At 63.5% G+C, this 57,422-nt stretch carries 50 protein-coding genes and 1 riboswitch (2 of these 51 only partly in view); of the genes, 28 read left to right on the plus strand and 22 right to left on the minus strand.

Annotated features, from left to right (window positions below):
• On the plus strand, positions 1–865 hold the 3' portion of the coding sequence (locus AAGS40_RS19320) for an AI-2E family transporter (protein ID WP_345816390.1). Its footprint begins 1,277 nt before the window's first position; 865 of the gene's 2,142 nt are visible here — the last part of the coding sequence; its start codon lies beyond the left edge, outside the window; its stop codon occupies positions 863–865.
• A gap of 21 nt (positions 866–886) precedes the next feature.
• On the opposite strand, the gene AAGS40_RS19325 is transcribed toward AAGS40_RS19320, so the two are convergent.
• From AAGS40_RS19325 to AAGS40_RS19350, 6 genes are all read right to left on the minus strand, one after another.
• Positions 887–2,581, minus strand: a complete 1,695-nt coding sequence (locus tag AAGS40_RS19325; protein ID WP_345816391.1) for an efflux transporter outer membrane subunit — start codon at positions 2,579–2,581, stop codon at positions 887–889.
• A 1-nt stretch (position 2,582) separates the two neighbouring features.
• Positions 2,583–4,169, minus strand: a complete 1,587-nt coding sequence (locus tag AAGS40_RS19330) for a DHA2 family efflux MFS transporter permease subunit (protein ID WP_345816393.1) — start codon at positions 4,167–4,169, stop codon at positions 2,583–2,585.
• Positions 4,170–4,314: 145 nt separating this feature from the next.
• Positions 4,315–4,608 carry a DUF4148 domain-containing protein gene (locus AAGS40_RS19335; RefSeq protein WP_345816394.1) on the minus strand — a complete coding sequence of 98 codons (294 nt, stop codon included), beginning with the start codon at positions 4,606–4,608 and terminating at the stop codon, positions 4,315–4,317.
• Positions 4,609–4,740: 132 nt separating this feature from the next.
• Positions 4,741–6,015 carry an HlyD family secretion protein gene (locus AAGS40_RS19340; protein ID WP_345816395.1) on the minus strand — a complete coding sequence of 425 codons (1,275 nt, stop codon included), beginning with the start codon at positions 6,013–6,015 and terminating at the stop codon, positions 4,741–4,743.
• A gap of 163 nt (positions 6,016–6,178) precedes the next feature.
• Positions 6,179–6,361 (minus strand): hypothetical protein, encoded by a 183-nt coding sequence (locus tag AAGS40_RS19345; RefSeq protein ID WP_345816396.1) that lies wholly within the window; start codon positions 6,359–6,361, stop codon positions 6,179–6,181.
• 111 nt (positions 6,362–6,472) lie between these two features.
• On the minus strand, positions 6,473–8,077 hold the full coding sequence (locus tag AAGS40_RS19350) for an FAD-dependent oxidoreductase (RefSeq protein WP_345816397.1): 1,605 nt from the start codon (positions 8,075–8,077) through the stop codon (positions 6,473–6,475).
• A gap of 266 nt (positions 8,078–8,343) precedes the next feature.
• Between AAGS40_RS19350 and AAGS40_RS19355 the strand changes: the two genes are divergently transcribed.
• From AAGS40_RS19355 to AAGS40_RS19370, 4 genes are all read left to right on the plus strand, one after another.
• Positions 8,344–10,497 carry an ATP-binding protein gene (locus tag AAGS40_RS19355; RefSeq protein WP_345816399.1) on the plus strand — a complete coding sequence of 718 codons (2,154 nt, stop codon included), beginning with the start codon at positions 8,344–8,346 and terminating at the stop codon, positions 10,495–10,497.
• Positions 10,498–10,733: 236 nt separating this feature from the next.
• Entirely contained in the window at positions 10,734–11,009 is a 276-nt protein-coding gene (locus AAGS40_RS19360; RefSeq protein WP_345816400.1) for a hypothetical protein, read from the plus strand.
• A gap of 203 nt (positions 11,010–11,212) precedes the next feature.
• The gene (locus tag AAGS40_RS19365) at positions 11,213–15,487 is read left to right on the plus strand and encodes a CheR family methyltransferase (protein WP_345816401.1); all 4,275 of its coding nucleotides are present in this window, start codon (positions 11,213–11,215) and stop codon (positions 15,485–15,487) included.
• Positions 15,488–15,656: 169 nt separating this feature from the next.
• The gene (locus AAGS40_RS19370; protein ID WP_345816402.1) at positions 15,657–16,679 is read left to right on the plus strand and encodes an alpha/beta hydrolase; all 1,023 of its coding nucleotides are present in this window, start codon (positions 15,657–15,659) and stop codon (positions 16,677–16,679) included.
• A 34-nt stretch (positions 16,680–16,713) separates the two neighbouring features.
• Here the strand turns inward: AAGS40_RS19370 and AAGS40_RS19375 are convergent, their stop codons facing one another.
• Entirely contained in the window at positions 16,714–17,133 is a 420-nt protein-coding gene (locus AAGS40_RS19375) for a secondary thiamine-phosphate synthase enzyme YjbQ (RefSeq protein WP_345816513.1), read from the minus strand.
• Between the two features lie 45 nt (positions 17,134–17,178).
• Positions 17,179–17,499, minus strand: coding sequence for a thioredoxin family protein (locus AAGS40_RS19380; protein WP_345816403.1), 321 nt, complete (start codon positions 17,497–17,499; stop codon positions 17,179–17,181).
• Between the two features lie 231 nt (positions 17,500–17,730).
• Between AAGS40_RS19380 and AAGS40_RS19385 the strand changes: the two genes are divergently transcribed.
• The 5 genes from AAGS40_RS19385 (at position 17,731) to AAGS40_RS19405 (ending at position 22,249) form a co-directional block, all read left to right on the plus strand.
• Positions 17,731–18,027: a DUF2628 domain-containing protein gene (locus AAGS40_RS19385; RefSeq protein WP_345816404.1), complete on the plus strand. Its 297-nt coding sequence runs from the start codon at positions 17,731–17,733 to the stop codon at positions 18,025–18,027.
• 136 nt (positions 18,028–18,163) lie between these two features.
• On the plus strand, positions 18,164–18,697 hold the full coding sequence (locus AAGS40_RS19390) for a hypothetical protein (RefSeq protein ID WP_345816405.1): 534 nt from the start codon (positions 18,164–18,166) through the stop codon (positions 18,695–18,697).
• A gap of 170 nt (positions 18,698–18,867) precedes the next feature.
• A complete protein-coding gene (locus AAGS40_RS19395; RefSeq protein ID WP_345816406.1) occupies positions 18,868–20,202 on the plus strand; it encodes a sugar efflux transporter in 1,335 nt (444 codons plus the stop codon).
• A gap of 262 nt (positions 20,203–20,464) precedes the next feature.
• A complete protein-coding gene (gene gnd / locus AAGS40_RS19400; RefSeq protein ID WP_345816407.1) occupies positions 20,465–21,502 on the plus strand; it encodes a phosphogluconate dehydrogenase (NAD(+)-dependent, decarboxylating) in 1,038 nt (345 codons plus the stop codon).
• Between the two features lie 51 nt (positions 21,503–21,553).
• Positions 21,554–22,249 (plus strand): HAD family hydrolase, encoded by a 696-nt coding sequence (locus tag AAGS40_RS19405; RefSeq protein ID WP_345816408.1) that lies wholly within the window; start codon positions 21,554–21,556, stop codon positions 22,247–22,249.
• Between the two features lie 72 nt (positions 22,250–22,321).
• On the opposite strand, the gene AAGS40_RS19410 is transcribed toward AAGS40_RS19405, so the two are convergent.
• Positions 22,322–22,858: an ankyrin repeat domain-containing protein gene (locus tag AAGS40_RS19410; protein ID WP_345816409.1), complete on the minus strand. Its 537-nt coding sequence runs from the start codon at positions 22,856–22,858 to the stop codon at positions 22,322–22,324.
• 94 nt (positions 22,859–22,952) lie between these two features.
• The gene (locus AAGS40_RS19415; protein WP_345816410.1) at positions 22,953–23,078 is read right to left on the minus strand and encodes a hypothetical protein; all 126 of its coding nucleotides are present in this window, start codon (positions 23,076–23,078) and stop codon (positions 22,953–22,955) included.
• Between the two features lie 470 nt (positions 23,079–23,548).
• On the opposite strand from AAGS40_RS19415, the gene AAGS40_RS19420 reads away from it, so the two are divergent.
• Together AAGS40_RS19420 and AAGS40_RS19425 are read left to right on the plus strand one after the other, a co-directional pair.
• Positions 23,549–25,942, plus strand: a complete 2,394-nt coding sequence (locus AAGS40_RS19420; protein WP_345816411.1) for a phosphoketolase family protein — start codon at positions 23,549–23,551, stop codon at positions 25,940–25,942.
• A gap of 12 nt (positions 25,943–25,954) precedes the next feature.
• A complete protein-coding gene (locus AAGS40_RS19425; protein WP_345816412.1) occupies positions 25,955–27,118 on the plus strand; it encodes an acetate/propionate family kinase in 1,164 nt (387 codons plus the stop codon).
• Here the strand turns inward: AAGS40_RS19425 and AAGS40_RS19430 are convergent.
• The gene (locus tag AAGS40_RS19430; protein ID WP_345816413.1) at positions 27,106–27,366 is read right to left on the minus strand and encodes a BON domain-containing protein; all 261 of its coding nucleotides are present in this window, start codon (positions 27,364–27,366) and stop codon (positions 27,106–27,108) included. The two genes, AAGS40_RS19425 and AAGS40_RS19430, sit on opposite strands and share 13 nt — an antisense overlap.
• Before the next feature lie 37 nt (positions 27,367–27,403).
• A complete protein-coding gene (locus AAGS40_RS19435; protein ID WP_345816414.1) occupies positions 27,404–28,615 on the minus strand; it encodes a D-amino acid dehydrogenase in 1,212 nt (403 codons plus the stop codon).
• Positions 28,616–28,813: 198 nt separating this feature from the next.
• Positions 28,814–28,906: riboswitch (glycine riboswitch) on the minus strand.
• 199 nt (positions 28,907–29,105) lie between these two features.
• Here AAGS40_RS19435 and AAGS40_RS19440 point away from each other — a divergent pair.
• Entirely contained in the window at positions 29,106–29,738 is a 633-nt protein-coding gene (locus AAGS40_RS19440; RefSeq protein ID WP_345816415.1) for a LysE family translocator, read from the plus strand.
• Between the two features lie 122 nt (positions 29,739–29,860).
• Here the strand turns inward: AAGS40_RS19440 and AAGS40_RS19445 are convergent, their stop codons facing one another.
• Positions 29,861–31,096 carry an MFS transporter gene (locus AAGS40_RS19445; RefSeq protein WP_345816417.1) on the minus strand — a complete coding sequence of 412 codons (1,236 nt, stop codon included), beginning with the start codon at positions 31,094–31,096 and terminating at the stop codon, positions 29,861–29,863.
• A gap of 203 nt (positions 31,097–31,299) precedes the next feature.
• Between AAGS40_RS19445 and AAGS40_RS19450 the strand changes: the two genes are divergently transcribed.
• The gene (locus AAGS40_RS19450) at positions 31,300–31,695 is read left to right on the plus strand and encodes a PaaI family thioesterase (RefSeq protein WP_345816418.1); all 396 of its coding nucleotides are present in this window, start codon (positions 31,300–31,302) and stop codon (positions 31,693–31,695) included.
• Between the two features lie 509 nt (positions 31,696–32,204).
• Positions 32,205–32,909 (plus strand): YceH family protein, encoded by a 705-nt coding sequence (locus tag AAGS40_RS19455; protein WP_345816419.1) that lies wholly within the window; start codon positions 32,205–32,207, stop codon positions 32,907–32,909.
• Between the two features lie 35 nt (positions 32,910–32,944).
• Here the strand turns inward: AAGS40_RS19455 and AAGS40_RS19460 are convergent, their stop codons facing one another.
• The 5 genes from AAGS40_RS19460 to AAGS40_RS19480 form a co-directional block, all read right to left on the minus strand.
• Entirely contained in the window at positions 32,945–33,463 is a 519-nt protein-coding gene (locus AAGS40_RS19460) for an SLATT domain-containing protein (RefSeq protein WP_345816420.1), read from the minus strand.
• A 297-nt stretch (positions 33,464–33,760) separates the two neighbouring features.
• Entirely contained in the window at positions 33,761–34,666 is a 906-nt protein-coding gene (locus AAGS40_RS19465; RefSeq protein WP_345816421.1) for an ABC transporter permease, read from the minus strand.
• 1 nt (position 34,667) lies between these two features.
• Positions 34,668–35,582 carry an ABC transporter permease gene (locus tag AAGS40_RS19470; protein ID WP_345816422.1) on the minus strand — a complete coding sequence of 305 codons (915 nt, stop codon included), beginning with the start codon at positions 35,580–35,582 and terminating at the stop codon, positions 34,668–34,670.
• Positions 35,583–35,755: 173 nt separating this feature from the next.
• Positions 35,756–37,051 (minus strand): PotD/PotF family extracellular solute-binding protein, encoded by a 1,296-nt coding sequence (locus AAGS40_RS19475; protein WP_345816423.1) that lies wholly within the window; start codon positions 37,049–37,051, stop codon positions 35,756–35,758.
• Between the two features lie 74 nt (positions 37,052–37,125).
• Complete coding sequence (locus AAGS40_RS19480) at positions 37,126–38,184, minus strand: ABC transporter ATP-binding protein (RefSeq protein WP_345816424.1); 1,059 nt, start codon at positions 38,182–38,184, stop codon at positions 37,126–37,128.
• A 326-nt stretch (positions 38,185–38,510) separates the two neighbouring features.
• Between AAGS40_RS19480 and AAGS40_RS19485 the strand changes: the two genes are divergently transcribed.
• The 3 genes from AAGS40_RS19485 to AAGS40_RS19495 are packed head-to-tail and all read left to right on the plus strand — an operon-like array spanning position 38,511 to position 40,807.
• The gene (locus tag AAGS40_RS19485) at positions 38,511–39,476 is read left to right on the plus strand and encodes a polysaccharide deacetylase family protein (RefSeq protein WP_345816425.1); all 966 of its coding nucleotides are present in this window, start codon (positions 38,511–38,513) and stop codon (positions 39,474–39,476) included.
• Positions 39,473–40,207, plus strand: coding sequence for a GntR family transcriptional regulator (locus tag AAGS40_RS19490; RefSeq protein ID WP_345816426.1), 735 nt, complete (start codon positions 39,473–39,475; stop codon positions 40,205–40,207). The genes AAGS40_RS19485 and AAGS40_RS19490 overlap by 4 nt, the downstream gene beginning before the upstream one ends.
• A gap of 9 nt (positions 40,208–40,216) precedes the next feature.
• On the plus strand, positions 40,217–40,807 hold the full coding sequence (locus AAGS40_RS19495; protein ID WP_345816427.1) for a flavin reductase family protein: 591 nt from the start codon (positions 40,217–40,219) through the stop codon (positions 40,805–40,807).
• A gap of 551 nt (positions 40,808–41,358) precedes the next feature.
• Here AAGS40_RS19495 and AAGS40_RS19500 read toward each other — a convergent pair.
• Positions 41,359–42,945: a gamma-glutamyltransferase family protein gene (locus AAGS40_RS19500; protein WP_345816428.1), complete on the minus strand. Its 1,587-nt coding sequence runs from the start codon at positions 42,943–42,945 to the stop codon at positions 41,359–41,361.
• A 501-nt stretch (positions 42,946–43,446) separates the two neighbouring features.
• Here AAGS40_RS19500 and atzF point away from each other — a divergent pair.
• The 9 genes from atzF to AAGS40_RS19545 all read left to right on the plus strand — a co-directional run bounded on the left by atzF (position 43,447) and on the right by AAGS40_RS19545 (position 52,813).
• Positions 43,447–45,261, plus strand: a complete 1,815-nt coding sequence (gene atzF, locus AAGS40_RS19505; protein ID WP_345816429.1) for an allophanate hydrolase — start codon at positions 43,447–43,449, stop codon at positions 45,259–45,261.
• A gap of 55 nt (positions 45,262–45,316) precedes the next feature.
• A complete protein-coding gene (locus AAGS40_RS19510) occupies positions 45,317–46,414 on the plus strand; it encodes a BMP family ABC transporter substrate-binding protein (RefSeq protein WP_345816430.1) in 1,098 nt (365 codons plus the stop codon).
• A gap of 42 nt (positions 46,415–46,456) precedes the next feature.
• Positions 46,457–47,572, plus strand: coding sequence for an ABC transporter permease (locus tag AAGS40_RS19515; protein ID WP_345816431.1), 1,116 nt, complete (start codon positions 46,457–46,459; stop codon positions 47,570–47,572).
• On the plus strand, positions 47,565–48,491 hold the full coding sequence (locus AAGS40_RS19520) for an ABC transporter permease (protein ID WP_345816432.1): 927 nt from the start codon (positions 47,565–47,567) through the stop codon (positions 48,489–48,491). Before AAGS40_RS19515 ends, AAGS40_RS19520 begins: the two co-directional genes overlap by 8 nt.
• A gap of 89 nt (positions 48,492–48,580) precedes the next feature.
• Positions 48,581–49,273: an isochorismatase family cysteine hydrolase gene (locus AAGS40_RS19525; RefSeq protein ID WP_345816433.1), complete on the plus strand. Its 693-nt coding sequence runs from the start codon at positions 48,581–48,583 to the stop codon at positions 49,271–49,273.
• Between the two features lies 1 nt (position 49,274).
• Positions 49,275–50,912, plus strand: a complete 1,638-nt coding sequence (locus AAGS40_RS19530; protein ID WP_345816434.1) for an ABC transporter ATP-binding protein — start codon at positions 49,275–49,277, stop codon at positions 50,910–50,912.
• 19 nt (positions 50,913–50,931) lie between these two features.
• Positions 50,932–51,627, plus strand: a complete 696-nt coding sequence (locus AAGS40_RS19535) for an isochorismatase family cysteine hydrolase (protein ID WP_345816435.1) — start codon at positions 50,932–50,934, stop codon at positions 51,625–51,627.
• Positions 51,617–52,003, plus strand: a complete 387-nt coding sequence (hpxZ, locus tag AAGS40_RS19540) for an oxalurate catabolism protein HpxZ (protein ID WP_345816436.1) — start codon at positions 51,617–51,619, stop codon at positions 52,001–52,003. The genes AAGS40_RS19535 and hpxZ overlap by 11 nt, the downstream gene beginning before the upstream one ends.
• Positions 52,004–52,036: 33 nt before the next feature.
• Positions 52,037–52,813 (plus strand): GntR family transcriptional regulator, encoded by a 777-nt coding sequence (locus tag AAGS40_RS19545; protein WP_345816437.1) that lies wholly within the window; start codon positions 52,037–52,039, stop codon positions 52,811–52,813.
• 53 nt (positions 52,814–52,866) lie between these two features.
• On the opposite strand, the gene AAGS40_RS19550 is transcribed toward AAGS40_RS19545, so the two are convergent.
• The 3 genes from AAGS40_RS19550 to AAGS40_RS19560 all read right to left on the minus strand — a co-directional run bounded on the left by AAGS40_RS19550 (position 52,867) and on the right by AAGS40_RS19560 (position 55,114).
• Positions 52,867–53,910 carry a rod shape-determining protein gene (locus AAGS40_RS19550; protein WP_345816438.1) on the minus strand — a complete coding sequence of 348 codons (1,044 nt, stop codon included), beginning with the start codon at positions 53,908–53,910 and terminating at the stop codon, positions 52,867–52,869.
• Positions 53,911–54,062: 152 nt separating this feature from the next.
• Complete coding sequence (locus AAGS40_RS19555; protein ID WP_345816439.1) at positions 54,063–54,230, minus strand: hypothetical protein; 168 nt, start codon at positions 54,228–54,230, stop codon at positions 54,063–54,065.
• A gap of 206 nt (positions 54,231–54,436) precedes the next feature.
• Positions 54,437–55,114 (minus strand): GntR family transcriptional regulator, encoded by a 678-nt coding sequence (locus AAGS40_RS19560; protein WP_345816440.1) that lies wholly within the window; start codon positions 55,112–55,114, stop codon positions 54,437–54,439.
• 241 nt (positions 55,115–55,355) lie between these two features.
• Between AAGS40_RS19560 and AAGS40_RS19565 the strand changes: the two genes are divergently transcribed.
• Positions 55,356–57,422: the 5' portion of an alpha/beta hydrolase domain-containing protein gene (locus AAGS40_RS19565; protein ID WP_345816441.1), read on the plus strand. 195 nt of this gene lie beyond the right edge of the window; the window shows 2,067 of its 2,262 coding nt (coding positions 1–2,067); it begins with the start codon at positions 55,356–55,358; its stop codon lies off the right edge, out of view.

The raw sequence follows: 57,422 nt of genomic DNA on the forward strand, positions 1-57,422 counted from the left end.
GTTGCGTGACCGCTCGCTCTCCACGTATTACGACGAAGTCGCGATCAAGGGTTTGCGACTCGCGGCGAACGACGTGATGCGCGGCAGCGTGACCGCGTCGCAACTTGCGCGCATCGAAGCGACGACGAACGATCTGGTGGATGGACTCGATCATTTCGACGACGTCGACCCCGCGCCCGCTGGGGTCGAAGAGGATTGGAGCGCAGCCGGACCGCGCGTGCCGCTGAATGCGGAGGTGGGTCCGTTGCCTGGCTCGCAGGATGACAGCACGGTGCGCGATGCGTCGTCCAGTGAAAGCCTTGCTTTGGCGCAGGAGCAGGTGCAGCCCCATCGGGACGCAGAGACGTCACCCACTGCACACCGCGCGACCGACAGCGACGGCGAGGCGCCACGATCCGGCGAGGGCAAGCGTGTTCTTTGCATTCCCGGTCGTGGCCCACTCGACCCGCTCGCCACCACGATCCTGCTGCAATTGCTCGCCAAACATGGCTTTGCGGCGCGTGCGCTGCCGCACGATGCCGCGTCGCGTGCATCGATCGACAGTCTCGACGCAGACGACGTCGGCATTGTGTGCATCTTCTATTTACGCATCGAGGGTATTCCGTCCCATCTGCGTTATCTCGTCAGGCGGCTCCACGCGCGGTTGCCAAATGCGTCGATCGTCGTGGGTTTATGGGCCGAAGAGGACACGGAAAAATGGAGTGCCGATCTGCAGACGGCAGTCGGCGCCGCATGCTACGCAAGCTCCTTGCGTGAAGTGGTCAGCGCATGTCACCGGCTCGAAACGCCGAATGAGGCGAACGATGCAACGCATGTGGCGAGCGTAACCGACGCAGCCGCCGCCCTTGCAATCGTGAACGGCTAGGGCAGCGGCTGTTTACACGCGTCAACCGCCGGCGCCCGACGACGCGGCGACCGCCGCGCTGGAGGCGGGCGGAACGCCGGCTGCGGGCATGTCCTGCCCTTTTTCCCAGCCGCCGCCGAGCGCCTTGTAGAGCGATACGAGATCGGTGCTCACCTGCATGGTTCCCTGCGCATATTGCTGACGCGCCCGCGCGAGTTGCCGCTCCGCGTCGAGCACGTTGATGAAGCTGGTAATCCCCTTTCGATAACTGTCGCGTGCCAGTTCGAACGCCGACTGTTGTGCGGCGACGCTGTCGCCGAGCGAGTCGCGCCTCACCTGATCCGTGCGATAAACCACGAGTGCGTTGTCGACGTCGCGCAACGCCATCAGCACCGTCTTGCGATAGTCGAGCGCGGCTTCCGCCTGCTGCGCCTTCGACATCTTCAGGTTTGCGATGAGCGCGCCGCCCTGGAATATCGGCAGCGACACCGTCGGTCCGAACGAGTAGAACAGATGCGACCAGCGCGACAGATCGCTCGCATTCGTCGCGCGAGTGCCGACGGAGCCGGTCAGCGACACGTCCGGGTAGAACTGCGCAACCGCGACGCCGACGCTTGCCGTCGCCGCATGCAAGGAGGCCTCGGCACGGCGGATGTCCGGACGCCGGCGCGCGAGGGTGGACGGCAGGCCGATCGGCACGGCGGGCGGCACGGGCGGCACCACGCCGGCCGCCGAGAGTTGGGCTTCGAGCGCGCCGGGCGCTTCGCCGACCAGATAGGCAAGGCCGTTCAGCGCCTGCGCGATCTGTTGTTCGTACTGCGGCAATTGCGCTTGCGTCTGCGCGAGTTGTGCGGTCGCGCTTTTCAGATCGAGTTCGCTGGTGAGGCCGACTTTCGCCTGGCTTTGCGTCAGATTGACAATATCGCGCTGCTGGTCGATCAGGCTTACGGTGATGTCGCGCAACGCCTGCGCGCCGCGCAGTTGCATGTAGGTCTGGGCAACTTCGGCTTCGAGCGATAGCAGTGCGTCGTTGCGGCTTTCCACCGCGGCCTGTGTCTGCGCGTTCGCGGCTTCCACCGAGCGGCGCACGCGGCCGAACAGGTCGAGTTCCCACGAAGCGTCGAAACCAACCTGCCAGAGGTTGACGGGCGCGGTCAGCTGGTCGAGCACGTTATTCGCGCCGTTCTGCAGCGTCGCGCCCGCGCCGGGCGCGATCGCGTTGGCGGGCGAGTTGGGCGCACCCAGTTGATTGACCTTGTCGTACACGCCATCCGATTCGAGAAAGCCTTTTACGCCGAGCTGTTCGCGCTGATAGCTGCCCGATGCGCGAACGTCCGGCAGGCCCTGCGCGGCCGCCGTTTGCACCTGCGTGCGGGCTTCGACGATACGCAACACCGCTTCCTGCAAATCCAGATTGCTCCGTGCAGCACGCTCGATCAGAGCGTCGAGCGTCGGGTCGTTGAAGTTGCGCCACCAGCGCGGGTCGGGGTCGGTGTCGAGCGTCGGGACGGAGGCGACTTTCGCGTTCGACGATAGCGGATTCGATGCTGCGGCGGCCGACGCCGCGCCGGCCGACGCCGCGCCGGCCGACGCCGCAGCGGCGGTACGCTGCGTGTCGTGCCACTGGTCAGGCACGTCGGCGCTGGGTGCATGAAAATCGGGGCCGACGCTGCACGCCGCAAGCAGGAGCGCGAGCGAAAGGGCGGTGAGGCGGGGACTGAAAGATGGACGCGTCATGTCAATGCCCCCCCGCGCCGCCGGCGGCCTTCGCTGGAGAAAAGAAAATCGTCATCGGTATGCAGAGCGCGCAGAAAATCGCGAGTATCGCAAATACGTCGACGTACGCAAGGATCGTCGACTGCGAAATGAATTCGGTGTACATGCGACCGGTGGCCGTTTGCATGGCCTGTGAAAACGGCACGCCGGTCATGTCGGCGATAGTTTGGGCACTGCGCTGGATCGAGTCGTTGTAGTTCTGCGAAAGGGTGGACATGTGTTCGGACAGATGAGCCATGCGAGCCTGCGTGCGCTCGCGGATCAGCGCGGTCGAAAGCGAAATGCCAATCGACCCCGCCACATTGCGGAACATCGTAAAGAGCGCCGACGCGTCGTCGTTCAGACGTGGCGGCACCGTCAGATAGGCGAGCGTGGTAATCGGCACGAACAGGAAACCAATGGCGAGCGATTGCGCGCTGCGCATTTTCACGAGCGTCGCGTAGTCGATATCCGGCGTGAGGGTATGCGAATAGGCAAGCGCGCACGCCAGAAGCGCAAAACCGGTGGCAACCAGAAAGCGCGTCTGCACGTAAGGCATCAACTTGCTGATGATCGGTATTTCCATGGTGATCAGCACCGCGCCCGGCGATAGCACGAGTCCGGCTAGCATCGCGGTATAGCCGAGCTGCTGCTGCGCGAGCTGAGGCACCAGCACCGCGCTGCCATACAGAATCGTTGCGAATGCACCGATCGTCATGCAACCCAGCGCGAAATTGCGATCTTTCAGACAGCGCAGATCGACGACCGGTTTTTTCGCGTAGAGCAACCAGAACGTCGCGCCGACTATCCCGGCCACGGCTAACACTGCAAACAGACGGATGAAGCCGGAAGAGAACCAGTCGTCGTCTTCGCCGCGGTCGAGCATCACCTGCAGGCAGCCGAGACCGAGTGCGATCAGCGAGATACCGATGTAGTCGATCGACACCCGCGTGTCGCCTTTTTTCTTCCAGGGCGGATCTTCGACGAGCTGCATGACCGCGAACGTCGTGAGCACGCCCACGGGCACATTCAGCAGGAATACCCAGCGCCACGAAAAGTTATCGGTGATCCAGCCGCCGAGCGTAGGGCCGAGCACAGGCGCGACCACGATCGCGACCGCCGAAATCGAAAAGGCACGGCCGCGCTGCTCAGGCGGGAACGTGTCGAGAATGATCGACTGCTGGTTCGGCTGTAATCCGCCGCCGAAAAAGCCCTGCAAAATGCGGAAGAGGATCAGTTGCCAGAGATCGGTTGCGATCCCGCACAAAAACGAGCAGATCGTGAACGCGATGATGCAGACGAGAAAATAGCGCTTGCGCCCCAGCAAGCGGCCGAGGAATCCGGAAATCGGCAGCACGATGCCGTTCGCGACCAGGTAGGACGTGAGGGTCCACGTGGCTTCGTCGTAGCTTGCCGACATGGTGCCGGCAATGTGCGGCAACGCGACGTTCACGATGGTCGTGTCGAGCACTTCCATGAACGCCGCCAGCGTGACGACGATCGCGATCAGCCACGGATTGGCGGCCGGCTTCCAGTTTGAATTATCTTGCGTAGCGTCGGCGGAGCTCATGAGCGCACCGCCGTCGCCCGCTGCGAGGCAAGTCTACGCACACAGAAGTGGCCCGCGCCTGCGGACAGGAGCCTGTGGCGCGGTGCCGCGTCACACGCAACGACGCCGCCGAGCAAGACGGAGGCGGCCCGCGCGCGCCGCAGTGCTATTGCGAATTCTGTGCGCCTGGCGCCGGTGTTGCCGCACCGGGGCCGCCGTTGGCCTTCTTCTCCGCGTTCTGGATGTCCGACGGGTAGTTCGGATCCTGCGCTTCCGGCTTGTAACCGTTCTGTTCGAGTTTCTTCAGATCGGCCTTGGTGGATGCGCGCGTCGTCGTGCTGTTTTGCGTCGTCGCGGGCTGTTGCGCCTGCACCAGATGCGCGCCGGCTACCGTCAGCACCGTAGCGGTGACAAGACGTGCCAATGTGCGCTGCGTGCGACGGTCGAAAGTTGGACTCATGATGGGCTCCTTGTGATTGGCCTGCATGGGATTTCATCAAGCACGCCGCGTGCCTCGACGGCCGCCGCGCCGGACATTGCCCGCTGCCGGTTTCAGCCGTGTTGCTCGCATTGATCGAATGGACGCACGCTGTCATTTCAGATACACCTTCGGCGTGACCGATAGGCCCAGACCGAGCGGCGGCTGGTCGCGCGGCATTCCTTCGTCGATGATGATTTTCACCGGCACGCGCTGCACGATCTTCACGAAATTGCCGGTGGCGTTTTCCGCCGGGAACGCCGAAAATCGCGAGCCGCTGCCAAGCTGGACACTGTCGACATGACCGCGCAGGTCGAGCTTCGGGTACGCGTCGACTTCGACTTTGACCTTGTCGCCGGGGCGCATGCGTTCGAGTTGCGACTCCTTGAAGTTCGCGGTGACCCAGACCTGCGGCGTGACGATCGAGAACAGCGATACACCCGCCTGCAGGAAACTGCCGAATTGAACATTGCGGCGCGTGATCCAGCCGTCGGAGGGCGAACGCACTTCGCAATAGGACAGATTCAGTTGGGCCTGTTCCAGTTGGGCTTGCGCTTGTTGCAACTGCTGGCGGCGCTCCTCGACAGCCGCCTCGCTCTGGCGGATCTGCTGAGGCACGAGGCTCGCGGTCTGCTGCTGTGCGCGCGCCTGCTCGACGCTGGCGCTTGCCGATTGCTGCTGGGCGTCGGCGGTGTCGACGTTCTGTTGCGACGTCGCGCGCTGGTCGACCGAATGCTGGCGCACGTAGGCAGCTTGTGCCTGACGCAGGTTCGCCTCCGCCGACGACGTCTGCGCCTTCGCTTGCCGGTATTGCGCGGGATACTGCACCCGCGCGATGTCGAGTTGAACCAGCGCGGCTTGCAGTTGCGCCTTCGCGAGACCGACCTGCGCCTGCGCCTGATCGACCTGCGCCTGGTAGTCGCGCTTGTCGATCACGACCAGCAGGTCTCCCTTGTGAACATAGGTATTGTCGTTAACGGCGAGCTGCACCACGTAGCCCGACACTTTCGGCGCCATCGTGATCGCGTTACCGTCGGTGTACGCGTCATCGGTCGTCACTTCGTTGCGTGTCGCGAACCACCAGACGAACGCGACAATCGCGAGCAGGATCACGATCGCGGCGAGAATGATGATCGGCTTCTTGCCCGGCTTCTTGCGCTTGCCGTCGTCGTCACCGTTGTTGTTCTTATCATTGCCCTTGCCGTCGTCTTTGCCGTCGTCGCCGTCCTTGTCCTTGTCCTTGTCCTTGTCCTTGTCCTTGTCCTTATCCTGGTCCTGGTCCCTGTCTTTTTCCCTGTCGTGATTGTCGTCGTTCTGATTGCCGGACCTGTCGTCCTTGCGTTCTTTCTGGTCCTGAGTGTCCTGAGCGGAGTCGGTCTCGTCTGGCATGGCGATTCTTTCCCGTCGTTGCGGATTTGAGTGTTACTGCAAGCGTTAAAAAACCGCCCGGCGGCGACCGCCGGGACGGCTCTGATGCTACGTATGAACTGCTGACTGCGAATGACGGAAGTCAACGTGAACCGATAGGCACGATGACCCGGAAAACGTCCGGTCAGTGTTTCGCTTTCTTGCCGTTCGACGATGTGTCCTGACTGCCGGCGTCGTCGTCGGTGACGATCTTCGTCGTACCGCCGGTGGAAGGCGGATCGCTTGCCGGAAAAGTGTCTTCGACTTCCTTGTCGATCTGCTTTTCGGTCTTGTCGGCGTGAGGGTGTTTTTCCTTATGCTCTGTCATCGTGGTGACTCCTTCAGATGAAACTATCGGCCGGTTGGCCGAAGGTATTGAAAAAACAGATGGTTGTCGCACGAGCGTTCATGCGTCGACCACGTGCCCCTGATGCGCACTTCACGCGCTGTCCGCTTGCTTGCCAATGATTTCCAGTCCGTCCTCGCGTGACAGCCCGCCGCGCATGGCTTCGATCAGCCGCGCGGTGTGCGCCTGGCGTTCGCAGGCGAGCACCGCGACGACCTTGTCATCCTTCACGTAAAGCGAGACGAAATCCTGCTGATCGAGATCACCGTCGACCACGATTTCATCCCACTCGCTCGCGTGACCGAGATATTCGAAGTTTTTGCCGAAGTGATAGGTCCAGAAATACGGAACGCCGGTATAGCGATGGCGTGCGCCACACATGTTTTCGGCCGCGATCCGTGCATGCTGTTGCGCGACGCGCCAATGTTCGATGCGCACCGGTTCGAGATTTTCGTGCAGCGTGAAGGCCGCGATGTCACCGGCCGCGTAGAGTCCCGGCGCGGCTTCCATGCCGGCGTTCACCACCACGCCGCCGTCTTTTTGCAGCGGCAATCCTTCGACAAAGTCCGTCGCCGGCGCAACGCCGGTGGCAAGCAGCACGACGTCGGCGGCAACATGTTCGCCATTGCCGAGCATCACTTCATGCACGTTGCCTTCCTCACCTTCTAGCGACGTGACTTGCGACTCCAGCCGGAACGTCACGCCGTTGCTCTCGTGCAACGCGCGAAACATTTGACCCGCGCGTTCGCCGAACTGCTTCGCAAAGGGCAGCTTCTCCGGCGAGATCACCGTTACGTGAACACCGCGTTTGCGCAGCGCCGCCGCCGCTTCGAGTCCGATGAAGCTGCTGCCGAGAATCGCCACGCGCAAAGTTTTACCACTTGCCTGGTTCGCGTCGCCTTGCTGATCGTCGCCTTCTTCGCCGGTTTCATCGAGCGCGTCGACCAGCGCTGTCGCGTCGCGCAGACTGCGCAACACATGCACGCCTGCCAGTTCGCAACCCGGTATTTCCGGCAGTTTGGGCACGCCGCCCGTGGCGAGCAGCGCAGTGTCGTAAACCAGATCGGCACCCGTTTCAAAATGGATCGTGCGTCTGGGCACGTCCAGACGCGTCACTTTCGCGACGAGCCGCTCCACGTCGTGCTGTTCGAGCCAGTCGGCCGGCAGCAGGGGCGGCACGTCCGCCGGCGCCATTTCACCCGAGGGCACGAATTTGCTGAGACTCGTGCGGTCGTATGGCGCGTCGGGTTCGGCACCGATCAGCGTCATGCGGCCGCTGAAACCGTTTTCACGCAGCGCGGCACAGGCCGCTGCGCCTGCCGCGCCCGCGCCGACCACCACGTAATGCGGCTCGCGCGCGTCCGCTCTTGCGGCGGGCTGTCCGATCTTGTGTAGCGTGACCATCACGTCGTCGCCGCTCACCGTGACCTCGTAGCGGTCAAGAGGCAGCAGCGCCGGCGGCTCCAGCACCTTGCCACTGGCGACGTCGAACGTGCCCTTGTGCCACGGGCAGATGATCCGGCCGTCGCAAACCGCGCCTTCTTCGAGCGGCGCGCCCGCGTGCGGGCAGTCGGCCGAGTACGCGTGGACAGTTGCGCCGTCTCGCACGAGCAGGATGTTTTCGCCGTCCACCACGACACGTTGGGCGCGATCCGCGCGCAATTGCGATAACCGGGCGACGTGCCGGGCAGTAGACATGGTCGGTCCTCGTACTAGGTGTTGAATTCCGGTGATGGGGAGCAGCGGGCCGCCATGCAATGTGCCGCCGAACGCTCGTGCGGCAGCAAACCTCGTGCCCACGGGAACAGTGCGGCGCGTGCGCCACGACGCCTGCGCACCGTGCTTGGGCGTTCGCCCGAAGTGCGGTAAATTTCCGTAAAAGGAATTAGCGCACGACCAGTGCGCATTGCAGTGGGGGTAGGGCGCGTTTTGACAAGAGTTCACCTTTCAGGGAGATCGTGACCGTGCAGCGTGCCGAACGTGTTGCCGTCGATATCCCTATGCCGTCGCGTAACTTCGCGGCCACGCGGCGCATGCTGCTGACCGTGCTCGCCGTCTCCATCCTGTTTCCGCTGACCTGTCTGGCCGGCTATGGCTACTTCGACTACCAGCGGCGTATTGCCGATTCGAATGACATGATCGACCGGCTCGCCCGCGTGGCGGAAGAGCAGGCAGCCAAGGTGCTGGACCTGAACCAGCAAATGGGCGCGCGCATCGTCGAACTGCTGGGCAATGAAGACGACGCGCAGATTCGCGCGCATGAGTCAGCGTTGCACAACAGACTGCAGGAAATCGGCGGCGATTTTCCGCAGGTGTCGTCGATCTTTCTTCTCGGCGTGAACGGTGCGCTGCTGGTGTCCAGCCGCGCATATCCGGCGCCGGAAATGTCCACGCGTCAAGGCGACGACTTTGCGACCGCCAAAGCAATGCGGCCTGAACCGTACTTTTCGCTTCCCATCTACGGGCCCATATCGCAAACCAACGTGTTCAACACGCTGATGGGTCGCTCCGGCGCGGACGGGCAGTTTCTCGGCGTGGTGTCCGTGGCGCTGCGCAGTGACTACTTCTCGCGCTTCTATCGGGATCTGACGGGTGGCGACGCGTCGCTTGCAATGGGCCTGTATCGCCAGGACGGCAATCTGCTGGTGCGCTATCCGGCATGGCCGGCAGGGGCGAAGCCGAGTGCGGCGAGCCAGTTTGCCCAGGCACTGCGGGACCGGCAGCTGTTCGGTCACATCCGTTTGAAATCGACCGTCGACGGCGTCGAACGTCTGCTTGCGTTTCGCCGGGTCGGCGACTACCCGTTATATGTGATGAGTGCGTATGCGACCTCGTCGATCGGTGCGGCGTGGCGGCAGCACTTCATGATGATCGCGGCGTTGACGGCGGTGCCGTGCGTGGCCATCTGGCTGCTGGTGATGTATTCGCTGCGTCAACTCGAAGCCGAGCGCCGCGCGTGGGAGCGCTGGCAGGGCGAAGTGGCGATGCGCCTGTCCGCCGAGGCGTCGAGCCGGCAATTGCAGCGTATGGGCGCGCTCGGCAATCTGGTCGCCAACGTCGCGCACGATTTCAACAATCTGCTGATGGTGGTGTCGGCGAATGTCGAACTTGCGCGGTTGAAGCGTTTCAACAATCTCGAAAAAGAAATGCTCGCCGTGGAACGCGCGACCTCTACGGCCGAAGCCCTCACGCGGCGGTTGCTGAGTGTCGCGAGAAAACAGCCGCTCAAGCAGGAGCCAGTGGATCTCGCCCACTGGCTGCCCGCCGCCGCGCCGCTGATCAACGCGGCGCTCGGCGATAACGTCGAACTTGCGTTGAACATGGTCGACCAGGTGTGGCCGGTGCTCACGGATCCGACCGATCTCGAATTCGCGATCATGAACCTTGCGGTCAACGCCCGCGATGCGATGCCGCGCGGCGGCCGTTTCGTCATCCGCTGCCAGAATAATCGGCTGGTCGGCAGCGACACGTTGCTGCCCGACGGCGAATACGTGTTGATTGCCTGCACCGACGACGGCGAAGGCATGCCTGAGGCCGTCTTGCGTCGTGCGTTCGAGCCGCTTTTCACGACCAAGTTGCGCGGCTCCGGAACGGGCCTGGGCCTCGCGCAGGTGCTCGCCGTGTGCGAACAGGCGGGCGGCACGGCAAGGATCGATAGCGTGCCGGGCAGTGGCACGACCGTGCGCATGTATCTGCCGCGTTACCGTGAACGCCAGAAGCCGCAGGATGTGCCGGCCTCGGCGTTCAAGCGCGTGATGCCGGCTTCGACCGGCATGGTGCTGCTGGTCGAAGACAACGAGGACGTCGCCGCCGGCGTCATGGCCGTGCTGGAAACGTTCGGTTGCGAAGTGCGGCACGAACCGACTGCCGATCAGGCGCTGGATGTTCTGAAGGGCGGCGGACAGTTCGAACTCGTGTTGTCCGATATCCAGATGCCGGGCAAGATGAATGGAATCGATCTCGCGGAACGGGTCCGCAGCGCATACCCTGCACAGAAGATTGCGCTCATGACCGGTTACGCGGATGAACTGGAACGCGCGCGCAGGCTCGGGGTGGCGATTCTCGCCAAGCCGTTCAACATCGACGAATTGCATGCACTGGTGGTCTGCGAACCGTAATGCTGACAGCAGCCGTTGTATTCCGTTTTGAGTGGCGTCGTGAGTCGGACGGCGATGATCCGGTGCGGCGCGTCGTCAAGTTTCGCGAATGACTTCGGCGGCCGTGCACGTGCGCGGCAGGTTCATCGCATCGATTTCCCTGCGCGGCACGAGGTTTGCTATGAAGAGCACGAGGTATGCGCTTGCGGCTCGGGCGGTCGGCGCCACCCGCTTCTTTTTCGAACTGGAGAATAACCATGAAGATCAAACACGCAGTGCTCATTTCCGCGCTCGTCGCGGCATCGTCCGTTGCAATGGCTCAAGGGTCGGGCGGCGGCGGTGGCGGCCCCGCAGGCAATGATCCGAGCAACGGCACGAACACCGCCACGCGTGAGGGCGGCGACATGATGGCATCCGGCGCAACAGCGCATGCCAAGCCGAGAAAGCATCACATGAAGAAGACGAAAAAGCCGATGACCGACTCGACCAACATGCCGGGCGCGGATGCAAGCAGCGACACGAAAGGGCAGTAAAGCGGCAACGAGTACGCATTAGAACGACAGGGAGTGGCTCGCGCGGCAACGCGCTGCGCGACGCCTCCTGAGCACGCCGGCTCCGGCTATCCGGCCCCCTTTGCAATGCGGCGCAACACACGCGACAATGCTGGCTCAAGGCAGGCGCTCGTCGTTGCCCACGACGAGGCTCGCCCCGACGAAGCGCAGCGCAAAGGACGTGTATGGCCGGCAGGGAAGCAGGGGCGTCGCAATCAGAGTCACAGCAGGAGTCGGAGCGAGCGTCACAGCAGGTTTCGCAACAGGACTCATTGCAGGACGCACGGCAAGACTCGCTGCGGGATTCCCAGACAGAACCGCACGATCATCCAGATACCGCCGAAGGCAGTTCTGCGGGTATCGTCACGCGCGAACCAGCGCAGCTCGACTTTCCGGTAGTCGGTATCGGCGCTTCCGCAGGCGGCGTGCAGGCGCTGATGCGCTTCTTCGAAAACGCGCCGGCGGATATGGGCATGGCCTTCGTGGTCGTGTTGCATCTGTCGCCCGATCATCAGAGCAGTGCAGACCGGGTGTTACAGCACGTCACCCGCATGCCGGTGCGCCAGGTCCAGCATCCGCTTCAGGTCGAAAAAAACCACGTGTATGTGATTTCGCCGTCGAGCGACCTCGCGCTCGGCGACGGACACCTCACGCCGCTTGAAGTCGATCGCCCGCGCGGGCGGCCCATTGCTATCGACATGTTTTTCCGCAGCCTCGCCGACACGCACCGCGAGCGGGCTATTGCCATTGTGATGTCGGGCACCGGCGCGGACGGCGCGACGGGCATTGGACGCGTGAAGGAAAACGGCGGTCTGACGATCGCGCAGCGCCCGTCGGATGCCGAATATCCGGAAATGCCGCAGAACGCGCTTGCGACCGGCATGATCGATCTGGTGCTGCCGGCAGCCGAGATGGCGGGCAAGCTTCGCGAACTCGCCGACAATGCGCGCGCGATCCAGCTGCCGCCCGTCGACGAAGAGCCCGCGAAACATGCCGTGAAGCCGCCCGATCCGGTATCGACGGCGGAGCGCTCGCTGCTCGCTGTGCTCGCCACGCTGCGCGCGCGCACGGGACACGATTTCCGCCACTACAAGCGCGCCACGATCCTGCGCCGCATCGAGCGGCGCTTGCAGGTCAACGGCATCCCCGACCTGCACAGCTATCAGGACTACCTGCTGACCCATCCTGAAGAAACGCCCGCATTGTTAAAAGACATGCTGATCGGCGTAACGAACTTCTTCCGCGACGCCGATACGTTCGAGGTCGTCGAAAAGGAAATCGTGCCGAAGCTGTTCCATCAACGGACTCAGGACGAGCCGTTGCGCGCCTGGGTGGCCGGCTGCGCAACCGGCGAAGAAGCGTACACGCTCGGCATGCTGCTGTCCGAGTGCTCGGAGAAGCATGGCGGCGTGCCGGTGCAGCTGTTCGCCACCGACATCGACGAGCGCGCCATCGCGTTCGCGCGCTCGGGCCTTTACCAGGAATCGATCAGCGCGGACGTGTCGGCGCAGCGGCTGCGCCAGTTTTTCACGCCTGAGCATTCGCAATTCCGGATCAGCAAGGCCATCCGCGAAAGAGTGCTGTTCGCGGTGCATAACGTGCTGCGCGATCCGCCGTTCTCGCGCCTCGACATGGTGTCATGCCGCAATCTGTTGATCTACCTCGATCGCAGCGTGCAAAGCCAGGTCTTGCAAATGTTTCACTTCGCGTTACAACCGGGCGGCTATCTGCTGCTTGGCACATCGGAATCCGCCGAGGCGGCGGGCGAGCTTTTCACAGCGGTCGACAAGAAGCATCGTATTTACCGCGCGAATCTGGTCAGTACCGCCGCGCGGCCGCCGATCAGCGTGCCGGTCGTTCACCCGGGCGGCGTGGCGGCCACCATGCTGACGGGTCCCGCGCAGCCCATGCCGCAGGCGTTGCCGTTTTCGGCGCTGCATCACCGCATTCTCGAACTCTATGCGCCGCCCAGCATCGTCGTGGACGCGGACGCAAACATTCTGCACATGTCGGAGCACGCGGGCCGCTATCTGCGGTTCGTCCGCGGCGAGCCTTCCTACAATCTGATCATGCTGGTCAATCCGGCGCTGCGTCTACGGCTGCGCGCCGCGCTGTTCCAGTCGCAGCGCAACCGCGAGGAAGTCGTCACCGAGCCGATCGAGTACACACCCGAGGCGAACGTGCGCATTACCGTGCGTCCGTATCGGCGCGGCGAGGACGCGTCGGACTTCGCGCTCGTGCTGTTCGAGGAAATCGCAGCCGGCGCCGCCGCGCTCACGCCACAGCCGCCTGCCGGGCCGCCGCGCCAGGATTCGCTGCTGGTGCATCTCGAAGACGAACTGCATCGCACGAAGCAGGAGCTGCGCTCGACAGTCGAGCAGTCGGAAGCATCGACCGAGGAACTGAAAGCGTCGAACGAGGAGTTGCAGGCAATCAACGAGGAGTTGCGCGCCGCCACCGAGGAACTTGAAACCAGCAAGGAAGAGTTGCAGTCGCTGAACGAGGAACTGTTCACGGTCAACGCGGAGTTGCAGGTGAAGATCGACGAGACCGCCAAGGCCAAGGACGATCTGCAGAACGTGATTGCGTCCACCGGCATTGCGACGGTGTTCGTGGACCGGGAAATGCGCATCAAGCGCTACACGCCGGCGGCAACCGAGCTGTTCAACATCATTCCGACGGATATAGGCCGGCCGCTGAACGACATCACGCATCGGCTCGACTATCCGCAACTGACCATCGACACGCTCAACACGTTCGAATCGCTGCAACTGTTCGAGCGCGAAATCCGCGGAGTGGATGGGGGGCACTTCCTGTTGCGGGTATCGCCGTATCGCACGACCGAAGATTACATCGAAGGCGCGGTGCTGACGATCGTCGACATTAGCGCATTGCGGCGCGCGGAACAGCTCGTGCGCATCAGCGAGGCGCGTTTGCATCTCGCCGCGCAAAGCACGAACGATTTCGCGATCATCGTGCAGGATGCCGACGGCGCGGTCGTCACCTGGAACAAGGGCGCGGAACGGATCTTCGGCTACAGCGAGCAGGAGATGGCGGGCAAACCGCTCAATCGCCTGTATGTACCCGAAGAACTCTCCACCAATGAGCCGGCGCTGGAGCGGCAGCGCGCACTGGCCGACGGGCGCGTCGAAGACGAGCGCTGGTACGTGCATAAGAGCGGCACGCGGCTTTATTGCAGTGGTGTGATTACCCCCGTCGCATCGGACAACTTCAAGGGCTTCGCGAAGATCATGCGCGATCTGACGCAGCGCAAGGGAACGGAAGCGATCGAACAACGCAAGATTTCGCTCGAGCGTTCGATGCGGCAGAAGGTCGAGGCGGCGAGCCGTCTTAAAGACGAGTTTCTCGCCGTGCTCTCGCATGAGTTGAAGAACCCGTTGAACCTGATTCATGTGAAAGCGGACATGCTGGATCGCGCGCCGTCCACGCAGGGCATGCCGGTGGTTCGCGACGCCGCCGAGGCGATCCGTCGCTCGGTGGTCAGTCTCGCGAAGATCATCGACGATCTGCTCGATCTGTCGCGGGTGCGCACCGGCAAGCTGGCGCTGGAGAAAGCGCGCGTCGATATCGCGGCGATCGTCGCGAACATGAGCGGCGCGATCGAGGCCGATGCGCTCGCGCATCAGGTGAATGTGAAGGCAGAGGGCGTGTCCGAGCCGCTTTTCATCGAGGCCGACGCGGTGCGCGTTGAGCAGATTCTATGGAATCTCGTCAGCAACGCGGTCAAGTTCACGCCGCCGGGCGGTCAGGTCACCATCAGGCTGTCGCGCGAAGACGCTTATGTGTGCGTCGAAGTGCGCGACACCGGGCGCGGTATCGAGCCGTCGTTTCTGCCGAACGTGTTCGAGATGTTCAGCCAGGCCGAAGGTTCGCACCGGCGTCATAGCGGCGGCCTCGGCATTGGGCTGGCGCTCGTCAAGCAGCTGACGGAAATGCACGGCGGGCGCGTGAAGGCGGAGTCCGCGGGAGCAGGCAAGGGTGCGCGCTTCCGCGTCTGGCTGCCGGCTGACGGTACGGCGCCGCCCACCCGCTCGCGCGAGGCGATAGGCGACGTCAGCCTGCTCAAAGGTATGCGAATCCTTCTCGTGGACGACGCAGTAGAGAGCCTGCAGGCATTCCAGACGCTGCTCGAAATGGAAGACGCGCAGGTGTGGCCGCAAACGAATGGGGTGGCCGCGCTCGCGGCCGCGCACGATCAGCAGTTCGACCTGATTCTGTCCGACATCGGCATGCCGGGCATGGACGGTTATGAGCTCATCGCCGCATTACGCAGGGAGTCCGCCACGGCCACCGTGCCGGCGCTCGCGCTGACCGGTTTTGGCCGTCCTCAGGACGCGGCGCGCGCGATTCGCGCAGGCTTCGACGGCCATCTCGGCAAGCCGGTTTCGCTGCAGGCACTGCTCGACAAGATCGCGCGCATCACCCCTACCGACCACTGACTTCCGCGCTTCGGCACCGGGTGCCGTCTGGCGTTCGACCTGCCGGCCAGCGCTTGCTGCGCCGCGCCACGGGTATAGCGCTTGCTCGATTCGCTCGACATGCACGGTCGGTCGGGCGTCGAGCGGATAGCTTCGATGGATCGTGAAATTTTCCATCAGGAGCTGAACCATGACACTCGGTGACACCCTCAAAGGCATGGTCGGGATGGACCCGACAAGCCATGCCGATCCCGACATGAAAGCCGTACTCGACACGTTCAAAAGTCTCGATCCGAAGCCGATCGAAGACTGCACGGTGAGTGAGGCAAGAGCGCAGCCGACACTTGCGGACGCGGTCGAGAAACTCACGAGCGATCCGGCATTCAGTTCGCGCCCCGCGCTCGAACTCGAAGCGGTGAGCACGGAAGACATCGTGATCGCTGGCGCGGTGGGCGGAAATGCTGCGCGCGTGTACACGCCGCAGGGCGATGGGCCATTTCCTGTGATCCTGTATTTTCATGGCGGCGGCTTTGTGATTGCCGATATCGATACCTACGACGCCACGCCGCGCTCGATCGCCGCGCAAAGCAAGGCGATCGTCGTGTCGGCGCATTACCGGCAGGCGCCCGAACACCGCCTGCCGGCTGCCCATGACGACGCGTTCGCCGCGTGGCAGTGGCTGGTCGACAATGCGGCGAGCCTCGGCGGCGATCCGGCGAAGCTCGCCGTGATGGGCGAAAGCGCGGGCGGGAATCTGGCGATCAACGTGTCGATCCGTGCGCGCGATGCCGGCATCCAGACGCCCGTGCATCAGGCGCTGATCTATCCGCTCGCGAGCAACAACATTGTCTCGATCTCGTACGAGGAAAACCGCAACGCCAGGCCGCTAAACAAGCCGATGATGCTGTGGTTCATCCAGAACGTGATCAATGACAAAAGCGAGTTGACCAGTCCGCTGCTCGACGTGGTCCGCGCGAACCTCGCGGGTCTGCCGCCAACGGCGGTGGTCACGGCAGGCATCGATCCGTTGCGTTCGGACGGCGAAAAGCTCGCGGAGAAACTCGCGGCGGCGGGTGTGCGAGTCGAACATCGCAACTATCGCGGCGCGACGCACGAGTTCTTTGGACTCGCGGCTGCGGTGAATGCGGCGCGCGAGGCTCAGGCGTTCGTGTCGCTTGCGCAGCGCCAGGCATTTGGCGCTGCGCCGCTTTAATGCTCATCCGCGCCCGCGGACCGCACGCCTGCGTTCATTCGCCGATCAGGTGCAGCACGATGTCCCGGTGCTGCGTGTGCCGGCGATGTTCGAACAGATAAAGACCTTGCCACGTGCCGAGCACCATTCGCCCATGTTCGACCGGCACGGATAACTGCACCTGCGTGAGCGCGGTGCGCAGATGCGCGGGCATGTCGTCCGGGCCTTCGGCATCGTGCTCGTAGCGATCGGCATCCTCGGGAGCGAGCGTTGCGAAGTAACGTTCGAGGTCGCGCTGCACCGAAGGATCCGCGTTTTCCTGAATCAGCAGCGACGCGGAAGTATGCCGGCAGAACAGTGTGAGGAGCCCTGTGTCGATCGACTGCGCGGTGACGAAGCGGCGAACTTCGTCGGTGAACTCGACGAGACCGCGTGCGCGCGCCTTGACGCTCAGGTGATGTATGGCTTGTCGCATCATGGAGTGAGAATGGGCATGACAGGTGAATCGATCAAACGGTGCTCATAGCAAGGTGAACGCCTGCGAGATCTCCTGCGCTCCGGTGGGACGGACCACGCGCGCCACTTCCGCGCCGTCGCGCAGGAAAATCAGCGTCGGCCAGAGTTTGACCTTGAACGAGCGGCCAAGCGGCCGGCCGGGGCCGTCTTCGATCTTCAGGTGACGGATGTCGGGGTGCGCAACGAATGCCTCGGCAATCGACGCCTGTGCGCCCTGGCAGTAGCCGCACCAGTTCGTGCCGAATTCGAGCACCGTCGGGCCGGCAAACGCGTCCACCTCGGATCGTGAAGGGGCTGTTGCGGAATAGGCCGTCACTGTCGCCATGTAAGCTCCCGAAAATTTGCCTGCGGCGCGGCGCCCGCTTTCTGCTTACTGGACGCGTGGACCGCGGACAGACAAGAGTAGCAGCTATGCGTCGGATCGTCAGTGACGGCGGCAGGCAGCGAGCCTTCCAGCGCCGAACGCGCGTTTCTGTAAGCGCGGCGTGTTAAACCTGTCGATGCGATCAGAATGAGCGAACACGGACACGACGCGCCGAAGGTGCAAGGAAAGGACATGGCGGAAACGATTTACCTGCGTCACCCCGGCAAGGACGAGACGGTCGCGGTAGCCACCGGTTTCAGTTGGGGCGCGCTGTTGCTCGGCTTCGTGTGGGCGTTGTCGAAGAGAATGTGGTTCGCCGCGTTCGTGATGCTGGCAGTCAACGTGCTGTTGTTCTTCACGGACCTGTGGGGCGAAACGGGCGACGTGATCGGACTGCTGCTGTCCGTTCTGTTTGCCTATGCATGCGGAGCGTACGGCAACGAATGGCATCGCAAGACACTCGAAAGCCGCGGGTACACGAAGATCTGAGCGGGTCGGCATGCGCGGCATGCCGTCAAACGGGAGCGAATATTGCTGGCTGTGCGGCGCCTGGCACGTTCACGCGCGCGTCGAAAGTTCATGACGCACTCATCATCCACCGACCCTGTTGTGATGGAGCACCGCAATGCCGACCACTTCTGCGCCCGCGCCCGATCTTGCTCACGCGTTGAAACTGCCGTTCCTCGGACTGCGCCGCCGCGTGTTGTGCGCGCTGCTGTTCGCGCTGCCCGGCGCGGCGGCGCTCGCGCAGACCGGCAGCCCGATCGTGCCTGCGCAGTCGTCCGCGCCACTCACCGCAGCGGCCGCGCCGGATGCGCCGGCGGCCGCGCCTGCAACGCCCGCCGGCACTGCGGACGACACGTTCCTGCTTACCATTTTCCTGCGTCACGACGAAAGCAAACCGCTGCCCAGGATCAACGACCAGTTGGCCGCGCAAGGTTTCTTCAAGACGTTCCCGCCACCCGGCATTCAGGTCGTCTCCTGGTACGTGATGATGGGCATCGGTCAGGTCGTTACGCTGCGCGTGCCGGCGAGCCGTCTGCGAGAAGTGAACCGGGCGATCGAGACGACCGCGTGGGGCGGCTATCGCACCGAGTTTTATCCGACCTATGACTACAAGGAACAAGCGCAGAAAATGCGTACAACGAACGGCAAGTAGTGCGCTCCTTGCGGTCAAAGCGTCGGCGCACGTGCGTTGATCATTTTGGGATGCAACGCGGCGGCTTTACGTGCCTGCACGCGAGGCAGATAATGCCCCGGTCTTTCCTGCGATGATTCGTGCGGCGCGCGTCGCGCGTGGCAGGCTCGTCTTCCCGACCCATCGTTCCCGTGCTGAAAACCTCACGTTTTCTCGACCTCCTGCGCATTCCTGGCTTCAAGCCGCTCGCCGCCGCCACGCTCATGCTCGGTGTGGCGATGTCCTTCACTGCGCCCTATCTGTCGTTGTTCGGCGTCGAGCGGGCGGGCATGACGCCGTTCCGGCTCGGCGTGTTCATGACGCTGATCGCCGCGAGCGGCGTGCTCGCCAGCACCTTCGCCGGCCGCTGGAGCGATGCGAGCGGGCGCCATCGGCCCTTGTTGCTGGCCGCGCTCATTGCCGCCGCGCTCGGCTATCTGTGCCTGTGCGTCGTACGCGATTACCGGCTGCTGCTCGTGGTCGGCATCGTTTTCATCGGCGCGGGAGGCTCGGCCATTTCCATGGTGTTCTCGTTCAGCCGCGCTGCGCTGCCGGTGCCCGACCCCGGCGAGCGTGCGTTCGCCAGCGCGACGTTGCGGACCATCCTGTCGGCGGCATGGGTTTTCGGCCCGTCGGTCGGCGCGCTGGTGCTTGCCGCGACCGGCTTTTACGGGCTCTTTCTGTTCGCCGCCGCCAGCTTCGCCACGTGCGCGACGATCGTGTGGCGCATGCGCGAGCCGCAAGGCCATCTCGGCGACCACACGGTGGAAGACACCGCGTCGGAACCGTCGGCGTCCATCACCGTGCCGCCGCTGACCACGCCCGGCGAAGACGCCCGCGAGGAACTGCCGGGCGTGGCGTCGTCCAACGACATCCGCCGCGCGGTCGCGGCGCTCACGCTGCTCGGCCTTGCCGCGAACGCCACCATGATCGTGCTGCCGCTTTACATCGTGCACGGACTGAACGGCACGCATCTGGACGTCTCCGTGATGCTCGGCCTCGGCGCGCTGATGGAAATTCCGATGATGCTCGCGCTCGGCGCCAAGTCCTCGGTGCTGCACAAACCGAGCTGGCTCGGCGCATGCGCGGCAGTGCACGCGGTGTATTTCGCCGGCATGTCGCTCGCGGGCAGTGTGCACGTACTGATTCCAATGCAGATGCTCAATGCGTTTGTCGTCGCCGTCACGTCGTGTCTGGGCATGACCTATGTGCAGGATCTGATGCCCCAGTCGCCGGGCCGCGCCACCGCGCTGTTTTTCAACGCGGCGCGGGTCGGCTCGATTCTTTCAGGTGTCTTGTCGGGTTTGCTGGTTCAGGCGTTCAGCTACCGCGGCACGTTCCTGTTCTGCGGATTGCTCGCCCTGGCCGCGCTCGTGCTGTTCTCGGTGCCCGGTTATCGCTATCCGCTCATGTGGGCGGCGGTCAGACGTTTCGCGCGCGATCAGTACGCGAGGCGGCAGACGAGGCGTCAGACGAGGCAACAGTAGCCACGGCCGTCCCAGGCAGGCGCATGAATCGTCGCGCACGCAACTCGCATGGAACTTTACGTCGTGCAAAGCCTCTGCAAAGAAGCGTATCGTCTTTCGGTGCCGGTTTCGCTGCACGGATGATTCAGGGCTGCTACCGTGTGTCCGGTATGAACGCGCGAACGTGACTAGAGTGAACCTGGCCCACGCGTGGCGATGGGCGACGATGGTCCAGAACGAACCACATCAAGCAGCGTAACGAGGCACTTTCCCGGAGCGAGATATGCAACTAGGCATGATTGGATTGGGACGCATGGGCGCCGATATGGTGCGACGCCTGACAAAAGGCGGTCAGCAGTGCATAGCTTACGACGTGCAAGCTGCGGCGGTGGAGAAGCTGAAGCAGGAAGGCGTGGCGGGTGCGGCGTCGCTGGAAGATCTGGTCGCGCAACTCGCGAAGCCGCGGGCAGTGTGGCTGATGGTGCCCGCGGCGGTGGTCGACGCCACGCTCGAGAAGCTCCTGCCCCTGCTCGAACCCGGCGATATCGTGATCGACGGCGGCAACTCCTATTATCACGACGACATCCGCCGGGGCAACGAGTTAGGCGCGCGTAAGCTTCACTACGTGGATGTCGGCACGAGCGGCGGTGTGGCCGGCCGCGAGCGCGGCTACTGTCTGATGATCGGCGGCGAGCCCGAGGTGGTGAAGCGGCTCGAACCCATTTTCGCGACCCTCGCACCGGGCGCGGGCGCCGCGCCGGCAACGCCGGGCCGCGCAGCGGGCGCCAGCACCGCCGACCAGGGCTTCCTGCACTGCGGCCCGCAAGGCGCCGGGCATTTCGTCAAGATGGTTCACAACGGTATCGAGTACGGGCTGATGGCCGCCTATGCCGAAGGCCTGAATATCCTGCGCCACGCCGACGCCGGCAAGCATGCCCGCGAGATCGACGCGGAAACGTCGCCGTTGCGCCGTCCCGAGCTTTACCAGTACGACCTGAATCTCGCCGACGTCACCGAGGTCTGGCGGCGCGGCAGTGTGATCGGTTCGTGGCTGCTCGACCTGATCGCCGGTTCGCTGGTCAGCGACGGCGATCTGAAGAACTACGCGGGGCGCGTATCCGATTCGGGCGAAGGCCGCTGGACGGTTGCGGCCGCCATCGACGAGGGCGTGCCTGCGCCGGTGCTGAGCGCGGCACTATTCGCACGTTTCAGTTCGCGCGGCGAAGCGGACTTCGCGAACCGGGTGTTGTCGGCAATGCGGCATGACTTCGGCGGGCACGTCGAAAAGGCAGCCACGCCGCCCGACGGGTCGTCACACTGACGCAGCTATCCGACGCGCACAATCCGGCTCGCCCTGTTCGAGGAGATCACGATGAAAGCTACGCCAGACCATCCGCACGACGTCGTGTTTCTATTTGACTGCGACAACACGCTGCTCGACAACGATCACGTGCTGTCGGATTTGCGCGCGCATATGATGCGCGAATTCGGCGCGGAGAATAGCGCACGGTACTGGGAAATTTTCGAGGACCTGCGCGCAGAACTCGGTTATGCCGATTACCTGGGCGCGCTGCAGCGCTACCGGCTGGAGCATCCGCGAGACACGCGGCTGTTGCTGATGTCCTCGTTCCTGATCGACTATCCGTTCGCGAACCGCCTTTATCCCGGTGCGCTCGACGCAATCCGTCATGTGGGCAAACGCGGACCGACCGTGATCCTGTCCGATGGCGACGTGGTCTTCCAGCCGCGCAAGCTGGCGCGCTCCGGCTTATGGGACGAGGTGGAAGGGCGCGTGCTCATCTACATCCACAAGGAACAGATGCTCGATCAGGTGAAGGAGTGCTATCCGGCACGCCATTACGTGATGATCGACGACAAGCTGCGCATACTCACCGCGATGAAAAAGTCATGGGGCGCCGAACTGACCACGGTGTTCCCGCGCCAGGGCCATTACGCGTTCGATCCGAAGGAGATCAACAGCAACCCGCCCGCCGAGATCACACTGGAGAGAATCGGTGAACTGGCGGACATCGACATTGATCTGCTGATGGGTAGTGAATCGCGCTGAACGGTAATGTCGTCTCCGGTGCAACGCGGGCTCGTAACCGGAGACGCGAAGACCGGAAAGCGGAAACCCGCGTCAAGGCGCGAGTTTTCTTAGATGCGCCTCGGCGTCGCCCGCGCCCATCCGTGCGGCTGCGTCGAGAGCAGTGACGCCGTTGGCGTCGCGCGCTTGCGGATCGGCGCCATGCGCGATCAGCAGGTCCATGATGGCGATGCGGTTGAACATTGCGGCGATCATCAGCGCGGTGCGGCCATCGGGCGACGCGCCTTCTACGTCGGCGCCGTGCGCGAGCAAGGTTTCGATCACCGCGTCGTAGCCTTTGAACGCGGCACCCGCAATCGGCGTCTGACCGTTGTCGTTGCGCAGATTCGGATCGGCGCCCTGTTCGAGCAGTGTGCGAACCGCATCCACGTGACCGTGGTAGCTTGCGAGCATGACGAGGCTGTCGCCCTTGTCGTTGCGCAGATTCGGCGGCACGCCTTTTTCTATGACGGCGGCGAGCATGGCGCTGTCACCGCGGCGCGCGAGGTCGAATACCTGTTGGGCCAGTTCGACCAGTTCGGGGTCGATCGGCTGCTGCGAAGAAGCAGCGTGGTGGGCGTGGTCTGTCAATGGAATCTCCGTGCGATGAAGAAGCGCCAGGCGGCGCCGGAATGCCGGTCAGGATACACAGTTTGTGCCGCCGGCGCGCGGCGGCGATGACAGGCTACACATGATCGAACAGCTTGATGAGCAGCCCGAAAATGCCGACGCAGATCACGAGGCCCACGAACAATGCGACGAGCGTAGCGAGGAGGATCAAGGGCGCCTTGAAGCGGCGGGGTGTCGACATGGTGAGCGTCCTATAGTGTGTAAGCGCGAGCGTGACGTCGAGGCAGCGCAGCCGTGCGATAGAGCAGCAAGCTGCAGCAGATTGAGCACCAGGACGCCACTCGGTGTGCTGCAGCATAGCTTAACCAGATTCACTGAGTGCCGGCGCGAAGTCGTGCAGCAGTTGCCGTGGACGCTGTGGCTCCTTCGCATTCGACGCCGTACCGGTTGCTGCAAGCTTTCCCACACTTTCGTCGAACCATGACCTGCCTGGCCTGTCACATGCGTGACGACTGACGGCAGGAGAATCTGAATCGTGGCGCAAGCGCTGCCGTCGCTACGCGTTCGCTGTGTCATCCGCGTGGCAGAGTGGGCCGAACTCTCCGCCTGCGGCCATTTATTTCACGGTGTGCCACGCGCTGGATCAAAGATCAACGTTGCAGCATCCGCTAACCTGCCTGACAGTGCCCGTCCTTTACCAGGAGTGACGCCATGGCTGAAGCAACTCCCCGTTCCACGCCGCCGCAAACGCTCGACCCCGACACGTTGAGCAGAATGGACCGCTACTGGCGTGCCTGCAACTATCTGTCGGCGGGCATGATCTATCTGCGCGACAACCCGCTGCTGCGCGAGCCGCTCAAACCCGAACACATCAAGAACCGCCTGCTGGGACATTGGGGCTCGGACCCGGGCCAAAGCTTTCTGCTCGTGCACCTGAACCGGGTGATCCGCGAGCACGACCTGAACATGATCTATATCGCCGGTCCCGGTCACGGCGCGCCGGCCACGCTCGCGAATAGCTATCTGGAAGGCCATTACTCAGAAATCTATCCGGACCGCAGCGAAGACGAAGCCGGCATGCAGCGCTTTTTCCGGCAGTTTTCGTTTCCGGGCGGCATCGGTTCACATTGCACGCCCGAGACGCCCGGCTCGATTCACGAAGGCGGCGAACTCGGCTATAGCCTCTCGCACGGTTACGGCGCCACATTCGACAATCCCGATCTGATCGTCGCGGTCATGATCGGCGACGGCGAGGCCGAAACCGGGCCGCTCGCCACGTCGTGGCATTCGAACAAATTCCTCGATCCGGTCCGCGATGGCGCCGTGCTGCCGGTGCTGCATCTGAACGGCTACAAGATCGCCAATCCCACCATCCTCGCACGCATTCCCCGTGAAGAACTCGAGGCGTTGTTGACGGGTTACGGGCATAAACCGTACTTCGTCGAAGGCGACGACCCCGAGATCATGCATCAGCAGATGGCCGCCACGCTCGAACGGTGCATCGGCGAAATCCGTGCGATCCAGCAGCACGCACGCGAAAACAACGACCCGACGCGGCCGCGCTGGCCGATGATCGTGCTGCGCTCGCCGAAGGGCTGGACCGGTCCGAAGGAAGTGGATGGCCACAAGGTGGAAGGCTCGTGGCGCGCGCATCAGGTGCCGGTGCTCGATCCAGTCACGAACAGCAAGAGCCTGAAGATCGTGGAAGGCTGGCTGCGCAGTTACGAACCGGAAAAGCTCTTCGACGAAAAAGGCCGGCTCGTCGAGGAACTGCGCGCACTTGCGCCGGAGGGCGGCCGCCGCATCAGCGCGAATCCGCATGCGAACGGCGGCCTGCTGTGCAAGACGCTCGATCTGCCGCCGTTTCGCGATTATGCGGTGCAGGTGAAAAAGCCCGCCACGTCGTACACGTCGCCGACCGAGGTGCTAGGCGCCTTTCTGCGCGATGTAATGCGCCGGAACATGCGCAATTTCCGCGTATTCGGCCCTGACGAAACCGCGAGCAACAAACTCACCGCGATCTATGAAGCGTCGCCGAAAACCTGGCTGGCCGAGACGGTGGAAAGCGACAAGGACGGCGGCGCGCTCGCGCCGGACGGCCGCGTGATGGAAATGCTGAGCGAGCACACGCTCGAAGGCTGGTTCGAAGGTTATGTGCTGACGGGCCGCCACGGGCTCTTCGCGACCTACGAGGCGTTCGTGCACGTGATCGATTCGATGTTCAACCAGCACGCCAAATGGCTCGAAAAGTCGAAACGCGACCTCGGGTGGCGCCAGCCGGTGCCGTCGATCAATCTGCTCATCACGTCGCTCGTATGGCGCCAGGATCACAACGGCTTCACGCATCAGGACCCCGGTTTTCTCGACGTAGTGACGAATAAGAGCCCGGACGTCGTGCGTATCTATCTGCCGCCCGACGCGAACTGCCTGCTGAGCGTGGCCGATCACTGCCTGCGCTCGCGCGATTACGTGAACGTGATCGTCGCGGACAAGCAGCCTCATCTGCAATATCTCGACATGGAAGCGGCGGTCACGCATTGCACGAAAGGCATTGGCATTTGGGATTGGGCGTCGACGGATCAGGGCGTGGAGCCGGACGTGGTGATCGCCTGCGCGGGCGACATCGCGACCATGGAGGCGCTCGCCGCGGTCGAAATCCTGAAAGGGCAGTTTCCGGATCTGAAGATCCGCTTCGTGAACGTGGTCGATCTGTTCCGTCTGATGCCGGAGCACGCGCACCCGCATGGTCTTTCGAATCGCGATTTCGACTCCCTCTTCACCGCCGACAAGCCCGTGATCTTCAACTTCCACTCGTATGCGTCGCTGGTTCACAAGCTCACGTACAACCGGACCAATCACGACAATCTGCATGTGCACGGTTACCACGAGAAGGGCAATATCAACACGCCGCTCGAACTCGCGATCATCAACGACGTGGACCGATTTTCGCTCGCGATCGACGTGATCGACCGGGTGCCGAAGCTGCGCGGCGTCGGCGATCATGCGAAAGAGTGGCTGCGTGGGCAGATCATCGAGCACCTTGCGTACGCGCATGAAGAGGGCATCGACCAGGAAGCCATCCGCAACTGGACGTGGAAAGGCTGAGCGAGGCACGCCATGCATACACAAGACGAGACCGGGCACGCGACGATCCTCGTGCTCAACAGCGGTTCGTCGTCGCTGAAATTCGGGCTTTTCCAACAGGCGAACGGCGATGAAGCGCTGCTGCTCGAAGGCAGCGCGCAGGGCATCGGCCGCGACGACGGCAGTCTGCGGATCAAGGCGCCCGACGGCCGCGTGCTCGAGGAGCAGGCGCATGTGCTCGAATCGCAGACCGACGCGTTGCAGAAGCTCACACGGGTGCTCGCCGAGCAGAACGAGGTGCGTCCCACGGCGGTAGGGCATCGCGTGGTGCATGGCGGCCCGCATCTGCGCACGCATCAGCGCATCACCGCCGACGTGCGGCGGCAATTGCAGGACGCGACGCACTTCGCGCCCTTGCATATTCCGCCTGCGCTGGCGCTGATCGACGAGGCGTCGGCCATTTTCAGCGACGCGCAGCATTTCGCGTGCTTCGACACGGCATTTCACGCGACGCTGCCGCCGCGCGCGGCGCAGTTGCCATTGCCGCGCCGTTACGCAGAGCAGGGCGTGATCCGGTATGGTTTTCATGGACTGTCGTACGAGTCGCTGGTCGCGCAGCTCGGCGACGACCTGCCGGCGCGCGCGGTGTTCGCTCATCTCGGCAATGGATCGAGCGTGTGCGCATTGCGAGACGGCAAGTCGGTCGATACGTCGATGGGTATGACGCCAACGGGCGGCGTGCCGATGGGCACGCGCAGCGGCGATCTCGATCCCGGCGTGCTGCTGTATCTGATGCGCACCGAACATCTCGATGCCAACGCGCTGGAAACGCTACTGAACCGTCACAGCGGTCTCGCCGGTTATACGGACGGCGAAAGCGATATGCAGGCGCTGGAAAAGCGCGCTGCGGCCGGGGACGCCAGCGCGGAACTCGCGCTCGACGCGTTTGCGACGGCAGTACGCAAGACGATCGGCGCGTATGCGGCGCTCCTCGGTGGCATCGATCTGCTGGTGTTCACGGGCGGCATCGGCGAGCACAGCGAAGCGATGCGTCAACGCGTGTGTGACGGGTTGTCGTTTATCGGACTGTCGGAACACGATCCGGCGGGGCGCGTGCGCGCGATTCACACGGAGGAGGAAAAGCAGATCGCGCGGCATTGCCGCGCGCTGCTCGAATCGGGCGGTCAGTCCGCCTGACGTGACGCTGGTTTGACGACGGTGCAATCGGACACGCCGGTTACGCCAAATAGACGCGTCACGTCTTCGAGCGCGGCGCTGCGTTGCTGATCGCGCTCGAGTTCGCCGCGCAGCGTGATCCGGCCATCGGTCACGGAGACGTTCACCTTGCCTTCCGGCACCGCGGCGTCCCACGCGAGACGCCGCGCGGCCTCCGTGGCGATCTGCTCGTCGCTGAGCCGGTCGCCGCCGTTGCGGACATCAGACATAGGTTCTCCACGAAATCCGACGCAAGGGAGAACACTATCACTGAATGGCGCCGGCCACTGCCTGAGCCGTAGCGGCCGACAGCGTCCATCCCAGGTGACCGTGCCCCGTGTTGTAAAACACGCCGCGCCGTTTTCCGCGTCCTACCTTGGGCAGCATGCTCGGCAGCATGGGCCGCAGTCCTGCCCACGGAATCACGCGCGCGGTCGACACGTTGGGAAAATGCCGCCGGGTCCAGTCCACGAGCGGCGCGATGCGGTCCGAGCGGATGTCGCGATTAAAGCCGTTGATTTCCGCCGTGCCGGCGATGCGAAAACGGTCCGCGCCAAGGCGGCTCGTCACGATCTTCGCGCTGTCGTCGAGCAGGCTCACCCATGGCGCGTGCTGCTGGCTGGTTTCATCGTCGAGACAGACGGTGATCGAGTAACCCTTCACCGGATAGATGTTCACATGGTCGCCGAGCATCGCCGCGAAATCACGGCTCTTCACGCCGGCGCAGATTACGATCTGCTCGAACGTAAAGGGCTGCGGCTCGCCGTCGAGGTTCACCATCAGCGAGAAACGTCCGTCGGCCGGTTGTTCAATCGACGTAATCTCGGCGTCATAGTGAAATTGCACGCCGTGACGCTGGCACGCCTGCGCGAGTCCGCGCGTGAACTTGTGGATGTCGCCGGTGGAGTCGGACGGCGTAAAGAAGCCGCCAAAAAAGTTGCCATGCAGCGTGGGTTCGATGCGCTGCAACTCGCCCGCACTGACCGGACTGCGGTCAAGCCCGCCTTCGCGCAGAAGGGCGTTCACTTTGCTCGCCGCGTCGAATTCCTTTTGTGTCTTGTAGATGTGCAGAATGCCGCGCCGCTCCAGATCGAAGTCGATGCCCTCCGTTTGTGCGATCGAAAACAGATGCTCGCGCGCGGCAATCGCAAGACGCACGGTTTCCACCGTGTTCGCGCGGTAGTGCGGAATCTGCCGGAGGAATTCGCCCATCCACGAATACTTGTGCCAGGTGGGCGCGGGATTGAGCAGGAGCGGGGCGTCGCGCGTGAGCATCCAGCGCAGGCCTTTCAGCACGGTGGCCGCGCTGTTCCAGACCTCCGCGTTGCTGGCGGAAAGCTGGCCGCCGTTTGCAAACGACGTTTCCATTGCCGCGTAGCGGTTGCGCTCGAACACGGTGACGTGATGGCCGCGCTGCGCGAGCGCGTGGGCAGTCGTGACGCCGGTAATGCCGGCGCCGATGATGGCGATACGTGACATGTCATGGTCCAGATAAGTTGAGCATCACCGGTGTCGATTTCGTTGTCGAAACCGGCGGGGATGCCCCATCTGTCCATGTACCTGAGAGTTTCTTCCCGCGCCGCGCGGCGCCGCGTTCGATCGCGTGCCGGGTGTGGGGAATCCCCTTCGGTGGGCGCATGCTGCCCGCTGATCGCCGATGCGCCGCTCTCCAGATGTTCCAGCTGCGCGGTCCTTTTGCCTGAGAGTTTCCGGGGCGGTTGCTCCGTCGGCGTCGCCATGAAAACTGGCGAGCTCTCCCGCGCTGCATTGCAGAACGGCTCGACAATACCGGGCAAAAAAGTTTGCCGCAAGTGTTTCGTGCAATCGGGCGATGCTCCCGCCGCCATGATGTCGGACATTTTCAAAGGGCTGCGCGTCTGGGCGGTGCGATTGCGCAGTTGCGGGCAGTCCCCCCGACCATCCGTTATATTGGACGGAATTGATCGTACGATGCATAAAGGAGAACGTCGTGCCTACCGCCGCCACGCTGCTTGCCTTCGCTCTTGTCTCGTTCGCCATGGTGCTGACGCCGGGGCCGAACATGATCTATCTGATTTCGCGCTCACTGTGTCAGGGGCCGCGCGCGGGGCTGGTGTCGCTGGGCGGTGTCGCGCTCGGCTACGTGTTCTACATGTTTTGCGCCGCATTCGGCATTACCGCGTTGCTGATGACAGTGCCTTACGCATACGACGCGCTGCGCTTTTGCGGCGCGCTGTATCTGCTTTACCTCGCCTGGCAGGCAGTCAAACCCGGCGGCCGCTCGCCGTTCCAGGCGCGTGATCTGCCGCACGACAGCCGCCGCAAGCTCTTCACGATGGGCTTCGTCACCAATCTCGCCAATCCGAAGATTGCGGTCATGTATCTTTCGCTGCTGCCGCAATTCATTTCGCCGGGACACGGCAGCGTGCTGTCCCAGTCGATCGCGCTGGGGTGCGTGCAGATCGTGATCGCCGTCACCGTCAATGCGCTGATCGCGAGCATGGCGGGTTCGATTGCAGGATTTCTCGCGGGGCGACCGGTCTGGTTGCTGGTGCAACGGTGGCTGATGGGCACCGTGCTCGCCGGCCTCGCGGTGCGTATCGCGCTGGATTCGCGCCGTTAAGCGATGGTGAAGACCGGCGCGGACAAATAGCTGGAGCGAGGCGAGCGGGCCGCGCAACGCTGATGTGCGCAGCGAGCGCAGATGCGCGGAGCGCGGCTAGAGGCCAGAGTGAGCCGTTTGCGTCAACCGCTGTGCGCGCGCGTCACGCCTCTGAACACCCAGACATTGAACAGCGCGCCGCATAGCATCAACACGCTCGTGATCAGAAACACGGCCTGCATGCCCAGATGCGCGCCGACGAAGCCGCCCGCGAGCGGCCCGGTCACCTGGCCTGCGTAATTCGCGGATGTCGCATAGCCGAGAATGTAGCCCGCCGACCGCTCCGGCACGCTGTGACGGATCACGCTCGTGATGCACGGCAACAGTCCCGCAAGCGCGAGCCCCATCAGAAAGCGCAGCACGACGAGTTGCGCGCCGTTCGTGACGAATGCCTGTGGCACCAGCAGCACCGCGCACACAGTCAGGCACGCGATGATGACCTTTGGCGCGCCGATCCGGTCGGCCAGCCGCCCGACGCGTGACGCCGCGAGCACGCTGCCGAGCGCCGACGCCGACATCACGAAACCCGACACCAGCGTGACATGCCGCGCGTCATGCACGAGCTGGGCGACATACACGGTGATGATCGGCTCGATCGACATGTTGGCGAACATCAGCAGGCCGGAGGTCATCAGCATGGCGAGCACGGGCCGCAGATTCTCTACGCTTGCCCAGCCACTCGTGGCGGCGTCCGTCTCTTTCGACAGAACACGCGAACGATCCACCGGCTGTTCCCGAACGAGCCACACGGTCGCAATGAACGCGCAGAAAATCATCGCGCCGGCAATGAAAAACGTGTTCCGAATGCCGATCAGCGGAGGCAGCGCGCCACCCACTAGCGGCCCGACCAGACTGCCCGCCATCATGCCGGAGGCCAGTGTGCCGAGCGCCCAGCCGGTGCGCCCACGCGGCGTCTGGGTGGCGATCATGACATTCGCACCCGACGCATAGCCGCCGACGAGGCCCGCGAGGAAGCGCAGTCCGACCAGTTGCCAGACGTTCTGCGCAAGACCGAGCAGCGACATGACGACTGCCATGCCGAGGCTCGCGCGGATCAGGATCAGCTTGCGTCCGTAGCGGTCGGCCATGCGGCCCCACAGCGGGGACACCAGCGCGGCAGCGAGAAACGTCGCGCCGAATGCGACCCCCGACCATTGCACGGCGGCCGCGGAGGAGCGCACGCCGAGCTGTTGCACGTAGAGCGGCAGAAAGGGCAGCAGCAGGGTCATCGCGACGATCGTCGTAAACGAGCCGAACAGGCAGACATACAGGTTGCGCTGCCAGTGCGGCGCGCCGTCCGAAGGCGTGGTGGGTGTCATCCAGATGATGGGTGGTTGTGGACGTGCATACAGAGTGGAAGGGCCGCAAACCGGTGTGCAAAACGGGGATTCGCGGGTGCGCAAAACGCCTGCATGGAGCGATTGTGCCTGAGCGCGCGCAAACAGGCAGGCCGCAGGGTGTGCGGCGAACGCTAGTATGCTGACGGAAACATCATGATCACTTTCAGAGGCCCTAACCGACCATGTCCGATTTTCCGATCGACAACCCGTTCCTCGAATCGCTTGGCGTGCGGCTGACGCAATGGCGTGACGGCTACGCCGAGTTGACCATGCCGATTGACGGCAGCAAGCTCAATCGCCAGGGCGTGTTGCAGGGCGGCGCGATCGCCACGATGCTCGACGCCGCTGCCGGTTACGCCGGCATCTTTGCAGAGCCCGGGCAACCGCCGCGCCATGCGTTCACCCTGTCGCTGACCACCAGTTATCTGGACAAGGGATTGGGCACGACCGTCACGGCCAGGGGTTTTCTGGAGCGCGCGGGCCATTCCATCTACTTCGCGCGCGGCGAAGCATGGGTGGACGGCACATTGCTGATTGCGAGCGCGCAGGGCACGTTCAAGTATGCTCGACGCAGTTGATGTACGGGTCGTCGGGATGGTGGAAGGGTGCGCTGACCGAGCGCGCTTCGCAGCCCAGGCGCGGCGCACGCGTAATCACGAGATGCTGAATCAGCATCGGCTGATTCCATCAGCGCACGGCAGTGTGCAGCAGCAGTGTTTAAGCCAGACTGGCGCGACAGATCCGTCAGATCGCCGAGATTCCTGCACCGCGCCTGCGTGGGCCGTTTATCATAGTAGCCATCCCGCATGATCCCCGACTGATGATGCGACGCCAAAGCCGGCGATTCGCGACCCGCGCGTTTTACCCGATAGGCTTCGCGCCATCGCCGCGGCTGCGGCGATTGGCGACGCCGGGCTTCAGCGGAAAACCAGCGGCAAACCAGCGGAAATCTCGCTGGAGAATGAGCCAAGCAGTTAGCCGGACAACCAGCCGGTCAATGAGCCGAACGCCGCGCTGCAAACGCGCGGCCAACTTTCGCCGCAAGCTACATCGCCGATCCTCGTACTCCCGTCGCAGAAATACATCTATGAATGCCACCCCCGACACTCCCTCCCGCCCTTCGATCCGCGCGCTGACCCCGCTCGAGGGCCGCGTGCTCGGCGTGCTCGTCGAAAAGCAGCAGACGGTGCCGGACAGTTATCCGCTGTCGCTGAACGCGCTGACGCTCGGCTGCAATCAGAAGACCGGCCGCGCGCCGGTGATGAACGCGACCGAGGGCGAGGTGCTGACTGCCGTCGACGGTCTGAAACGCCTGAGTCTCGTGATGGAAGGCAGCAGCAGCCGCGTGCCGCGTTTCGAGCACAACATGAACCGGGTGCTGGGTCTGCCGAGCCAGTCGGCGGCGCTCCTGACCACGTTGCTGCTGCGCGGCCCGCAGACCGCCGCCGAGCTGCGGCTGAACAGCGCGCGGCTGCATGGGTTTGCGGACATCTCGTCGGTCGAGGCGTTCCTCGACGAACTCGCGGCGAGCGATCCGCCGCGGGTCGTCAAGCTCGCCCGCACGCCGGGCGAACGCGAGAGCCGCTGGACGCATCTGCTGTGCGGCGAGGTGAGCGCGAGCGAACTGGCGCAGCCAGGCGGCGCAGAAGACGCCGTGCCGCTATCCGCGTTCGAGGCGCTGAAGGCAGAGCAGAACCGTCTCGCCGACGAGCTGAAGCGCCTGCAAGCCGTGGTGCGGCGCATGGCGGCGGATCTGGGCATCGAAGTCGAGGATGTCGGCCGCGACGCCTGAGCGCCCCGAGCCGCGTAAGGGCGAACGCTCGCGCTTCATGCAGCGCGGCCGCTTGCCCGGTTCGCGGAAAGCGTGCGCTGCGTGCGATAAAACACGCGTGGCGGCACGTTGGGCGAGTCTTCGGCGAGGCGGTCGAGTTCCTCGCGGATCGCGCTCAGATAGTGGCCATCGCGCGCGTCGGGGTCGCCTGCAAAGACGGCTTCCAGTCTGCGGCGCACCGCGCCATACCGCGCACCGGCTGAGCGGTGTTTCTCCGCCCGCTGCGCGTACTTCAGGAAGGTTTGCAGCGCCGAAGACACGGCGGCCGTCACGCTCACGAGGCCCACGAAAATGCGCAGTGCCGGCGAAACGGCGGCCGCACTCAGCGACGCGAACACCGCCGTGCCGACGAACGTGCTCAACGCGGTGACCAGCCAGCCAAGCTGCCGGTCGCGCGCCGACAGCAGGTCGGCCATGTCGTAGTGACTCATCTGCGATTCGCGGGCGCGCCTGATCCATTTCAGAAGCAGTTGCGTTTCGTCGGCTGGCGGCTCGTAGGCGGGCAGAGTGTTCATGTCGCTCGTCAAGGCAGGATAAGGGGCAAGCGTGACGCCTGCGCTTGACGATACTGTGCCATAGGATGAATGATCGGATCGACATCCGCCTGCCTGGCAGATTTCCCGCGATCCGATGTCCTGCCTGATTCGGCAGGACGATTACTTCGCCGCCTTCACTCCAGAGCGCTCCGCATGCGACTTTCCATTGAGATAAAAGTCGCTCGTCGCGGCTCGCAAAGGATCGCCGGGTTGGGTCTGTTCCGCGCAGCGGGAGCGCAACACGCGCGGCCGCGCGATGCAACGCGCTTATCGTGGCTACTTCAGACCCGCCACGGCGCGACGGCGCGCCAGCAACTTCACCGAGATCAGACAGACGGCCATGACGGTGAGCGATAACAGCGTCGTCATGGTGCCGAGTGCGTAGATGACCGGCGTCGTGACTGAAGTCGTGAGGCCTTGGAGTTCGAGCGGCAGTGTGTTCTGGTCGCCAATGGCTTGCGACGTGCGCGCGATTTCGTCCCATGAAAGCGTGAAGCCGAACATCGCTACGCCGACCACCGAAGGCCCGATGATCGGCAGAACGACATGGCGGAAACTCTGCCACGGCGTTGCGCCCAGGTCGCGCGACGCTTCCTCGTACGCCGGATTGAAGCGGTTGAAGACAGCGAACATTACCAGCAGGCCAAAGGGCAGCGTCCACGTGAGATGCGCGCCGAGCGCGGATGTGAAGAGGCCCATCGACGTGGTGTAAGTGTCCGCGAACGCCTGATGCCCCCACGCGGTGGCGAGATACTTTATGCCGTTATCGAGCAGACGGAACGTCAGCCCGATTCCGAGCGAGACGATGATGGACGGCATGATCAGGCTGGCGACCGACACATAGAACACGGCCGTGTCGCCACGAAAGCGGCGGCGAAATGCGAGCCCCGCGGCGACGGAAAAGAGCACGGTGAGTATCGTGACCGCCAGCGCGAGGCGCACCGAGCGCCCGAACGCGGCCCAGATATCGACGTCGCCGACGCCGTCGCGCAGCACTTCAAACCAGTGCAGCGACACCCCGCGCATCGGAAACGTCAGGCCGCCTTCCGGGCCCTGAAACGACAGGATGAAAATCGTGATCACCGGTCCGTAAAGGAACAGCACGAACAAGCCGAACACTAGCGCAAGCCAGTAGAAGCTGGCGGGACGATGCTCGCGATGTTTGAGGCGGGCAATCTGCATTTCACAATTCCTTGCGGATGTCGACAACCCGCGTCAATGCCCACACGATCATCAGCACCACGGCGAGCAGAATGATTGCGTTCGCCGCGGCAGCCGGAAACTGCAGATAACCGGTTTGCACCTGAATGATCTTGCCGATCGACGCGATCTGCTGGCCGCCCATCACGCCCACGGTCAGAAAGTCGCCCATCACGATCGTGATCACAAAAATCGAGCCGATCACGATGCCGGTTTTCGACAAAGGCAGCACCACGTCACGTACGACCTGCCAGCCACTTGCACCGGCATCGCGTGCGGCTTCGAGCAGTGACCGGTCGATGCGCATCATCGCGTTGAAGATGGGCACGATCATGAAAAACGTGTACAGGTGCACGAAAGCGAGCACGACCGAGAAGTTCGAATACAGCAGCCATTCGAGCGGCTGATCGATCAGATGCGCGCCGATCAGCGCCTGATTGACGAGACCGTTGCGCCCGAGCAGCGGCATCCACGAAATCATGCGGATTACGTTCGAGGTCCAGAACGGAATCGTGCAGACGAGGAACAGAACCGTTTGCATGCTGGTTGTGCGCACATGAAACGCGAGAAAGTATGCGATCGAAAAGCCCAGCACCAACGTGACGCTCCACACGATCGCGCAGAATCTGACGGTGGACCAATACGTCTTGAACGTCACGCAGACGTCGGTCATCGACGAACATCCGTCGAAAATTGCTGCATAGTTCTTCAGCGTGAAGGCCGGGATGATCTGATACTCGTTGTAGTCCCAGAAGCTGACGATCAGCGTAATGATGAGCGGCACGATGAAAAACAGCAGGAACGTCAGCGAAAGCGGCGTGGCCTGCAACCAGGCCGGTGCGCGCCGATGTTTGACGGGTGCGTTTTCTGCCGCAGTGGAAAAGTCGAACGTGGCCATGAGTCAGTGAGTGAGGAGAAACGGCGCGGCGAATGCATCCGGCGGCGCGGCATACCGCAAGGTTCGCGAGCCACGCTATCTTTTCAACGTGCTGCGCACGCCTGAACGGCGCCGTTCGCAGCGCGCCGTTCACGCGCACTGCAAACAGCTCGACCGTTACGCGTTTGCACGCTTCATGCAGCGATAAACTCGTTCCACTTCTGCACCATGTAGATGTTCTCGTCCATCACCGCATTCCAGCACGCAATCGCGCCCATGCGCTGGTTGTATGAACCGCCGTCGCGCACGGTGCCGGCTTTTTCGAGTAGCTGGCCATCCGGCGCCTTGATGTCCTGCGCGGCCGGCTTGCCTTCGATCCAGTAGTCCCACTCGTACGGCTGCATGTGGCTCTTTGCCGTTTCGAGCACGCCGGAGTAGTAACCCTGGCGCATCAGATAGGCGCCGGCCCAACCGTCCTGGAACCAGTTGACGAATTCATACGCGGCGTCGAGCTTCTTGCCTTGCAGCGAACGCGGAAAGCCGAAGCCCGACGCCCACGAGCGATAACCTTCCTTGAGCGGCTGGAATTTGCAGGCAATGCCCATCGTGCGGACTTTCGTGACCGCCGGCGACCACATCGACTGGATCACCACTTCGCCGGAAGCCATGAGGTTCACGCTTTCATTGAAGTCTTTCCAGAACGCGCGGAACTGGCCCGAGCGTTTGGCGTCGATCAGGATCTTGATGGTCTGATCGATTTCGGCTTTCGTCATGTTGCCTTTGTCGCCGTACTTGATGTGCCCCATTGCTTCGATCGCCATCGCCGAATCCATGATGCCGATAGCGGGGATATTCAGCAGCGCGGCCTTGCCCTTGAATTGCGGATTGAGCAACTCGGCCCAGCTGTCGACCTGGCGCTTGATGAGATCGGGCCGGATGCCGAGCGTGTCGGCGTTATAGGTGGTCGGGATCAGCGTCATCCATTCAGTCGGCGTTGCGGAGAACTCCGTTGAACGCGGGCCCGTCAGAAACATCACTTTCTTCGGCGCCGTGCCCTGGTCGCCGATCTTCTTGCCGTTCACTTCGCCGCGCGTGAGCACGGGCGTGATCTTGTCGGCGAGCTTGATACGCTTGGCATCCATGCCGGCCAGCGTGCCTGCCGGGATCAGCTTCTTCAACGAAAAGTATTCGGTGTCGACAATGTCGAACGAGTTCGGCTGCGTGATGATGCGTTTAGCCACGTCGTCGGTTGTCACTGGCACGTACTGAATTTCAATGCCGGTGTCTTCCTTGAATTTCTTCGCGATATCGGAGCTCTGATTGACCGCGGTGCCGAGATAGCGCAGCGTGATCTTCTCCTGTGCATGCACGTACGGAAATCCCGCAATACCGGCCGCGGCGACCGCGCCCTTGATGAACGTGCGGCGCGACAGGCCTTTGTCTTTCGCATCCGATACGGCTGCTGCCGGGCTCTCGTTCGCTTCACTCATTGCCTTCTCCTCAGTTGACGTTCGTTTTGCTGGCTGATTGTCTTGTGGTGCGCCGTGCAACGGGCAAGTCACTATCACGCTGCAAGCGGGTGCGCATCCTGTTCGTTCCACCAGACCACGACTCGCGCGTCGGGGCCCAGTCGCGCCGGATCGTATTCACCGTCGCCGACGAGCGAAACCAGCTCGGGCGAGCCGTCGAGCGGATCGAGTGTTACGCGCAGATGCGTGCCCTGATATTCGGCTTCGCGCACTTTGCATGGCACGCCACCGATGCGCGTGAGGCCGCTTTCGCCGCTTGCGTTCTGCACGGGCGTGACCCCATGCGGCACGATGCGTAGATGATCGGCGCGCACCGTGAACATGCGGCCATTCGTATTGAAGACGTTGTGTCCGCCAAGAAATCGCGCCACGAATTCGGTACGCGGGCGGTTGAATACCTCGTGCGGCGTGCCGCTTTGTTCTATGCGCCCATGACTCATCACGACGACGAGATCCGCGAGCGCCATCGCTTCTTCCTGCGAATGGGTGACGTGCACGAACGTGATGCCGAGTTCTTTCTGCCAGCGCTTGAGTTCAGCGCGCATCTGCACGCGCAGGAACGGGTCAAGTGCGGAAAGCGGCTCGTCGAGCAGCAGGCAGCCTGGCTGATTCAACAGCGCCCGCGCGAGCGCAACGCGTTGCTGCTGTCCGCCCGACAGTTGCGCGGGTTTGCGCGCGGCGTAAGCGGACATCGCCACCAGTTCGAGCAGTTCGGCTGCGCGCTTGCGTCGCACGTCCTTTGCAATGCCCCGCATCTTCAGGCTGAACGCGACATTGTCGAGCGCGCTCAGATGCGGGAAAAGCGCGTAGTTCTGGAACACCATCGCCGTGCCGCGTGCCGCTGGTTCGGCTCGCGTGACGTTGCGGCCCGCAATCAGAATGTCACCTTCGCTGACGGATTCATGCCCGGCGATCATGCGCAAAGTCGAGGTCTTGCCGCATCCCGACGGTCCGAGCAGACAGCAGTACTGGCCGCCGGCAATGCGCAGGTCGATCGTGTCGACGGCCAGTGCGTCGCCGTATTGCTTGGATACATGCACCAGCTCGATATCGGCGGCTCTCGTGTTGAGTACCGTTGAAGCAGACTGAATCATGAAGAGTGAGTCCTCGTGACAGCGAACAGCGCCCGCGCGAAGCGCGAACGGATAGCCGGAGCGGCGCCTATACCGGCCGAGGCAAATGCAAGACATGTGCCATCCATTCTGTTGTCGCAGACCTCGATTGCCGGCGCGCCGCTGCGCTTAACGTCTACGAGTTGGCTCACATATTGCAAACGATTCGCCGCGTCGATCGTTAGCGATCAGTGCTTTAGTTTCTGCGCGATCGAGGTGCGTCTTTGATCCGTGTCAGGGCATGAACCGGCCAAACCGGATCATCCATGACAGTGCGCCGGCGCTTTCGTCACTCATGCCATCACCCAATGAACGACTCACGGAACATGCCAGTTGCAGACAATCGCGCGCGGCAATTGCTCGCCACGCACGGGCGCTTCGCTTACCGGCCGATCACGGACAGCGATGGCTTTCGCTGGCCGGGCGGCAGCGGGCTCGCGGTCTACCTGGGTTTCAATATCGAGCACTTCGCTTTTGGCGAGGGCCTGGGCGCGGCACTCGGACCCGTTTCGCCGCAACCGGATGTACTGAACCATAGCTGGCGCGAGTACGGCAATCGTGTTGGCGCATGGCGCTGCATCGAACTCTTCGATCAGCTCCATCTGCCCGCAGGCACGCTGATCAATACGGCGCTGTACGATCACTGTCCGGAGTTGATTGCCGCATGCGTGGCCCGCGGCGACGAGATCATCGGGCACGGTCATACGAACGCGCACCGTCAGAGCGATCTCAATGAAGAAGGCGAACGCGAACTGCTTTTACATTGCCGCGAACGGATCGCGGAAGAGTCCGGCACGCCGCCGGCAGGCTGGCTGTCGCCGTGGATATCGGAATCGCGTCTGACGCCCGATCTGCTCGTCGAAACCGGCTACAGCTATACGCTCAACTGGTGTCACGACGACCGGCCGGTACGCATGGCCACGCGCAGCGGATCGCTGTGGTCGGTTCCGTATCCGCAGGAATTGAACGATCTGCCGATGATGGTGGGCCGTCATATGGATGGCCGCGCGTTCGCCGACATGATCGTCGATCAGTTCGACGAGATGCTCGAGCAGGCCAATCGCGGCGCGCAGCCTCAGTCGCTGGTCATGGGCATCGCGTTGCATCCGTATCTGGTCGGGCAGCCGTACCGGCTTCGACACTTGCGGCGTGCGCTCCAGCGCATCGCGGCAGCGCGCGCGCAAGGCGATGCATGGATCACCACGCCGGGCGCTATCGCCCGTCATATGGATGAACTGGAGCGGGGCAGTGCGCTGTGCCCGGCGACGGCATGAGCCCGAAAGCCGGCACGGCCGCCGCGAGGCAAAACGCGCAGGACGAAGCGGATGCGGACGCGCGCATCTATCAATCGATCTTCGACGGTGTGCTGAATCATCGGCTCACGCCCGGCACGAAGCTGCCGGAGCCCGAACTGTGCCAACTGTTCGGCGTGGGTCGCGCGGCGGTGCGCCGGGTGCTCGAAAAACTCGCGTACGACGGCATTGTGGTCCTGCGGCCGAACAAGGGTGCGGTGATCGCGGAGCCCACGCCCGAAGAAACCCGCGAGATTTTCGAAGCGCGCCGTTCAATCGAACGCATGCTTGTGGAACTGGCCGTGCAGCGCGCCAGTGCGAGCGATATCAGATCGTTGCGACAACAGCTTGCGAGCGAGCACGAAGCAATGCATCGCTTCGATCAACCCTCGTGGGCGACGCTCGCAAGCGGATTTCATATGCGCATCGCCGCGCTCGCCGGCAATACGATCCTGCAGACCTATCTGAAGGAGCTCGTTTCGCGCTGCTCGCTGATCGTCGGCGTGTACGAGCCGCCCGGCAACGCGCCGTGTGAGCATGCGGAACACGCGGCGATCGTCGATTGTCTGGAAGCGCGCGACGCCGCCGGCGCCATCGCGCACATGGAAGCGCATCTCCGGCATCTCGAAGAGCGCATCGAAATCTCGCGCATGCGCGGCGAGAAGAGCCTCGGCCAGTTGCTCGGACTGACTGAGCACGCAACGTCACGCTAGGCGGCCCGCATGGAAATAGACTTCGACGCGATCACCGAATACCAGCGCTACAAGCTGATGGCGAGTCTGATCGTGCCGCGACCGATTGCTCTCGTCACCACGCTCGGCGCCGACGGTACGATCAATGCGGCGCCTTTTTCAATGTTCAGCATGCTGGGTGAAGAGCCGCCCATCGTAATGATCAGCATTAATCGCGTGTCGGACGGCACGCTGAAGGACACGGCGGTTAACATCGTGCGAACGGGTGAGTTCGTCGTGCATCTCGCCGACGAAGCGATCGCGGTGAAAATGCACCGCTGCGGAGAACGACTGCCGCCCAATGTGAGCGAACTGGCCGCCGTGGGACTGACGCCGGTGCCCAGCACGCAGGTGGCGCCTCCGCGCATTGCGGAGGCGCCCGTCGCGTTCGAGTGCACGATCTGGGAGACGCTGGAAACGAGCAGCCGGCAAATCTTCATTGGCCGCGTTCACCGGTTGCATGCACGAGACGGGCTGATCGACATCGACACCTGGCGCGTGCATCTTCAGGATTATTTTCCCGTTGGCCGCTTTGGCGCCAGCGATTATGTGACCACCCGCGACCGCTTCCAGATTGAGTGAGGACGGCGTTGCCACGTGACTGCGTCAGCAGCGCCGCCTTGATTCAAAATAATTCGTCAATACCAGTCACGACAATTTCCTCTGCTATGCTTTTTTTATCGCAAGAAAATGGTGAACCGTTCGTTGGCATTCGGTAAAACTGCTTGAATATGCAAGCAGGGCGATTTGCCGGAATGTACACCCCTGCGAATAATCAATTGATCAGGATGGCAAAGTGACTACACGCAAGTCTGCGCGTCGATATACGGCAGCGAGGGCCCCAGTAGCAGTAAAACCGCCGGTGGACACGTTGCCGCGAGAATCAACCCGCTTTTGCATGCGAGACAAATCCGGCTACCCGTGTTGCGGTGTTTTCCGCGCAGTGCAGTATGCGATTGCGCGAGCGTCGATTATCAGGCGACGCAAAAGCCGCGTCATGCGTTCGCGCCAGATGCGCTCGGCGCGAAAGGCCTCGCTCATGGCGCGAGCGTTCTTCAGATTACGAACCGCGCAACGGCATGCGAGCCCTTGAATTGTGGAGATGCTAAAAGCAAGCGCATGGGTTCGAGCGGCTAGAGGCCCAACGCCTGTCCGTCACTACGTGGATCGTGCGCGCCGTACAGGGTCCCGTCGCTGTCGATGCGAATCACGCCGGGATGACCCGCGAGCGGACTCTGCGCCGCGATGGCGCTTACGTCGTGACCGCGCGCGGCCAATGCGGCGAACACATCGTCGCCGGCATCCTGTTCGAGTTTCAGTGCGTCGCGGCTGTCCGAGAAGGTCTTGCCGAGCAGAAAGCGCGGACGGGCGAGCGCGGTGAGCGGGTCCATGTCGTAGTCGATCAGCCGCGTGAGAATTGCGGCCAGCGTCTGCGGCTGACCGTCCGCCCCTTGCGTACCGAATACCAGCTGCGGACGTCCGTCTTTCAGATACATGCCGGGATTGAGCGTGTGGAACGGCCGCTTGCCGGGCTGCACCGCATTGTGATGCGCCGGATCCGTGCTGAACGACGCGCCGCGGTTGTGCCACAGAATGCCGGTGTCGCCCGTGACCACACCGCTACCCCAGTCGAAGTACACCGTTTGCAACAGGCTGACACTGCGGCCGTGCCGGTCGGTTGCGCCAATGAACACCGTGTCGCCGGGACGAAACACATGTGGCCAGGCGCGCGCTTCACGCATATTGATTGCGTGCGCATGCGCGTCGAGCGTGGCGGCCGAAAGCATTGCATCGACGGGCACGTCGTTGAAATCCGGGTCGCCGACAAAACGGTCGCGATCCACGAATGCGCACTTTATCGCCTCGACGAGCAGGTGATAGTAATCGGCGCTGCCTTCCGTTATCGCGCCGAGGTCGAACCGGTCCAGCGTGCCCATGATCTGCAGCGTCGTCACACCTTGCGTAGGCGGGCGCATGCTGACGAGTTCGCCGCCCCTATAGCGAACGCGCAACGGTGCTTCGTCGCGTGCACGCGTTCGCGTGAGGTCGCTCATCACCAGCGGTGATCCGGCTCGCTGCAAACCCCGCGCAATGCGTTCCGCCAGTTCGCCCTCATAAAATTCGCGGCCACCGAAACGCGCGATCCGCTCCAGACTCGTCGCGAGCGCGGGCTGCATGAAGCGCTCGCCGATTGCGGGAATGCGCCCGTGCGGCGCGAATGCAGTCGCAAAGCCTGGCAGCGCATTCAGTTCGTCGGCACGCAGGCTTTGCCAGAAATGCTGCGAGGGCGTAACGGCAAAGCCATCGCGCGCATATTCGATCGCGCGGTCGAATAACGACGCCCATGTTTGCGTGCCGCCCCAAGTGCGCTGACTGATGCCGAACGCCTGTGTCCACGTATCGACCGTGGCCGCTGTTGTGATCGCCGAGTGCGGGCCGCGCGTCGGAATGACGGCGCCGAACGTCGGCAGATTCGCCGCGGCCTGGCCGATGCCTGAGACAGTACGCAACATGCCGCCGCGATCGCCGATGATCCAGAACGCGTCGCCGCCGAGGCCCGTGAAATGCGGATAGGTCACGCAGAGCGCCGCGCCGGTTGCGATGGCGGCTTCAATGGCGTTGCCGCCGCTGCGCAGCACGTCGAGGCCGGCAGCGCTGGCGAGCGCATGCGGGCTGGTCACCATGCCGCCGGTCGAGCGCGCGAGGGTTGGATTGTGCATCGTGGTTCCGCCACCTGAAGGTGGCAAGTCATGAGTGAAGTGGTCGGCAGAGTGTTACACGAAACGGTGCGCGCTTCAGCCGCGGCGGGTGAGTTGCAATCGGCGCCGACGCTTTAACCCGCCTTTCGGGAGCAGGGCGCCTGACGCATAAGCCTGCCACTGAGCAGTCATCACTCAGCACTTTGCCTGGCAACGGGCAACAGGCAACCGGCCACTGGCACTGGCACTGGCACTGGCAACTAGCGGCTTACGCACGCCATCGCGGTTTGCGCTCGCGAGGCGCAAATACGGGGCGCGCGAGCCCCTAAGTGGGGAGCGCTGCACCATCGGCAGCGCGGCGCCAACGCGCTGGTCCATGCTCATCCGCGTTCATTCGCGGGCCTCGCTGCCTTTCCTGGCGTGCATCTCATCAAAATTGCACGACCTGCACCGTGCACTTGGCATACCTCCTGCTTAATCGCCGTCAAACTTGTATTCAAGATTGAACTCAAGGAAAAACACGTGCCGAAATTTTCACCGATCACGGTCAAAGGGTTGCTCGACGCTTACGCCGCCGGCACGCTGTCGCCGACCCAGGCCGTCACGACAGCACTCGCGCGCATCGAAGAAATCGACCGCCCGGAGGTCTGGACGTTGCGCGTGCCGCCGGAGGCAATCAAAGCCCGCGCCGCGCAACTCGAAGCCCTCGCCAGTGAGCAGGGCGACGCGGTCTTCGAGCGTATGCCGCTTTTTGGCGTGCCGTTCGCGGTCAAGGACAACATCGACGTGGCCGGCCTGCCGACCACCGCCGCATGCGAGCCGTTCAGCTATACGCCCGACGCATCGGCCTTTGCGGTTCAACGCCTGCTCGACGCCGGCGCGATCCTCATCGGCAAGACCAACCTCGATCAGTTCGCGACGGGTCTCGTAGGGACACGCTCGCCCTACGGCGCGGTGCGTCACACCGAAGCGCCGCTGCGCGTGTCGGGCGGCTCCAGTTCCGGCTCGGCGGTGGCGGTGGCCGCGGGCTGCGTCGCGTTTTCGCTCGGCACCGACACCGCCGGTTCGGGACGCGTGCCAGCGGGTTTGAACGGGCTCGTGGGCCTCAAGCCTTCATTGGGACTGGTCAGCAAGCGTGGCGTCGTGCCGGCCTGCCGCACGCTCGACACGATCTCCGTATTTGCGCACCGGGTCGACGATGCGTGGCGCGTGCTCGCTGAAATGGCCTGCTTCGATCCGCTCGATGGCTACTCGCGCAAGCTGCCGGCCCTCGGCCTGCTGCGCGACGCGCCGCGCGTAGGCGTGCCCGACTACCTCGAGTTTTATGGCGACGCCGCCGCCAGCCACGCATTCCTCGCCACGCTCGATTCGTTGTCCACGCATCTGCACCTGAATCCGTCGCCGGTGGATTTCGCGCCGCTCAAGGCGGTCTCGGCGTTGCTCTACGACGGTCCATGGGTCGCCGAGCGCCGCGCCGCGATCGGTGCGTTTTTCGACAGCCATCACGACGCGATCGATCCGGTGGTGGCGACCGTGATCGGCAAGGCCGACAACTTCAGCGCCGTCGATCTGTTCAACGGCCAGTACGCGCTCGCCGATCTGAAGCGCCGCGCCGAAGCGCTGTTCGAAACGATCGACGTGCTGCTCGTGCCGACCGCCCCGACCCATCCGTTGATCGCGGACGTGCAGGCCAATCCGGTCGAGCTGAACAGCCAGCTCGGCTACTACACGAACTTCGTGAACCTGCTCGATCTGTGCGCGCTCGCCGTGCCGTGTCGGCGTCGCGAAGATGGTTTGCCCGCAGGCGTCACGCTGATCGGGCCGAGCGGTTTGGACCGGCGGCTCGCGCAACTCGGCGCGAAGATCGAGGCACTGTTCGAGCCGGCCAGCAGCGCCGCGGAGATCGGCCCATTGCCGTTTCAGGAGCCGAGCGTCGCGCTTGCAGTGGTGGGTGCGCATCTGCGTGGACAGCCGCTGAACTGGCAACTTCAGCAGGCGGGCGCGCGTTTCGTCGAAGCGACCGAGACCAGCGCCGGCTATCGCCTGTATGCGCTCGCCGCCACGCAGCCGCCGAAGCCCGGTCTCGTGCGCACTCACGACACGCCTGGCGCAGCCATTGAGGTGGAACTCTGGGACATTCCGCTTCGCACCTTCGGCCAGTTCGTCGCCGACGTGCCCGCGCCGCTTGGAATCGGCACGTTGCAACTGGCCGACGGCCGTGCCGTGAAAGGCTTCATCTGCGAGCCGGCCGCCATCGGCGAGGGCAGCGGCGCGCTCGATATTACTTCGTATGGCGGCTGGCGTGCGTATCTCGACAGCCTCGCGACGCCTGCATAACGCGCAGCGGACACTCTCCACCATTGATTAACCCTCCGATCAGGAATAGGACACCATGACCAGCCGCCGCAATTTCATCAAGAGCGCCAGTCTGCTGACGCTCGGCAATATTCTGCCTGTCCAGTCCGTGTTCGCCGCGCCGAACACGACCGTCGGCGTGATCTACGTGGGCGCGCGCAACGATTACGGCTACAACCAGGCGCAGGCAGCGGCGGCCGCGGTCATCAAAAAGATGCCGAACGTGAAGGTCGTGGAAGAAGAGAACGTGCCGGAAACGATCGCCGTGCAAAAGACGATGGAAGCGATGATCGAGCAGGACGGCGCGACGCTGATCTTCGCGACGTCGTTCGGTTACTTCGATCCGCACGTCTTGAAGATGGCAGCGAAATATCCGAAGGTGCGTTTCGCGCATTGCGGCGGTTTGTGGAAGCAGGGCAACCCGTCGAACATCACCAGCTATTTCGGCTACATCGACGAATGCCAGTACCTGAACGGCGTCGTCGCCGGCCACATGACGAAGAGCAAAAAGCTCGGCTTCGTCGCGGCCAAGCCGATTCCGCAGGTGCTGCGCAATATCAACTCATTCACGCTCGGCGCGCAGTCGGTCGATCCGTCGATCACCACACAGGTCATTTTCACGGGCGACTGGTCGATGCCGGTGAAGGAAGCGGAGGCGACCAACAGTCTCGTCGATCAGGGTTGCGACGTGGTGACCTGTCACGTCGACGGTCCGAAGGTGGTGGTGGAGACCGCGGAGAAACGCGGCGCGATGAGCTGCGGTTATCACGCCAGCCAGGCGGCGCTCGCACCGAAAGGCTATCTGACCGGTGCGGAATGGGACTGGGCCACACCGTACCGGCAACTGGTGAGCGGCGCGCAGTCCGGCGCGGCGCAACCCAACGTGCTGCGCGGCGGCCTGAAGGAGGGCTTCGTGAAGATGTCGCCATATGGTCCGAAAGTCGATGCCGCCGCGAAGCAGAACGCCGATTCGATCAAGAGCAGCATGGTGGCGGGCAACTTTGTGATCTTCAAAGGTCCGATGAAGGACAACAAAGGCGGCATCGCGATCGCCTCTGGCGCAAGCCATCCGCAGACCGACTACACGCTGGAGAGCATGAACTATCTGGTGGCAGGCGTCGTCGGCCAGATCTGATGGTCAGCGCGCCCGATCGTGTTTGACAGAAAAGGAGCCGCGATGCGTCCCAATGCCCCGACTGCAAGAGCAATGTTGACGCTCCTGCCTGCGCTGCCGACCGTGCTGGCCGTCGTCGGCACCTTGCTGCTGTTCGCGCTCTTCCTGCTCGTGCAGGGACAGCCCGCGCTCGACGCGATCGGGCTCATCTTCCAGGGCGCATTCGGTTCCTCGTTCGCATGGCAAAGCACCTTGCTGCGCGCGTCGCCGCTCATGCTGACCGCGCTGTGCGTCGCGCTACCCGCGCAGGTTGGTCTGATCGTGATCGGCGGCGAGGGCGCGCTCGCGCTCGGCGGCATGTGTGCGGCGATCGTCCCGCAGATGCTGCCGCACGGCACGCCCTGGCTGATCGCCACGCCGTTGATGGCGGTGGCCGGCATGCTGGCAGGCGGCGTGTGGATCGGTGCGGTGGGCGCGTTGCGGCAATGGCGCGGCGTCAACGAGACGATCAGCAGCCTGCTGATGTCGTACATCGCGATCGCCCTGTTCAAGCATCTCGTCGAAGGACCGTTGCGCGACCCCGCCAGCCTGAACAAGCCGTCCACGCTGCCGGTGCCCGACGCAATGATGATCGGTTCGATTCCCGGGCTCGACACGCATTGGGGCCTGTTCTGGGGCGTCGTCGCGTGCATCGCGGCCTGGGTGTTCGTCAAGTTCAGCACGAAGGGTTTCGCGATGCGCGTGGTGGGCGGCAGTCATCGCGCCGCGCGGCTCGTCGGCCTGCCGGTCAACGTGCTTGCACTGACCGCCTGTGCGCTCGGCGGCGCGGCGGCGGGGCTTGGCGGCATGTTCGAAGTTGCGGCGGTGCAGGGCAGCGCGAACGCCTCGCTGCTTGCCGGTTACGGCTACGCAGGCATACTCGTCGCATTCGCCGCGCGCCAGAATCCGCTTGCGATCGTTGCGTGCGCGTTGATGATCGGCGGCATCGAGGCAAGCGGCAGTCTGCTGCAACGGCGCCTCGATCTGCCCGACGCCACAACGCTCGTCCTCCAGGGGTTGCTGTTCGCGAACCTGCTCGCGTGGGAAGCGCTCGGCGGCCGCATCGCCGCGTGGCGCGTGAAATTGCAGGCTGCCGCACTGGCCGATCTCCCCGTGCAACTGGAGCAGACACATGCCTGACATGCATTCACCCATTGTCATTTTGCTGCTGTCGCTGTTCGCCGGTGCGATCCGCGTCAGTACACCTTATCTTTTTGTCAGTCTCGGCGAGTGCCTGACCGAGAAGGGCGGCCGCGTGAATCTCGGTCTCGAAGGCATTCTGGTTTCCGGCGCGATGAGCGGTTATGCCGGTGCATTTCTGAGCGGTTCGCCGTGGCTCGGCGTGCTGGCTGCCGGCTTCGTCGGATTGCTGCTCGGCTGTCTGCACGGCCTCGTGTGTTCGTTGCCGCGCGTGTCGGACATCGCGTTCGGTATTGCGTTGATGCTGTTCGGCACCGGACTCGCGTTTTACCTGGGCAAGCCGTTCATCGAACCCCAGGCGCCGATGCTGCCATTCATCGATCTGGGCGCGTGGAGTTCATCGCCGCAACTGCACAATGCGCTGCATCTGAACCTGCTGTTCCTGCTTGGCGTGGTGCTGGCGTTCGTTCTGCAATGGGGCCTGCGCAACACGCGCTGGGGCATGGTGCTCAGGCTCGTCGGCGACCACGCGGAAACGGCCCGCGCAATGGGCTATCCGCTCACCCGGGTGCGTATCGCGGCGACGGCGGTGGGCGGCGTGTTTGCGGGTATCGGCGGCGCGTATCTGTCGCTCGTTTATCCGGGCAGCTGGAACGAGGGGCTATCCAGCGGGCAAGGGCTGATGGCGGTTGCGCTCGTGATTTTCGCGCGCTGGCAACCCATCCGCTGCCTGTGGGCCGCGCTGCTCTTCGGCGCAGCCGGTGCGCTCGGCCCCGCATTGCAGGCGATCGGCGTCACGAGCGGCTACTACCTGTACAACGCCGCGCCGTACGTGCTGACGCTGCTGATCATGATTGTGAATTGCCGTCCGGATCGCACGCTCGCGGGCGCCCCTGGCGAGTTGAGCCTCACGCGTTGAGCGCGAAGGGCGCGAAGGGCGCGCCAACCTGAGCTGTGCGGATGCACGCCGAACCGACTACGACCGACCTCACGAGGACATGCCGGATCATGAACCGCTATATCGACGCAAACCCCTATCCCTGGCCCTATGACGGCAACCTGCGGCCGGAGAATACGGCGCTCATGATCATCGACATGCAGACGGATTTCTGCGGCCTCGGCGGCTATGTCGACAAGATGGGCTACGACCTGTCGCTCACGCGCGCACCGATCGAGCCGATCAAAAGCGTGCTGAAGCCCATGCGTGAACTCGGCTTCACGATCATTCATACCCGCGAAGGGCATCGGCCGGATCTGTCCGACCTGCCCGCCAACAAGCGCTGGCGCAGCCGCCGTGCGGGCACTGACGGCGTGGGCATCGGCGACGACGGGCCATGCGGCCGGATTCTCGTGCGCGGCGAGCCCGGCTGGGAGATCATCGACGAACTCGCGCCGATGCCCGGCGAAATCGTGCTCGACAAGCCAGGCAAAGGCTCGTTCTGCGCGACGGATCTGGAACTGATCCTGCGCACGCGCGGCATCGTCAATCTGGTGCTTACCGGCATCACCACCGACGTGTGCGTGCACACCACGATGCGCGAAGCCAACGACCGCGGCTTCGAATGCACGGTGCTGGCCGACTGCTGCGGCGCGACCGATAAGAGCAATCACGACGCCGCGTTGCACATGATCACGATGCAAGGCGGTGTATTCGGCACGGTGTCGGACTCACGCGCGCTCCTTGCGACGCTGGGCGGCTGACATGTCGAGCACTCCGAAAGCGCTCGGTGTGGAAGTGCTGAACGCGGGCAAATCGTTCGGCGCGTTTCGCGCCCTGGATGGCGTATCGATCAAGGTCAAGGCCGGCACGGTGCACGCGCTGCTCGGCGAGAACGGCGCGGGCAAGAGCACGCTCGTCAAAGGGCTCGTCGGCTACGGCGTGCTCGACGATGGGCAGATCGCCGCGGACGGCCGCGAGGTTCACATCACGTCGCCGCGCGACGCACAGGCGCTCGGCATCGGCATGGTGTATCAGCATTTCACGCTCGCGTCGGGTTTGTCGGTGGAAGAAAATCTGCTGCTCGCGCGTGGCCGGATGCCGTGGAAAATCGACTGGAAAGCGGAGCGCGGTGCACTGGCGGCGTTCATGCAGCGCATGCCGTTCCGCTTGCCGCTCGAGGCCCCCGTGGCCGGACTCGCGGCAGGCGAAAAGCAGAAGCTCGAAATCCTCAAGCAGCTGTACCTGCAACAGCGTTTTCTGATTCTCGACGAACCGACGTCCGTGCTGACGCCGCAGGAAGCAGACGAAGTGCTCGGCTTGATGCGCGAGCTCACCACGCGCGGCGAGTTGACCGTCCTGATGATCACGCACAAGTTCCGCGAAGTGATGGCTTATGCCGACGACGTCACCGTGCTGCGCAAAGGGCGTCAGGTGGGAACGTGCGCAGTGGCTGCCACGAGCCGCGACCAGCTCGCAGCATGGATGATGGGCACGGTCGCGACGCATGCTGCGAAAGACGCCCTTGCGGTCAACGACGAGTCCGTCATGGCGGCCGTGAAAGAGGAGCGCGTGCAGCGCAAACCGGTCGACGCAAGCGCGCCGGTGCGTCTCGCGCTGCGCGATGTTTCGGTCGAGGATGATCGCGGCCACATGGCGGTCAGGCACGTCGCGCTCTCTGTGCGGGCCGGCGAGATCCTCGGCCTCGCCGGCGTGTCCGGCAACGGCCAGAAAGAACTGGTCGAAGCGCTGGTCGGCCAGCGTCGTGTGAAGACAGGCGATATGCAGATCGCCGGCAAGCCGTATCACGCCACGCGCGAGCAGATGACACAACGCCGGGTATTCGCGATTCCCGAAGAGCCGCTGAAAAACGCGTGCGTGGCGGCGATGAGCGTTGCGCAGAACCTGGCGCTGCGCGACTTCGATCGTGAGCCGTTGCGGCGCGCGGGCTGGTGGCTCGACCGCCGGGCCATGCGCGAGCGCGCAGTGCAGCGGATCGCCGAGTTCAACGTGCGTCCGCCCGTGCCGGAGCGTGCGATCGGCACGTTGTCCGGCGGCAATGTGCAGCGCGCCGTGCTCGCACGCGAACTCGGGCAAGCGGTGGACGTGCTGATTGTCGCGAATCCCGTGTTCGGCCTCGATTTCGCGTCCGTGGCCGATATTCACGCGCGCCTGATGGCGGCGCGCGACGCGGGCGCGGCCGTGCTGCTGGTCAGCGAAGATCTCGACGAACTGCTCGAACTGGCCGACCGCATCATGGTGATCGCCGAGGGCGAACTGGTGTTCGAAACGTCCGCGGCGCGCGCGGACCGCACGGTGTTGGGACAACATATGGCTGGCCACGGCGACACGCCGGCACGACCCGTCAGTTCCGCTGAGAAAATGAAGGAAGCCATCGGATGAAACTGCGGATGAATCTCGAATGACACAGGCCAGCACCTTGACCATCGACGCGCAGCCCGGCCCGTTCACGTTCGCACCTGCGAAAACGGCGCTGATCATCATCGACATGCAGCGCGATTTTATCGAGCCAGGCGGCTTTGGCGAGTCGCTCGGCAACGACGTATCGCTGCTCGCGGAAATCGTGCCGAGCGTCGCCGCGCTGCTGGCCCTTGCTCGCGAGCAAGGCTGGCTCGTCGTTCACACGCGCGAGTCGCATGCGCCGGATCTGTCGGATTGCCCGCCCGCAAAACGTCTGCGCGGCGCGCCGAATGCACGCATTGGCGACGCGGGTCCGATGGGCCGCATTCTGATTCGCGGCGAGCCGGGCAACGCGATCATCGAAGCGCTCGAGCCTATGGCCGGCGAACTCGTGATCGACAAACCGGGCAAAGGCGCGTTCTACGCCACGCGCCTTGGCGAAGAACTGGCGATGCGCGGCATCACGCATCTGATCTTTGCGGGCGTTACCACGGAGGTGTGCGTGCAAACGTCGATGCGCGAAGCGAACGACCGAGGTTTCGACTCCCTCCTCGTGGAAGATGCGACCGCCAGCTATTTCCCCGCATTCAAACAGGCGACGCTCGAGATGCTGCGCTCGCAAGGCGGCATTGTCGGCTGGACCGCGCCGCTTGTTTCTCTCATGACACTCCAGGGAACCCACGAGCATGGAAGTTAACCGGCCCGAAGTGGTGGCGCAGGTGCAGGCGGCCTTTATCGAATACGAACGTGCACTGGTCGATAACGATATCGCAGCCATGAATGCGTTGTTCTGGCACACGCCGCAAACGGTGCGCTACGGCATTGCGGAAGTCCAGCACGGCGGCGACGCGATCCGCGCATGGCGCGAGCGCTGCGAGCCGGTGCCGAAATCGCGCACCCTGCATCGAACGGTAGTCACCACGTTCGGCGCCGACTATGCGACCGTCAGTACGGAATTCACGAGCGACGCCACCACGCTGCTCGGCCGTCAGATGCAAACGTGGGTGAATTTCGGTCCCGTGGAGGGCTGGAAAATCGTTGCCGCTCATGTGAGTCTTATCGCTGCGCCCTGAAACGCCGATAATAAGAAAAAACGGACTGGCTCCATGAACGACGACCCAACGAACCTGCTGGAGACACCGGCCGACGACGCCACGCGAGGCCCGCACGACACGCCCGCAGGTCCGGCCGCGCCCGCGCCCGCGAATCCGCTGGCGGAGCAGGTGTATCAGCAGCTGAAAAGCGATATCTTCAGCTTTCGCCTTTTTCCCGGCGACCGTTTTTCAGAGAACGGCATTGCGCAGCATTACGGCGTATCGCGCACGCCCATGCGCGATGGTCTGTTTCGCCTGCAACGCGAGGGCTATCTGGAAGTGGGTTTCCGGCGCGGCTGGAAAGTGTCGCCGATTAATTTCGATCAACTCGACCAGCTTTACGACTTGCGCATCGTGCTGGAAGTGGCCGCCGTCGAGCGGCTAGGGGCGGGCGGCGACCTTGCCTATCAGGCGGTAGAGGCATTGAAGGCGGTATGGTGCGTCGAGCCGGAGCAGCGCGAAACCGACCCCGTGAAAATGTTCGGCATGGACGAGAACTTCCACCGTCAATTGATTGCGGCCACGGGCAATCTGGAGATGCTGCGCGTGCATAACGAGGTGACCGAACGCATCCGGATTGTGCGCCGACTGGATTTTCTGAAGCCGCACCGCACCAGTGCGACCTATGACGAACATTCCACCATGCTCAATCTGATCGAGCGTGGCCGGCTCACTGAAGCGCTTATCCTGCTGCGCGCGCATATCACGCAAAGCAAGCTGGAAGTGCGCAAGATCACCCTCTCCATGCTTGCCGCAGCGCGCGACAGCAAGCTGCCGTTCGTGTCCTGAGCGATACGCCGCGTGTGCCGGACGGCGTGTTGTTCAACACGCCACGCGTTGCGTCAATCGTAGGAAAAAGCGCCGCCGAATTTGTCGATGCGTTCGAGCGCCATGCCGGAGCCTCGCACCACGCACGTGAGCGGCGCCTCGGCGACGAACACCGGCAGGCCGGTTTCTTCCGCGAGCAGACGGTCGAGATCGCGCAATAAGGCGCCGCCGCCCGCCAGCATGATGCCGCGTTCCGCGATGTCCGCGCCCAGTTCGGGCGGCGTCTGTTCGAGCGCGATCTTCACCGCCGAGACGATCTGATTGAGCGGATCGGTCAGCGCTTCGAGCACCTCGTTGCTCGATACCGTAAAGCTGCGCGGAATGCCCTCGGACATGTTGCGCCCCTTGACCTCCATCTCCTTGACCTCGGAACCCGGAAACGCCGAGCCGATTTCCTTCTTGATCGCCTCCGCGGTCTGCTCGCCGATCAGCATGCCGTAGTTGCGGCGAATGTAGTTGACGATCGCATCGTCGAACTTGTCGCCGCCCACGCGCACCGAACCCTTGTAGACAATGCCGCCCAGCGAGATCACGCCGACTTCCGTGGTGCCGCCGCCGATATCCACCACCATCGACCCCGTCGCATCCGAAACGGGCAGCCCTGCGCCGGTCGCCGCGGCCATCGGCTCCTCGATCAGATAGACCTGTGACGCGCCGGCGCTATGCGCCGCCTCCTTGATCGCGCGCCGCTCCACCTGAGTGGAGCCGCACGGCACGCAGATGATGATCCGCGGCGACGGCGCGAACAGCCGCGACTCGTGCGCCATCTGGATGAAGCGCTTGATCATCTGCTGGGTGATGTTGAAATCGGCGATCACGCCGTCTTTCATTGGGCGGATCGCCTCGATGTTGCCTGGCACTTTGCCAAGCATCTGTTTTGCTTCCTTGCCGACGGCCAGAATGATCTTCTTGCCGTTCGGACCGCCTTCCTGACGGATCGACACCACCGAAGGTTCGTCCAGCACGACACCTTTGCCGCGCATATAGATCAGGGTGTTCGACGTGCCAAGATCGATGGCCAGGTCGTTGGAAAAAAAGCCGCGCAAAAAACCGAACATGCAGATTCCTGTCTCTCGGATGCCGGGCGCGCAAGCGCCGCTTGGGAGCGCCGCCCGAAGGCGGCAGGCGACCTTGTGACGGTCGGAGAGTCGCAAGAATAACAGGTACTGCGACGCGAAGGCGTCATGCGCGGGCTTCCCGCGCGCCGTGGTCAGCGATCGCGGCTGCGTGCCCGCGTCGCGCCGGTGATCACCGCGACGCCGAGCATGATCACGTCGACGATCATGATGGTGTGTTGCGCGACGTGCATGGCGACGAGCGCCCAGGACACACCGCCAATCAGAATGATCCAGCCCACCAGATAAATGACCAGGGTCATCGTTATTCTCCTTGTACGAGTCGACAGATGAGGGGCACAGGAGTCCGCAGGTTTGCGTTGCGTGTGCGGACGGCCACCCGATTGAGCCGTTGAAAACCTGTTGCATGGCGCCGCATCCGGCATAGGTGCCGGGGTGACGCCAGCGATCAGTGGAGACCGGAGTAGCAGGTTTTGCGCCTGCCGGGAGACGCCTGTCGCGGTGCGATTCAGCGAAACGCGGGCTCCGCCTTCGCTTGGGCCAACGCCGCGATCAGGTCGCCGAACTTCTCTCCCTGAACCATCACGTGGCCGCGCAATGCGGCTGCGGCGGCTTCGCCGTCGCCGCCTGCGAGCGCGTCGACCACGGCCTGATGCTCGGCGAACGATGCGCCCATGCGACCCTTCACGCGCAATTGCAGACGCCGGTAGGGCCGCAGGCGCCGGTGCAGCGCCTTGGCCTGGTCGTGAAGGAAACTATTGTGACTGCCTTCGTAAATTTCGAAGTGAAACTGTTCGTTCAGGTGGTAGTAGCCGTCCGGGTCGTTGGCGTCCACGGCAGCGGCGCATGCGAGATGCGCAGCCCGCAACGCGTCGATGTGCGACGCGGTCATGCGCCGCGCGGCAAGCCGCCCGCACATGGCTTCCAGCTCGGCCATGACTTCGAACATCTCGACCAGCCGGTGCAGGCTGATCTCCGCGACCACCGCGCCATGGCGCGGTCTCAGCTCCACCATGCCGCCCGCTGCAAGCTGCAGCAATGCCTCGCGAACCGGTGTTCGCGACACCTGGAACTGAGCCATCAGTTCGGCTTCGTCGAGCGGCGCGCCGGGCACGAGCGCACCAGTCGCAATGCCTTCCTCGATCGATTCCCGCAACTGGTCCACGCGCGTCAACCTGGTCGTCATAGCAAATTTTCCGATTGTTTGGTTATTCGCCGGCCATTCCGGGTTGAGTGTAAACGATAGTTTGGTGTTTCTCGAACCGGTTCATAGAATACGAAATCGCAGTCTACGTATACATTGTCGGCAGTTAATGCATTTTTTAGGGTGGACGCAAGCTTCATGACAGTCGGCCTCCATCCGGCAGACCTCACCGGGTGACCTTTGCCGGATCCGCCGTGGTGCGTGTGCTCAAGGGAGGATGGAAATGAAGTCCATGTCTTTAGGATCGCTAACATTAGCGGGTGCGGCGGCAATGCTCGCCGCGGGCTGCGGGCACAGCGACAACATCACGACCCCGCCGCCTTACAAGGGCGCCGGCTTCATCAACAGTTTCCAGATTCTCTCCAGCGCGCCGGCGTTCGGCGGCGCGACGCCCGCGGGCGCCGCCGGTCCCTATCAGGTCATCACGGCAGTGGTGCACGGCGAACTCGATCCGAACAGTCCGCTGAATGCAGGTATCGTCAATATCAAGAATGCGCCGGTGGGCGCGGACGGCTACGTGGCCTATTCCACCGATGTCGTGATTCTGCGGCCGCAATCCGCGTCCGCCGCCAAACGCGTGCTCTTCTACGATGTCGTGAATCGCGGCAGCAAACTGGGAACGGCGTCGTTCATCGGCGGCGGCGCGCTCGACACAGGCGCGGCACCGGGCAGCACGTTCCCGTCGATGCTGCGCAACGGCTACACGGTGGTATGGAGCGGCTGGCAGGGTGACGTGCCGCTGACCGGCAATCCGACCACGGCAGGCGCGGGATTGCTCGGCGTGAGCTTCCCGGTGGCGACCAACAAGGATGGCACGCCAATGACCGCGCTCAGCCGCGAGGAGTTCATTCCGGATTACGCGGGCGGGCCGCCGACCACGATTCCGCTGACCTACCCGCCGGCCAATCTGAACGACAAGACCTCGGTCACCTTCACGGCGCGGCAGTCATGGCTGACCGCTTATGGCAGCAATCCCGGCGGCGTGGAAACCTATTCGGCGCCGTCCGTGCCGGTTTCGAACTGGAGTTACGTCAGTACACCGAATAATGTTTATGAAGGCAACTACTCGGTCACGTTCACGCCGCCTGCGACCGTGCCGGGACCGAAAGGCACGAGCGTGCCGCCCGACGCCGGCACGATCTACAGCTTCGTGTATCAGGCTGCTGCGCCGACCGTCGATGGGATTGGTTTTGCCGCGCTACGCGACCTGATTTCATTCCTTCGCTACAACAAGACGGACGCGCAGGGCGTAGCCAATCCGTTGAACGACCTGAAAGGTGCGGGTTGCGCCGCGTCGTCGTGTTCGACGAGCACGAATTTCGACGTGGCGATCGGCGAGGGGATTTCGCAGTCCGGCCGCTTCATGAAAGACTTCCTGTACCAGGGCTTCAATGTGGATGCGAACGGCAAGATCGTGTTCGACGGGATGTTCCCGATCATCTCGGCGGCTCGCCGCACATGGACCAATACCGCATTTGCGCAGCCGGGCCGGTGGTCCAAACAGCATGAAGACCACTTCATGCCGGGCTTCCAGTTCCCGTTCACGTACAGCACCATGACCGATCCGGTAAGCGGGGCCACCGACGGGCTGCTCAAACAGTGCACCGCCACTAACACCTGCCCGAAGATCATGCAGCTCGACGGCGCATTCGAATGGTGGGGCGGCGCGGCGTCGCTGGTCGTGACAGATGGGCGCGGCAACGACATTCCGTTGCCGTCCAACGTGCGCTATTACCTGGTGCCGGGCACGCAGCACGGTGGCGGCAACGGCGTCACCACCGGCAACATGGTGGTGCCGACGCCTGGCAGCCTGTGTCAGTTTCCCGGCTCGCCGGTCGAAGAAACGCCGGTGGAGCGCGCGTTGATACCGGCGCTCGTCAACTGGGTTGGAATGGGCACGACACCGCCTCCATCGCAGTACCCGACCGTTGCATCGGGCACGCTCGTCGCGCCCACGCAGATCGGTTTTCCGAATCTCGCGAACATTACGGTGCCGAGCGGCACGGCCGCCACGCCGACAGCGCTCGCGGTCAACTTCACGGGTGAGTACAACCAGTTGTTCGTGACCGATTACAGCAACGCGGTTCCGGTCGTGAACACCGCGCAGCAGTACACGATTCTCGAGCCGAAGGTCGATGCGAACGGCAATGAAACCACGGGGGTACGCATTCCCGACGTCAGCGTTCCGCTCGCTACCTACACCGGATGGAATCTGCGCGGGGCGGGTCATGCCATCGGGGATATCTGCACGTCCAACGGCGCGGCTATTCCGTTCGCAGTGAACGCTGCG

This window comes from Paraburkholderia sp. PREW-6R, assembly GCF_039621805.1.
Classification (GTDB): Bacteria; Pseudomonadota; Gammaproteobacteria; order Burkholderiales; family Burkholderiaceae; genus Paraburkholderia.

What these genes read in the sequence shown, in the direction of transcription:
- AAGS40_RS19465 (WP_345816421.1), bottom strand. Translation starts at nt 34,666, where the DNA reads ATGCAGATTGCCCGCCTCAAACATCGCGAGCATCGTCCCGCCAGCTTC.
- AAGS40_RS19415 (WP_345816410.1), bottom strand. Translation starts at nt 23,078, where the DNA reads ATGTCGACACCCCGCCGCTTCAAGGCGCCCTTGATCCTCCTCGCTACG.
- AAGS40_RS19480 (WP_345816424.1), bottom strand. Translation starts at nt 38,184, where the DNA reads ATGATTCAGTCTGCTTCAACGGTACTCAACACGAGAGCCGCCGATATC.
- AAGS40_RS19360 (WP_345816400.1), top strand. Translation starts at nt 10,734, where the DNA reads ATGAAGATCAAACACGCAGTGCTCATTTCCGCGCTCGTCGCGGCATCG.
- AAGS40_RS19340 (WP_345816395.1), bottom strand. Translation starts at nt 6,015, where the DNA reads ATGCCAGACGAGACCGACTCCGCTCAGGACACTCAGGACCAGAAAGAA.
- AAGS40_RS19490 (WP_345816426.1), top strand. Translation starts at nt 39,473, where the DNA reads ATGAGCCCGAAAGCCGGCACGGCCGCCGCGAGGCAAAACGCGCAGGAC.
- AAGS40_RS19455 (WP_345816419.1), top strand. Translation starts at nt 32,205, where the DNA reads ATGAATGCCACCCCCGACACTCCCTCCCGCCCTTCGATCCGCGCGCTG.
- AAGS40_RS19335 (WP_345816394.1), bottom strand. Translation starts at nt 4,608, where the DNA reads ATGAGTCCAACTTTCGACCGTCGCACGCAGCGCACATTGGCACGTCTT.
- AAGS40_RS19420 (WP_345816411.1), top strand. Translation starts at nt 23,549, where the DNA reads ATGGCTGAAGCAACTCCCCGTTCCACGCCGCCGCAAACGCTCGACCCC.
- AAGS40_RS19390 (WP_345816405.1), top strand. Translation starts at nt 18,164, where the DNA reads ATGCCGACCACTTCTGCGCCCGCGCCCGATCTTGCTCACGCGTTGAAA.
- AAGS40_RS19450 (WP_345816418.1), top strand. Translation starts at nt 31,300, where the DNA reads ATGTCCGATTTTCCGATCGACAACCCGTTCCTCGAATCGCTTGGCGTG.
- AAGS40_RS19515 (WP_345816431.1), top strand. Translation starts at nt 46,457, where the DNA reads ATGCGTCCCAATGCCCCGACTGCAAGAGCAATGTTGACGCTCCTGCCT.
- AAGS40_RS19475 (WP_345816423.1), bottom strand. Translation starts at nt 37,051, where the DNA reads ATGAGTGAAGCGAACGAGAGCCCGGCAGCAGCCGTATCGGATGCGAAA.
- AAGS40_RS19520 (WP_345816432.1), top strand. Translation starts at nt 47,565, where the DNA reads ATGCCTGACATGCATTCACCCATTGTCATTTTGCTGCTGTCGCTGTTC.
- AAGS40_RS19365 (WP_345816401.1), top strand. Translation starts at nt 11,213, where the DNA reads ATGGCCGGCAGGGAAGCAGGGGCGTCGCAATCAGAGTCACAGCAGGAG.
- AAGS40_RS19530 (WP_345816434.1), top strand. Translation starts at nt 49,275, where the DNA reads ATGTCGAGCACTCCGAAAGCGCTCGGTGTGGAAGTGCTGAACGCGGGC.
- AAGS40_RS19545 (WP_345816437.1), top strand. Translation starts at nt 52,037, where the DNA reads ATGAACGACGACCCAACGAACCTGCTGGAGACACCGGCCGACGACGCC.
- gnd (WP_345816407.1), top strand. Translation starts at nt 20,465, where the DNA reads ATGCAACTAGGCATGATTGGATTGGGACGCATGGGCGCCGATATGGTG.
- AAGS40_RS19470 (WP_345816422.1), bottom strand. Translation starts at nt 35,582, where the DNA reads ATGGCCACGTTCGACTTTTCCACTGCGGCAGAAAACGCACCCGTCAAA.
- hpxZ (WP_345816436.1), top strand. Translation starts at nt 51,617, where the DNA reads ATGGAAGTTAACCGGCCCGAAGTGGTGGCGCAGGTGCAGGCGGCCTTT.
- AAGS40_RS19535 (WP_345816435.1), top strand. Translation starts at nt 50,932, where the DNA reads ATGACACAGGCCAGCACCTTGACCATCGACGCGCAGCCCGGCCCGTTC.
- AAGS40_RS19425 (WP_345816412.1), top strand. Translation starts at nt 25,955, where the DNA reads ATGCATACACAAGACGAGACCGGGCACGCGACGATCCTCGTGCTCAAC.
- AAGS40_RS19560 (WP_345816440.1), bottom strand. Translation starts at nt 55,114, where the DNA reads ATGACGACCAGGTTGACGCGCGTGGACCAGTTGCGGGAATCGATCGAG.
- AAGS40_RS19485 (WP_345816425.1), top strand. Translation starts at nt 38,511, where the DNA reads ATGAACGACTCACGGAACATGCCAGTTGCAGACAATCGCGCGCGGCAA.
- AAGS40_RS19380 (WP_345816403.1), bottom strand. Translation starts at nt 17,499, where the DNA reads ATGGCGACAGTGACGGCCTATTCCGCAACAGCCCCTTCACGATCCGAG.
- AAGS40_RS19510 (WP_345816430.1), top strand. Translation starts at nt 45,317, where the DNA reads ATGACCAGCCGCCGCAATTTCATCAAGAGCGCCAGTCTGCTGACGCTC.
- AAGS40_RS19385 (WP_345816404.1), top strand. Translation starts at nt 17,731, where the DNA reads ATGGCGGAAACGATTTACCTGCGTCACCCCGGCAAGGACGAGACGGTC.
- AAGS40_RS19325 (WP_345816391.1), bottom strand. Translation starts at nt 2,581, where the DNA reads ATGACGCGTCCATCTTTCAGTCCCCGCCTCACCGCCCTTTCGCTCGCG.
- AAGS40_RS19500 (WP_345816428.1), bottom strand. Translation starts at nt 42,945, where the DNA reads ATGCACAATCCAACCCTCGCGCGCTCGACCGGCGGCATGGTGACCAGC.
- AAGS40_RS19405 (WP_345816408.1), top strand. Translation starts at nt 21,554, where the DNA reads ATGAAAGCTACGCCAGACCATCCGCACGACGTCGTGTTTCTATTTGAC.
- AAGS40_RS19435 (WP_345816414.1), bottom strand. Translation starts at nt 28,615, where the DNA reads ATGTCACGTATCGCCATCATCGGCGCCGGCATTACCGGCGTCACGACT.
- AAGS40_RS19460 (WP_345816420.1), bottom strand. Translation starts at nt 33,463, where the DNA reads ATGAACACTCTGCCCGCCTACGAGCCGCCAGCCGACGAAACGCAACTG.
- AAGS40_RS19345 (WP_345816396.1), bottom strand. Translation starts at nt 6,361, where the DNA reads ATGACAGAGCATAAGGAAAAACACCCTCACGCCGACAAGACCGAAAAG.
- AAGS40_RS19375 (WP_345816513.1), bottom strand. Translation starts at nt 17,133, where the DNA reads ATGCGACAAGCCATACATCACCTGAGCGTCAAGGCGCGCGCACGCGGT.
- AAGS40_RS19525 (WP_345816433.1), top strand. Translation starts at nt 48,581, where the DNA reads ATGAACCGCTATATCGACGCAAACCCCTATCCCTGGCCCTATGACGGC.
- AAGS40_RS19370 (WP_345816402.1), top strand. Translation starts at nt 15,657, where the DNA reads ATGACACTCGGTGACACCCTCAAAGGCATGGTCGGGATGGACCCGACA.
- AAGS40_RS19330 (WP_345816393.1), bottom strand. Translation starts at nt 4,169, where the DNA reads ATGAGCTCCGCCGACGCTACGCAAGATAATTCAAACTGGAAGCCGGCC.
- AAGS40_RS19550 (WP_345816438.1), bottom strand. Translation starts at nt 53,910, where the DNA reads ATGTTCGGTTTTTTGCGCGGCTTTTTTTCCAACGACCTGGCCATCGAT.
- AAGS40_RS19445 (WP_345816417.1), bottom strand. Translation starts at nt 31,096, where the DNA reads ATGACACCCACCACGCCTTCGGACGGCGCGCCGCACTGGCAGCGCAAC.
- AAGS40_RS19555 (WP_345816439.1), bottom strand. Translation starts at nt 54,230, where the DNA reads ATGACCCTGGTCATTTATCTGGTGGGCTGGATCATTCTGATTGGCGGT.
- AAGS40_RS19350 (WP_345816397.1), bottom strand. Translation starts at nt 8,077, where the DNA reads ATGTCTACTGCCCGGCACGTCGCCCGGTTATCGCAATTGCGCGCGGAT.
- AAGS40_RS19495 (WP_345816427.1), top strand. Translation starts at nt 40,217, where the DNA reads ATGGAAATAGACTTCGACGCGATCACCGAATACCAGCGCTACAAGCTG.
- AAGS40_RS19430 (WP_345816413.1), bottom strand. Translation starts at nt 27,366, where the DNA reads ATGTCTGATGTCCGCAACGGCGGCGACCGGCTCAGCGACGAGCAGATC.